Below are 57,671 nucleotides of genomic sequence, written 5' to 3'. Positions count from 1 at the left end.
AGGCTGTGCAATATACAATTTGGGACTTTCTTGATCTTCTTTAACAAAAGCCATTATCATGACCCCTTTCACTCTTCATCTGTTCCATTATATGTTATCTGCCTAGACTTGGTGAGACATTTTCTCCATTTTTTCTTTAGATGGGTGACAATCGTCTATACGCTTGCTGTGTTATCGCCATACATTAATATTGTGACAAAAGCTTAGTAAAAGGAGTGTTTTTTAAATGGGAAAAGTAGATAGTTGTCAACAACAACCAGAGAGCAATAATGATTGTGTCTGTGAAGTAGTTCGCGCCATAGCCGATGCTCAGGATAATGTCATCGATCAACATTGTGATGTGAGCTGTTCACAATCAATTCAAAACTTGGTATCTCCAGGGAGTGGCAATGGGTTAGATACGGTACCTTTTATCCTATATAATAAAAAGGGGCAGCCATTTAAAGGATTCGGTGCCGAAATTGATGGTTCTTCCCGACGTTTCGAGTGCTTCAGTTCTTTCGTTTTCCGTGTGAGTGAAGTAAATGATGACTGCTGTGCTGTATTGGAGTTATTGGTGTTTGATAATCAGGATAATGCCTGTCACAGTCCTTGTGAACAATTAGATAATGAAGAAGTGCAGGATTTGGAGCGTACAGGTATTTGTATCACAGTAGATTTATCTTGTTTCTGTGCGATTACTTGTTTGCCGGCTGTTTCAGTATTATAAGATTCAGCCAGGTGTCTGTCACCTTCCTTTAGGCTGTTGTATTTCTGTTTTTTTGCTTAACACAACATGTGTATCGTCCTTTCTATCTGGAAAGGACTTTTTTATTTTAAGAAAATAGGCGATCCATGGCATAATAGGATTTAGAACGATATTGACCATGAGCTCATCGGAAGTGCAGTTGCTTCTTTGAGTTATCTATAAAAGAACGGGCGGGTTTAAGCACAATTTTCTCCTCGACTAAGAAAATATCTATTCTCTATTATCCTGTTTCAATGAGGATTTTTTATCTATTAACAAACCGTTTATTTTCAGTTATCATTTTATACGTTAAATCCATATAATCCTAAATATGTTATAGTTGATTTATATTTCTGTTGACGATAATTACGAATAAATGCAATATTTTTTAAAGTAGCTGCAAGGTGCATGGTGATGATAGTTAAGGTCATTCCTCTAATTATCATTGAATAATTAATACTTGAATTCATATATGAAAGTTTGCTAGAATACAAAACGTTATGTTCAAAAACGAATAAAATGTGATATTAAGGGTAAGGTATACTGTGGACTTATACAACATGGAAAATTCATGGCAACCAGAAAGGATGATTCGATGAAAAAAGTATCGCCAGTGTTTTATATCTCGTTAGCTATCTGTCTAGCATTTATCATCTGGGGAATAGTCCCCAGAAGTGTATGGCCAACATGGAATCTTGATCATATTACTGGTCTTATTCAAGGTTTCTTAGTTACTCGTTTTGGTTGGTTTTACTTGTTAATTGCAACGGTATTTGTAGGTTTTGCTATCTTTCTTATCGTTTCTAAGTACGGTAATATTGTCTTAGGAAAGGATTCCGATAAACCTGAATATAATTATTTAACATGGTTTGGTATGTTATTTAGTGCAGGAATGGGAATTGGTCTGGTTTTCTGGGGGGCTGCGGAACCTATTTCACACCTACATACACCTCCCTATCCGACCGCAAATGAGGCGGAAGCAGCACGTGTTGCTATGCAGCATAGTTTCTTCCATTGGGGCTTTCACCCATGGGCTGTTTATGCGACACTAGCTTTGGCATTGGCCTATTTCCAGTTTCGAAAGGACGAGCCTGGATTAATTAGTAGTACCTTAAAACCGTTATTTGGTAATAAAATGAATGGCGGCTTCGGTACTACGATTAACGTGATTGCCGTTTTTGCTACCGTATTTGGTGTGGCAACTTCTTTAGGGCTTGGTGCACAACAAATCGGTAGTGGTATTGAATTTATTACCGGCTCTGTTACGAATACCATTGGTCTACAGTTAATTATTATTGCAGTTGTTACCGTATTATACATGACTTCAGCCTTGACAGGACTGAATAAAGGGATTAAATATTTAAGTACCACTAATATTGTGGTAGCTATCCTATTAATGTTATTCCTATTATTTGCAGGTCCTACTAATTTTATTATGAATTTCTTTACAACTACCTTAGGTTCCTATGTATCGAATCTCCCAGAAATGAGCTTTCGTATGGCACCATTTAGTGAAGACAATTCAAGCTGGTTACAGGACTGGACTATCTTTTACTGGGCATGGTGGATCGCTTGGTCACCGTTTGTCGGGACTTTTATTGCCCGTGTATCACGAGGACGTACGGTACGTGAATTTGTCGTAGGTGTATTATTAGTCCCAACCATCTTTGGTGGATTGTGGTTTAGTGTCTTCGGCGGTTCAGCAATTTCCCTTGAGATGGAGCAAGGGGTCGATATTATGGGTGTCATAAACGACCTAGGTGAAGAAGCAGCATTGTTCACCTTACTAGAAAATGTACCTTTTTCTATCTTGCTTTCTATCCTTACTGTTATATTAATTAGTACCTTCTTTATTACGTCAGCCGATTCGGCAACTTTTGTATTAGGTACACAGACGATGAACGGTACACTAAACCCTAGCTTTCAAATCAAAGTCGTTTGGGGTATCATTCAATCCGGTACTGCTGCCGTGCTATTATGGCAAGGTGGGCTTGGTGCCTTACAAACCGCTTCGATCATTGCGGCCTTTCCGTTTGCGATCATCATGATTATGGTTATTCTATCAATTGTGAAGGCATTTAGAGAAGAGGCTAGACAATATACACTCCGAAGCGGACCGAAAAAAAGACAAAGAGCGGAAAGATAATATAAAAACCAAGGCTTTGATCAGCCTTGGTTTTTTATTGACGTAAAATCCTCACTCAATAAATCGATCTTTATCCTCTGGTTTGGGTATCATACAGTGTTCGCTTTTGCCAAACCAACGATAACGGTTATTGGCAATCATTCGATAGATCGGATCACGAAGGAAGCGAGGAATCAATCGAAAAACGGTCAAAAGAGGATAGAGACGATACAAAGAAGAAACTATTTTCAAAGCCGCCGTCGACTGTTGGTAATAGTCATCTCCTTCGATCAAGATCAAACTATCCAGATCAGCAGATATTTGATATTGTTCAACCAGCTGTTTGCCAACCTGACTTTGCAGTGAGGCAAACTGGAATTTCACCTTCGGATCACGCTTAATAACAAATTGTACACTGCCATTACAGAAATTACAGACCCCATCAAACAAAATAATCTTCTTCATTATCGCTTCACCCCTTTCTTACCTCTAGTGTAAAACAACCCTGCACCATTCGTAAATGATACAGGGTTGTTTTGCTAAACATGTTCTAATAGTTGACGCAGTTCCTCTGCGTATTGAGCTGAACCTGTTACTACTAATCGATCTTGCAAGCGTAATTCCGTCTCACCATGAGGGACGATCGAATCATGGCCACGGAATATCCGTACCATAATGACATCTCCTGTAAATGGAAATTCCCTTAAGCGCGTTCCTTCATAGCGACTATTATTCATATTAATTTCATAGAGCGCACTTTCCTGTTGTGTAAAGATATTCGCTACATTTGGTGACTCAATCAAGGCCTTTAATAATGTCTTCGTAGACAGTATAACAGAGAATACATCTACCCCAATCTCCTTTAATTCCTTCTCTACCACACTTGTTTCAATACGAGCGATCACTCGTTCCACTTCTTTTTCCTTAGCAAAGCTGGCAATTTCTTTATTCTTCACTTCATCTCCAGTAGTGACCACAACGATATCATGTTCAAACACACCGCTATCTTCTAGTGTAGTCAAATCATAGTTATCTAATTCATTAATATGAAAGGCGGAGCGTGTGACCTTATCATCATCCAGCTTTTCTAACTTGGTATGGAATAAATGCGCCTCGAAATCATCGGCATCCAGCTCCCGAATAACGGGCATTGTTGCTTGATTAATACCAATAAAAGCAACTGATAACTGATGGTCCGCTTCTTCTTGATTGACATAAAATTTCTTAAAGAGTGCAGGTGTGATAATGCAAGATAATACCGCCACCAACACAAGTGCCCCATGCATTTCACTCGTAATAATCTCCATTCTCTCTCCAATGGTCGCCGCCGCAATCACTAAGGATAAGGTGGAAGTAAGCAACATACTTGCTGCAATAACAGTATTTGTGTCATACCACTTCTTTAGTATAGCAACTGGGATCACTTTCGACACGAGCAAAGCTATGAATAGAAGTGGAATAAGAATTAAGACTCTCGGCTCTTCAAAAAGTGCCCATAAATCTAATTCTACCCCTACCATCACAAAGAAAATTGGAATGAAGAAACCATAACCAAAACTATCCAATTTTTGAATTAATTCTTGGTTTGGTGATAATAAGGACACCAAGGCACCTGCTAAGAATGCACCAAGAATATTTTCTGCCCCTACCGATTCAGATAAAGCAACCAAGAACATAATCAGGGTAAACACTGCTCGTGTCCCGATTTGAATCGTACCCTTGGACATTGCCTCGACAAAGGATTGCTTGCGGAAATAGTTCCCTAGGAAATACAGCAAAATGCCAACAGCAAAAAGAATCAGCAACAACCACATATTTCCGGTCCCTTCACTGTAAAAGGAAACAAATACAGCCAAAAGAATCATAGTAGCTAAATCAGCAATGACCGCAATTAATAATATCGTTTGTCCAACGGTTGTTTGCATCGCTTGCGCTTCTTTAAGCGTCGGTACTACTACCCCTAAGGATATGGTCGAAATGATTAATGTCATTAAAAATACATTATCAATAAAACCCAACACAACAAATAAATAGGATAATAAAAAGGAAACGATAAAAATCCCCACAAAAACTAAAGACGCTAAGGCAACGGGATTGGGCATATTTTTCTCATCACCATTTTTCACTTTGCGTTTTTGTCTTTTACTCGAAAAGATGGTGAAATCTATCTCCAGTCCACTTAAAAACATGAGAAAAATAAAGCCCAATGTGGATAATATCTCTAGCCAATTGCTTTCATCTACCAAATCAAAACCGCTATAGCCTATAATGAGACCGATAATAATCTCAGCTACTACAACGGGAAGGAATTTTATCTTTAAACGATGTAAAATGAGCGGTGTTAATAAAGCCGCTACTACTACAATCAATAAAGAGCTAACTGATTCTCCGTGTTCCATATCTCCCGTAACTCCTTCCAAACTAAATTAAAAAACTCATAAATGCCGTTGCCAGACCAAAATAAATAAAAATGGATATTAAATCATTAAGTGTGGTAATAAATGGCCCAGAGGCAACTGCAGGGTCAATATTTAGGCGGTGCATGATCAAAGGAATCACAGCACCAGAAATGGTTGCTACTAAAAGGGTAGCCATAATGGAAATGCCCACTAGTAAACCTAAGAAGAAGTCGCTATACCAGAAGGCAATTAGCAAGGTAATAATCACACCACATGAAAGACCTGTGATAACACCTGTTTTCGCTTCTTGCCAAATAACCGAGGCCTTCCCTCTCTTATCCATCTCCCCTGTTGAAATACTTCTTACAGCAACCGCTAAGGCTTGTGTACCTGTATTACCAGCCATACCAGCAATTAAAGGAATAAATACAGCCAATATCGCCACTTGTTCTAATGTCGCCTCAAAACGCCCGATTACACTCGCCGTCACCATTCCTAAAAATAATAAGATAATCAACCATGGCAACCGTTTCTTTGCTGATGAAATAGCCGTGTCACCACTGCTTTCCACATCAGAAATACCGGCCAGCTTGGAATAGTCATCGCTTGCCTCTTCTTCCATAACATCCATAATATCATCAACGGTAATGATCCCTAATAAATGGTTTTGAAAATCAACTACTGGCAGGGCTAGAAAGTCATAGTCACGCATCATTTGAGCAATATCCTCTTGATCTTCTCCCGCTGGTACCGAAACCACTCTTTCACTCATCACTTCATGAATCTTCAGCGACCCTTCAGCAATGATAAGGTCTCTTAAGGAAATAACCCCGACCAAACGCTTATAGGAATCCACTACATAAATATAATAAATCGTCTCTGCGTCTGGCGCTTCTTTACGCAAATGCCGCATTGCTTCCTTGACCGTCATCTCTGTATGAATCACGACAAATTCTGTCGTCATAATACTTCCAGCTGTTTTCTCTTCAAAGTGCAATAACTTCTTAATCTCAGCAGAAGACTTTGGCTCCATAATCGTTAGAAAGCTGACCAATTTATTGTTATCTAACTCATTTAGAATATCTACTGCATCATCAATCGACATAAATTCCAGCACTTTGGCAGCAAAAGCAGGCACCATTTCCGTAATAAAGGTGGTAACTAAGTCATGATCTACATTCTCAATTACTTCTGCCATTTCTTCCGGGGATAAATATGAATAAATTAAGAAACGAATCTCCTCAGATTGTTCTTCGAATATTTTGGCTTGATCATAGGGATGTAATGCCAAAAACTCGGCACGAAACTGACTGATTTGTTCGTTAATCAGTGCCTGTTCTATTTTATCCCACATTGCCATTCGCTCCTGCTTTTCTAAATGTTCCATGATCTCAACCCCCTGTTCTAAGCAAGTCTCTTGTTGTTCTCTTCCTTCATTTGTTTCATCAGGTGAAACTTCACGCAGGGCAGGGATTCTCCCCACTGCATGTTAGTTGAAGCAATGAAATCATTACTGACTGTTAGACACCCTCATTAGAAACGTTATTTCTTGAAGGGTGGTTCTGACAGCCAGTTACACTGCAATAAAACAAATAAGATGTAAACAGAATAACACAACTTGAAAAAAAATACGTAAATTTTACACCTTTTTTGGCAAAACTAAATACTGCCAAGCCCAAGACGAAAACTTGAAACAAAGCAAGCAAAAATAGCTAGATAAGTTGAACTTATAAATGTAACAAAAACCGTGTTATAAATAAGTCTTTGCTCCCATTATTTCTTGATAATCTAGTTTGATCCATTCGTGTGAATGACCATTCACACGAATGGATCAAGAGCAAATATCAGATCAATGAGAGATTATTTCATTCAACTTACCTATATTATTTCTCAAAAAACTATTTTTACACTATACTAGACATAGTCTACTATTTTCAAGAAAGAAAGGTCAAAAAAATGTTTGAACAAAATAATAAATCAAAGATTGACTACGCCTTAATATTAATTGTTATTCTACTTGCCATTATTAGCGTATTTACCTTATATACCCTCAATCCCTATTTAAACCAAAACCCTTTATACCAGAATATGTATTTAAAACAAATCGTATGGTATATTGCTGGTTCTATGATCGCCGCCGTTATGATTGTGTTTGATTACGATAGGCTTCGGCAAGTGTCGATTATACTTTATGGTTTAGGGGTACTGTCACTTGTTATGTTATATTTTCATTTTCCTCCTGGCATTGCCACCACCGTAAATGGTGCCTGGGGCTGGTTTAAATTTCCTATAATAGGGACCTTACAACCAGCTGAATTTATAAAAGTTTTCTTACTTATTTTTCTCGCTCATCTGATGGCCATCCATAATGAAAAATATCCAGAGCACACCATCAAAATGGACTTATGGTTACTAGCAAAAATGGTCATTACTGCTCTTATACCAATGGCCTTTCTAGCACAACAGCCAGATTATGGTGCAGTACTTGTATTAGGCGCCATCACCATTTGTATGATCTTAGTATCAGGTATCAAATGGCGTATCATCTTGGTAATAGGAGGAAGCATCTTTATTGGCTTCGTTGCCATGATTTATCTTTATTTACACTATACGGACGCCGTCAATCAGTTCTTTTATGATAACGGAATGTCTCATATTGTTTCTCGTTTTCAAGGTTGGCTAACTCCTGATGAATTTGCCCAAGATGGTGCCTATCAGGTTGTCAGAGCGATGCTCACTATCGGTTCTGGTCAATTGATTGGCAAAGGTATTGGGGGCTTTGAAATGACAACCCGAATACCGGAATACCATACGGATATCATCTTCTCTGCAATTGCCGAGCAATTTGGTTTCTTTGGCTCCAGCATTTTGATACTGGTTTACTTTTTACTTATTTATCGATTGATTTTTATCGCCTTAAAGTGTAAAGACCCGTTCGCTACTTACATGATTACTGGCATTATCGGTTTATTTACCTATCAAGTATTTCAAAACATTGGCATGCTTGTACAACTTCTTCCTGTAACGGGTCTGCCGCTTCCCTTTATTAGTTATGGAGGGAATTCCATTTTAACGTACATGTTAGCGATCGGCATCGCCTTAAGCGTCTATTATCATACCAAAGATTATATGTTTGATGAATCATAAATTCAGACAAAGAAGGGAATGGAGCTAATGAAGCTAGATATTATCGGAGATATTCATGGGTGTTACCAAGAGTTAACTAGCTTATTGACAAAATTAGGTTATCGATGGCAGAATCGCAAACTTGTTCACCCTGACCATCGAAATCTCGCCTTTATTGGTGATTTAACAGATCGTGGTCCACAATCACTAGAAGTCATTCGACTTGTTTATGATATCGTTGTGAATCAGAAACAGGGATACTATGTGCCTGGTAACCACTGTGACAAGCTTTACCGTTTTTTCCTCGGTAATAACGTCCAGCAAAGACATGGCTTGGAAACTACCGTCGCAGAATGGGAACAGCTTGATGAACATGATAAACAAGAAGTAAAAGAGATGATGTTGACACTCTACCGACAAGCGCCACTTTATCAGTCATTCGATTCGCTTCATACCATTATTGCCCATGCCGGTATCCCTGAAAAATATATTGGTCAGCATGGCGGGAAGGTAAAAACCTTTGTATTATATGGTGATATCACTGGGGAGACATTACCAGACGGACGACCAGTAAGAAGGGATTGGGCCGCTCATTATCATGGAGATAAATGGATTGTATATGGACATACACCTGTCCTGGAGGCTCGCTTCGTGAATAAGACGGTCAATATTGATACAGGCTGTGTTTTTGGTAACAAGCTAACCGCTTTTCGCCTTCCAGAAGAAACGATAGAAGAGGTATCCTCTCATTTACCTTTTATAGCGGAACGTTTTCAGTGAATGGAGGCTGGCCCAAGAAGGAAGGGAGGCTTAGCGAATTGAATGCAAATAAACCCGTTAATATAGTAACCATACTTAGTAACCGTTGAAATATTGTGTTGTATTTCTTTGATAATATTGCCAGGCTGCTTTCATATCCTCTGCTATCGGCAGTTCAAAGGTCATTTTTTTCTGAGTAACCGGGTGGTCAAAACGAAGATACGTGCAATGCAGTGCCTGTCTTTTTAAAAAGGAAGTATCACCGCCATATAGGCTATCGCCAATCAACGGATGACCTACGGATGAAAAATGGACACGAATTTGATGGGTCCTTCCCGTCTCCATCTTCATCTCTACTATGGAAATCGACGTTCCTTTTTCTATCACACTATAATGAGTAATGGCACGCTGTCCTTCTTCTGCTACCTCGCGTTCAATAATTGAACCTGGCTTTCTAGCGATAGCTGCCGATATGGTTCCCTCATCATTTAATAAATGTCCAGAGATGATTGCCTGATATCGCCTGTTCACCTTATTGTGCTGTTGCTGTTGAAACAGAATGGAATGACTATAGCGATGTTTGGCCACTAATAGTAACCCTGAGGTGTCCCGATCTAACCTGGTGACTACATGGACCGTATATGGAATCTGTTGTTGATCGTAGTGATGAATAATACCATTCGCAAGCGTACCCTCAGGGTGATACACAGAAGGTACGGTTGGCAAAAATGGTGGTTTATTTATCACTAATACATCTTCATCTTCAAATACAATGGTAAAAGGAATAGCTCGTGCAAATAATAACCTACTGCGCTGTTCAGGCGGGAAGGTAACTTCTACTTGATCTCCCTCTTTTAGTAGGTAGCGAACCGTCACTTCCTGATCGTTTACCACCAGTTTACCACCATTATATTTTATATCGGTTAACATCCGCCTTGAAATATTCCTTGTACTTCTAAGATAATCTCTTAACAAAAGTCCTTTGTTTTCTTGATTGATTTTCCATTTCACCATTCTTCACCTTCATCGTTTAAGATCGTTCATCAGAAATAAAGGAATCATGCACCCTCTTCCAAAAAGGAAATGGTCTAAATCTAGCAAATCGAATCTTCTCATTGGCCACACGACATTCGATACGGGCAACATTATTATATACTTCCGTCATATGATCAATCGTAATCAAAAAATTTCTCTCATGATAGATCGGCAGAAATTCACAGACATGGTGTTTCGGCAAAATTAATGGAGAACCAATCGTCCGGTAAACACGATTATTAATCGATGCCATTTCTGTAATTTGTAAAGCATTTAAAGAAGGATGCAGGATAGCGCCACCTAATGCCTTGTTATAAGCTGTACTTCCAGAAGGGGTGGAAACACATAGGCCATCCCCGCGAAATCGTTCAAAATGCGCCCCTTTAATATGCACATCCATTGCCAAAGTACCATCTGCAGACTTGACCGAAACCTCATTTAAGGCTAAAAAATGTCTATATTCCTCGCTGCCTACTGGATGAATTTTAATATCGAGCAAGGGGTATTCCACTACCTCAAAGGGGCGTTTCGCAATATCAATAATCAGCTTTTCTACTTCTTCCGGTACCCAATCCGCATAAAAACCGAGATGCCCGGTATGCACCCCGATAAACGCTGTATCTTTTAAGCGATGTTGATAATCATGAAAAGCCTGCAAAAAAGTACCGTCCCCACCAACGGAAATAACAATATCTGGTTCCGTTTCATCATAATCAAGTGTAAACCCTTCTAAATATTGCTTCATTCTGGCTGTAATTGCTTCTGATTTACCGTCGTCCCTTGATAGAATACAAAACCGCATCGTCCGCTTCCCTCCTTATTTATGGTTTATTTTATCCGTTCGAAATATACGCTGCGCTTCTTGGATTTCATCTTTAATTTTGGACATCTCTTCATCCAGTTTAAAGGCAGCTTCAGCCGCTCGTTTTAAACGCGCACTGATTCGTTCCGGTATCTTCCCTTCGTATTTATAGTTGAGGGAATGTTCATTCGTTGCCCAAAAGTTCATCGCCAAAGTGCGAATTTGTATTTCAGCAATAATTTTGCGCTCACCATTAATCATGTCTACTGGATAAGAAATAATCAAATGATAAGATCGATAACCACTTTCTTTTTTATGATTAATATAATCGCGTTCTTCAATTACTTCAAAATCATTACGTGATTTCAAATGGGACACAATATCATCAATGTCATCAACAAATTGACAAACAATCCTTACCCCTGCAATATCTTGCAGTTCTAATTCAATGTCCTTTATATGTATATTTTTTCTTTTCATTTTTTCTTTAATGCTGAAAATAGGTTTCACTCGAGCTGTAACAAATTCAATCGGTGAATGGCTTGATTCATGCTCAAACTGTACTCTCATTCCTTTCAGCTTAACCTTCAATTCCTCGACCACTTGGGCATAAGGTGCCAAGAAGTTTTTCCAATCCATGGTCAGCACCACCTATTTTACATGTTTTTTGTGATAGTCCGTTCCTTGTTTATGACAAGTGTAATGTTTGTCATCTGTCTTCATTTTACCATATAATATGATAAAGAAGGAATAATAGACGTTTACTTCTTCTTGAAAAGGTTGCGAAAAATCTATTTACTCCTTTGCTGCTAAACTAAGCGTTTCATAGACAGGAGAGGTTTTCCCGTATTTCTCAACAACCTCTTATAATAAACTCCAAAGGGTAGGTGAATAAAATGACAAAGGAAATCGAGATCGAATTCAAAAATATAATTACGAAAAACGAATATCAGTCATTAATGGAACATTTCCCATCTTGCCATTGGCAAAGAACACTTCAAAAAAATTATTATTTTGAGACAAATGATTTTGCCTTAAAGGCTTATGGGTCCGCCCTGCGCATCCGAGAAAAAGAACATACATTTCAACTAACATTAAAAACACCTAATCCAGATGGGGATGGTTTATTAGAAGTACACGCCTCATTAACACGGACAGAAGCACAGCAATGGATAAACGGATCCATCCAACCAAAAGAAGGAGTATCGGAGGCCTTGCTGAGAATGGGTATCCATCCCAATGATTTATATTATGGAGGCATGCTTCAAACAGAACGATTCGAATGTAGCTATAAAGAAACAAACCTTGTTTTGGATAAGAGTCAATATAATGGTGTATTAGATTATGAATTAGAAGTAGAAGCAGACAGCAAGGCTTATGGCGAATCCATCTTCCAAGACATCTTACAACAATTAGACATTCCCAAAAGAAAAACGGACAATAAAATTGCACGTTTTTATCAAACGTTATCGTCTAACCAATAGGTCAATGGAATCCATTATTTTGTAACAGTTTCCTTTTACCAAACGGCTGTTTAACCGTTCCAACCTCTGTTCGATAACAGCGCTTTTCCTTTTTTGTCAAGGATTTAGCCTTACAATCACATCATTTGATTGTTTGATATAAAGGCTGTTACAATATAGAAACCTGAGTTTTACAGTAAAAACAAACAAAAACACCCCTTTATCCCTTGATGTAACTGGGATGGAGGGGTGTTGTATTTTGTCCTGTTTTCATGGGGAAAAATCACCTTTTCTTCGTCTGTGCTAAAATCTTTTTAATTTCTCCCAATCGACGATATCTGGAAGAAAAATCAATTTGAAATTGCTTGCCAACAGCCTCCAGAACATCGTCATAATAATCAAATAGATAATAATTCTGTTTAAGCTCTGTACATTCTGCTTTGCGTAAACTGTTTAATAAACGAGAGACACCATATTCTCCTTTCATCTCCATCTCCAATAACCTGGCGATCGTAAGTGATACAAAACAAGTTAGAAAATGTGCCTCAATATGTTCCTGGCTGGAAACATAAACAGGCCGGGTTTCTAAATTGCTTTTCGTGATCCGGAACGTTTCTTCAATCCGCCATAATCCTCGATACATATCAATGATGGCATCATCCGATTCGTTGTATTCGCTGGTAATCAATACATAATAGCCATCCAGTTTTTCTTGTTCCTTTATTTTCTCTATATCGAGCTGCAGTTGTTCTTTTGGTGTTAAAATTTCGCCTGTCTTTTTATCAAAGCGGATGTTTTTAATATAATTACTGGCACCTACGGAAGTGGCACGTTTATAAGCCCCTGGATTGTCGATTAAAGCTTGTGTCTTTTGAAGGATTTTTTCTCTCTCGTATTTGGCTTTTTTCGCATATTTTTCGCTCCAAAAGATGACCTGTTTTTCATGGACTTGTCTAGTAAGTTTTTTTCCATTTTTCGCTGTCACTTGAATATCTCTTGGATATAACCGGGATTTTCGTTTGTATTCCTTTCCGAGCCATTCATAGCCGTTTTCATTCGTCACATAATCTTTTAATGCCTTGTTCGCTCCACGTACGGACATACTGAATACATAGCCGTCTTTGGCAGAGAGCGTATACCAGATGTTATCTCCTGTGGTCATTCCTTTGTCAGCTACGACAACAGCACGCTTGATTCCATAATCTAATTTCATTTTTTTGAGGTTTGGACGATAGGTCATACAATCATTCGTATTTCCAGGGAATAACTGATAGGTGATGGGAATGCCTTGATTATCCATAAACAGCCCCATTTGGACAATTGGATTGGGGCGATGCTCCTTCGATACCCCTTTCCGGCGCATATCATCTTCTTTGATAGTCTCTGTTTCAAAATAATAATTGGTGACGTCATAAAAAACACGGGAGGTATCTCGTCCATAATTTTCTGTTACTTGGTCATGCAGCCACGAAAGGAAGTCGTCTTTTTTCTCGTTATAGAAGCTAAGTGCACGGTAGACATCGGCAAGCTTAAAAGTTGTTCTTTCAAAAAAGAGCGATTGATTTTCAAACGATTGATATTTCGATCCGGGATACAAGAGACGTGTAAAAATCAATAACTTAAAAATAATATTGGCATCAAAATCAAATTTCCGGCGATGCGAACGATTTTTCCAAAAAGTATCCAGCTTCAGCCGGTGATAAATCTGACTGAGTATCACATGCCCGAAATTTTTTCGGTATGCTTTTCCTTTTTCCATTTTTTCATCAACAGACAGTTCCAATCGGATGGGTTCTTTCTTTTCGTTTTTCGCTCTTTTTAATTCCTCTACACGTGCTTTAAAGTGAGCGATGGGATCATCATATTTTTTCTCCGCTTCATCCAGATAACCTAAGCTTTCCACGGTTACCTGTCTGGCATGTTTTTTCGCTTTATCGTAATAAGAATCGACAATACTTAAATGAATTCGTCCATTCTTTGTTTTTGTCTTTTTTAAATACATGATATCACCTGCTTTATCCCTTATTATATCATATATCGTTATATTACGCTATCAAAATATAACTTAAAATAAATAAAAAAATAAGCTCGTATCATTGATAGAGCAACTGGTTTCAGTGTTAATATAGGTGAGGTAACTGTAAAACAACGGAATGGAATCCATTATTTTGTAACAGTTTCCTTTTACCAAACGGCTGTTTAACCGTTCCAACCTCTGTTCGATAACAGCGCTTTTCCTTTTTTGTCAAGGATTTAGCCTTACAATCACATCATTTGATTGTTTGATATAAAGGCTGTTACAATATAGAAACAATAATGATAATGACTAGATTGGTAACAATGAACGAGAAAGGTTTGGAAAATAATGAGAGATACTACAACTTCTCTTTACCATGCTATTGGTGGAGAGGAAACAATCAAGAGATTAGTAGAAGCCTTCTATGCCAGAGTAGCGCAGCATCCTGAATTAATTCCGATTTTTCCTGATGACTTTACCGAAGTTGCAAGAAAACAAACGCAATTTTTAACTCAATTTTTTGGCGGGCCTCCACTCTATATTCAAGAACATGGGCATCCGATGCTGAGAAAACGTCATTTGCGTTTCCCTATTACACCATCAAGACGTGATGCTTGGTTGTCGTGTATGGAAGAAGCGTTAACGGCTTCCGAAATTGCAGAGCCATATCGTAGTGCTATGTTTGAGCGGCTCACATTAACAGCCAATCACATGATGAATACACCCGAACAGAAAGGAGAATCATTGTGAATTGGAAATATGCCGGATCTTGGAACAAGCAGGATCGCAACCAAACAACGCATTATCATTTTATTGATATTTTAAAAAAACCTATTGAAATATATATATTTATTGATCCATTATGTCCAGAATGTTGGGCGTTAGAACCTTATATCAAGAAATTATCTATTGAATACGGTCGTTTTTTTACGGTTCGTACCGTTATAAGCGGACAGGCAGATAATTCCCGTAGAGAGATTTGTGATAAACCTCGGCAGTTAAAGGATATTTGGGAAAAAACAGCTAGTCGAACAGGAATGCCTTGCGACGGAGATATTTGGATGGAAAATCCTATTCATTATCCAAGATTAGCTTCCATTGCGATTAAAGCTGCAGAATTGCAAGGAAAAAAGGCAGGTAAACGATTCTTAAGGAAACTACAGGAAATGGTTTTTTTGGAAAAGTTGGATATCTCACAAGAGCATGTATTATTAGATGTTGCTGACCAGATTCACTTAGACGTGGAAGAGTTTCAAGAAGACTTATATTCGTGCTCATCCAAGAAAGCACTGAAGTGTGATCACAAAATCACAAAAGAAATGGAAGTCGATGATTTGCCAACAATGGTTTTCTTTAATGAATCAGAAGACGAAGCAGGCTTGAAGATCTCTGGCACTTTTCCTTATGAAGTATATGTTAAAATTCTCAAGCAAATGTTACAAAAAGAGCCTCTCCCCGCAAAAAAACCGAAATTATTAGATTTTATTTCTTATTATCATTTTGTGGGAACCAAAGAAGTGGCAGTTGTCTACGATTGGTCCATCGAAAAGGCAGAGAAAGAAATGAAAAAACTACAATTAAAACAGCTCGTAGAGAAAGTTCCTGTCAAATTCGGCTGTTTTTGGAAATATGCGAAATGAATAAAGAGGAGTTGTTTAAACAACTCCTCTTTATTCCTATAGATAAGGGATGGGAGATAAATCAAGTCAAACAAAATGGGGTATGATTGTTTAACTTACTGTAACTATATCAGACCTATAACAAAGTATCAATAACTTTGTTCATTGTTTCACAAAAATGTCACGATTACCATCTCTTCTTCTCCATCTTTCTCTTTTTTTGCATGATTGTCAGCCCCAATGCATACCTTTACAATAAAATATCCTTTATACAATTACCGATAAGATGGAATATGAATTTGATGCTTCAAGTCAATTGTTATTAGTAGTGTAGACTAGCGTTAGATAATTAGTCAGAAAGGTGGATAGATAATGAAATTGTTATTATGGCTTATTCCATTGTTTGCGTTTATTTTAAACATCTTTGGTCTCATGCAAATGATTCCACTTTATCTCACCATACCACTATTATTCATCTCCATCTACACTACCATTTATTTCTATCAGCACAAAAAAAGCTTCAAAGGATTCAAAAGCCTCACTCGATGATCGAAAACGGAAAAGCAGCCAATGTGTTGGCTGCTTTTCTGTATATCTATTTCACTTCTTCTAAAAGCCGTTCCATTTCTTCTAGTTTCTCTTCAAATACTTTTAAAGCATTTTCAACCGGAGTGCGCTCGGTCATATCCACACCAGCCTGTTTTAATACTTCAATTGGATAATCACTGCTTCCTGCCTTTAAAAAACCAAGATAGCGTTCAACAGCTACATCCTTCTCTTCAGTAATCTGTGCCGCTAGCGATTGAGCAGCAGCATAGCCAGTAGCATATTGGTACACATAATAATTGTAATAAAAATGTGGAATCCTGGCCCATTCTAAACCAATCTCTTCGTCTATGACCAAATCATCTCCAAAATATTGTTTGTTAAGGTCATAATATACCTCTGTTAAACGATCTGCAGTTAAGGCCTCTCCTTCTTGTGCCAACAGATGAATCTTATGCTCAAATTCAGCAAACATGGTCTGTCTAAATACCGTCCCGCGAAACCCTTCTAAAAAGTGATTCAACAAGAATAATTTTTCTTTCGGGTCTTCTGTATTCGCCACTAAATATTCATTCAGTAACGCCTCATTACAAGTAGAAGCCACTTCTGCCACAAAGATGGAATAATTACCATAACGAAATGGCTGGTTTTCATGTGTATAGTGGCTGTGCATCGAATGACCAAGTTCGTGTGCTAATGTAAATAAATTATTCAAATTATCTTGCCAGTTCATCAAAATATATGGATTCGTTCCGTATGCGCCGGAGGAGTAGGCGCCGCTCCGCTTTCCTTTATTCTCTTCCACATCAATCCATCGCTCCGTGAATGCCCGCTGTAACACATTTAAATATTCATCACCAAAAGGTTGCAATGCCTTATGAATAATCTCTTGCGCCTTTGGATACGAATATGTCATATGCACATTCTTGACCAACGGGGTATACAAATCATACATATGGAGTTCGTCTATATCAAGAATTTTCTTGCGTAAAGCAACATAGCGCTGTAATAACGGCAACCCGTCATGTATGGCCTCCAGCAAATTATCATATACCGCTTCAGGTATATTATTTTTATTAAGGGCAGCCTGTCGGGCGGACTCATAGTTTCTCATTTTAGCGTAGAAATTATCCTTTTTCACCGTGCCTTGTAAAGTCGAAGCAAAGGTATTCTTAAAGCTGCCATACGTATTGTACATCGCTTTAAAAGCGTCTCGTCTCACACGTTGATCCTTTGATTCAAGGAAATTGATATACCTACCATGTGTGAGATCCACTTGATTACCATCTGCATCCTCAATAGATGGAAATGTTAAATCAGCATTATTAAGCATGCCAAAGGTTTGTGAAGCATTATCGGTTACTTCAGAGGCTTCTGCTAATAACGCCTCTTCCTCTTCTGACAACACATGTGGGCGTTGACGATTAATTTCATCAAACGTGTGTTGATATTGTTGCAATCCTTCATGCTGCTGCACATATTGTTGTAATGTTTGCTCATCCAGCTTTAGCATTTCTGGTGTAATAAAACTCATTGTACTGGAAGCCTGTGTAATTAAATTCTCCGCCTTCCCATTTAAGGCTTGATAAAAAGAATTGGTGGTATCCTGATCATATCGCATATGCGCATATGTATACAATTTGCTTAGCCTTTCCGACACCTCATCTTGTAGTTTTAATAACTGATAGAGATTCTCTGCACTCTCCTGCAATTTACTCTGAAAATCAGCAAATTTGGGTAATAATTGTTGAACAGCCTTCCATTCTTTTTCCCACTCTTCATCAGTAGCAAAGATGTCTTCCAATCTCCATGTATACTTCTCTGGTATTTCTTCACGAGCTGGTAATGCCTTTTGTGCTTTCGCCATCTAAATCTCCTCCTACACATACATTATTATTTCTTTCCTTATTATAACTTATTTTACGCTAATTCATACAGTACTATGATTGATTAGGTATTGTTCTTGTTTGATTGGTTGCAACACCGAATATTTTATTAATAACTGAAAATATTCCTTAATAGGATCCACATCTTCTTTAATGAAAGGGAATTTACGAGGTGAAATGTAGTATTCATACATAAAATGCCTGGCTTCTGAGAGAGAAACACTTCTATTCTTTCGTAACAAATCAACATAAAGTCGAGATTGCCATATCCAAGGTGGTACTTTCATTCGATATTGCGAAACAATGGGAAGATATACAAAATGAGGTAGGGTGGCAAGTTGTAGCTGATGTAAATAAAGCCACTGCCGCCACATCGTTTCTTGCTGATGATGGACAGAGACAGGGTGATGAATCCAAGTTTTTTTCTTCTTCTGCCAAAAATCTCGGAATGCTTGAGCGGCACGATAGTGAGGATGAAAAAGATCTCGCCACGTTAGTTCAAACAACTTTTGGGCCTTCAACGCTCCGAAAGTCTGTGTTTTAGTGAGAAAAATAACATCCTGATATTGGATCATTTGTTTCGTATTGGAACAATAATAATAAATAGACAAGGGATAATTGGGGTGAAACTGATAAAGGAAGGCATGTTCTGTAGTAGTAATACGTAAAGAATTGGCTGAAAGGCGCCGCATTCTGTTTCCACCTAAAATCCAAATAGGTATAATATTGACTGATCGATATCCAGCCGTTCGATCTAGTATTTCTTCGCTAGAAATTCTGGCACATTGATATTCGATCGCAATTCGTTTATCAGCCAAGTGCAAGAGAATATCTGCTCGTTGCTTAATCTCTTCAACATAATATTCTAAAAACACTTGATATCCTTGATTCTTCAACCATACGTAAATATCTCTCTTCCCTGTTTCATGATAAAGGCTCTCTCCAGACAAATCACAATGCGCCTCTCCTTTATGGGCAAAGTGGGCAATGTTTTTAGTACCTGCCCGCAATAATAATGGCTGTTGACAAGCCGGGCAATAAAAGGTTTCCTTCCTCATTTGTTGGAGTTTCTTTCGATTAGCATTCCATACAACCACAACCTCCCCTTTTTGATTTACTGCCTGTAACATAAAAAACACCTCCATGTATAATGATTCTACATAGAAGTGTTTTTTCCTGCCTAAGCAGCATCTTTTCCTGGAATGGAATTTTTGATAAAAAAGGCTAAGACAAGCCCAATTACAGCAAAGACACCAGCCACAAAGAAGGACACATTCACACCATGAACATAACCTTCTAATCCCTCTGACGGGATTGCTTGGTTCATCATAACGGAAATCAATAATGCTGTACCAATGGCACCAGACATTTGTCTCATCGTGTTGTTCATCGCAGTTCCGTGTGGGATATATTGGGTTGGTAACTGATTTAAGCCCGCTGTTGTAACAGGCATCATTACCATCGCCACTCCCAGCATACGCGCAGCATTGACCAGTGCTATATAGAGCCAGGTTGTTTCTGGCGTTAACACGGAAAACATAAAAGTAGTCACTGAAATTAAAGCTAAGCCGGATATAGCAAGCCATTTTCCGCCAAATTTATCAAATAAACGGCCAGTTACAGGGTTCATCAAGCCCATTAACACAGCACCTGGAAGTAAGGCAAGGCCAGATTCCACTGCATTATATCCCAAATAATTCTGCATCATAAGCGGTAAAATAATGGCACCGCCAATCATCGCCAAGAATGAAATCATCCCAATCGCTGTGGTCAATGTAAACATTCTGTACTGAAAGATACGAAACTCCAAGATTGGCTTTTCCAGTTGTAATTGACGGCGAATAAAGATCAAAAGAGTGATGCCGCCGACAATCAATGGTACATAAACCATCGGACTTCCCCAACTGTGATTAACATCACCTGCCATACTGAAACCATACAGTAGTCCACCAAAACCGAGGGTAGACAAGATGATCGAAAGAACATCCACTTTAGGGAATGTTTGTTTCGTAACATTTACTAATATTTTGTATGCTACGATAATGTCAATAACAGCGATCGGTAAGATGACATAGAACAAACTACGCCAATGGAAATGTTCCACTAACCAACCGGATAATGTTGGACCGATGGCTGGTGCAAAGGCAATAACCAGCCCAAACATTCCCATTGCTGTACCTCGTTTTTCAATTGGAAAAACCAAAAACATAATGGTTTGCATTAGCGGCATCATAATTCCAGCGCCACTTGCCTGCAAAACCCTTCCAACCATTAACAAGGAAAAACTTGGTGCGATTGCTGCGATTAATGTACCAATAGCGAAACTACCCATTGCCGTTAAAAATAACGCTCTCGTCGTAAATCGTTCAATTAAAAAAGCCGTTACAGGGATCATAATCCCATTAACGAGCATAAAAATCGATTGAAGCCATTGAGCAGTAGCTTCATCAATCTCCAAATCGGTCATAATGTGAGGTAGTGCTGTACCTAATAGTGTTTGATTCAAAATGGCTACAAATGCCCCTGATATTAATACTACCATCAATGGGGTTCTGTTAATAGTTGTTGTATTCCCTTCCATATTATTCCTTCCCTCTTCTTTTACATACTTTTATATCATAACACAGATTATTTCGATTATCGAAATATATACTCACATTATTCTCAGATGTTGCTACATGATAAAGTCTCCAAATGGAAGTAATCTATGTATGCACCAAATAGTTCTTTAATTGGCCTAACCCTATACCTTCGCAAAGTTTCTCAAATACTTATTTAGTCCAACAGGCTGTTAATAAGATGGAATTATATGAACTAACCCACTTTTTATAGAGAGGTTAGCCGTACCATCCTCCTTATCATTATTTAACCAGAAGCTTCCTTCAGTTTTATTATATCTAAAACCGCCCAAACACCTATTATAATGGAGATTGGATTGCCTGCTTTATTGACCAAAAAGAAGAAAAAACTAAGCATCAAAATCGATACTTAGTTATCTACTGAAATGTTCACTTACTTGTGCAAGTGCTTCCTCTGCAAAAATCACTTTACCATACTCTTCTACAATAAACACAGTTGCACTTGATTCCTGACCATATTCCAGTATTTGACTAATCAAATCTTCTTGTTCGTCATCTGAAAGGAATTCTTCATCAAATCGAGTAATCAACATGTACTGATTATCATAGAAATATAACTCGTCTTTCATCCCTTCCGCCTTTTCAAACACATGACTTAACTGGATAACATCCTCTAGTTCCCTAAATTTCACTACGACAACAAAATCTTGACCATATTGTTCTATCTGTGCCATTTCTTTTTCAGAGGAACCGAATTTCTCTTCAAGGAGTGTCTCAATTTTATCATCCACCGGCATATCAATAGTTTTACCTGATTCGGTAGGCAATTGCAGGTTCTGACCATCTTTAGACAACTGCGCCTTCGTTACAACAATCTCTAACCCTTTTTCAAGTGCCTGTACCTGAATCCATAATGGTCCATCGATCTGGAAATCTTCTTCATTATAATTTACTTCGTCCATTACCTGCCAGAAAAGCTGTTCACTTCTCTCACGGTTATACCAGATTTCCTCTCTGTCAAAACCACGATCTTCTATATCCATGTAAGAGATATAAAATTTAATGGTATTTTCGTTTATTCTCTCAATTTCCATTATAAAAACTCTCCCTTCATTTAAAAGTAATGGGGTTGGAAGGGACATTATTGCAAGAAAACCCTTATATAATAAATACCCTTTTTTCAACTATTATAAGCGATGTTATCTATATTGTATGACAAAAAGGATGATTTTGAAAACATTTAAAGTTAAAAAATAAAATTTATTGTATCGATGGTATTAACTACTGATTGTAGCGCATTCTTTTTATATTGTCACTAGTTATATGCTGGTTTTTTAGAAAAAGCAGGTATTACCACTTTAAGATCAGGATATTCAACAAGCTGCCTCGGTGCAATCATTTGTATGACCTCTATTGCTGGCACTCTCATTTGATCTGCCTTTCCCACGTATCTACCCGGGAATTACTAATTATCCACATCTCACAATAAAAGTCAAGTATTAGCCGTTGTTAATGTCCTGTATGGTGCAAAAAAAGCAGATCTTTTATTTGTAAGATCTGCTTTTTCAAGGGCTAAGGTAAGGAAAGTGGCATTCATTGTTGAACACCTTTATACTTTTCACTCATTTAGTTGACCATACGTTGAGCTTCTCTTAATTGAAAGGTACGCACCGTGCGTGGCAAGAAGCGTCGAATCTCATCTTCGTTATAACCAACTTGTAATCGTTTCTCGTCTATAATAATCGGTCTTCTCAATAAACCTGGGTTCTCTTGAATTAACTGAAATAAATCTTTTAGTGGTAATTGGTCAAGATTCACATTTAGTTTTTGAAAAACCTTAGATCGAGTGGAAATAATCTCATCTGTTCCATCTTCTGTCATTCTTAAAATTTCTTTAATCTCATCCAAGCTTAAAGGCTCTGAGAAAATATTACGTTCTGTAAATGGGATATCATGCTCCTCTAACCATGCTTTTGCTTTACGACATGATGTACAACTAGGCGAGGTATAAAGTGTTACCATAAAACTTCACTCCTCAATAAAATTTATAATGTTAACCTTCGTAATTTTCATTTCTTATTACTTTAAAATTACTATAATCTATCTTCTACTAATGTAAGTATACTATATTTCAGCAAGTAATGATAGGGTATTATGTGTTTTTATTCACTTTTTACACATTCTTAATAATGCATTGAGAATGAATATCTGTGGTCATTTCTCCGTCTTATCTCGTATTTTTTGTAATGAATGAAATATATCATCTACCTCCCGGTTGGTATCGTATTTCACCGCTTCTTCCACTGACTGATACGTTCGGCCATATACCTCTTCATCTTTATAGGTATGGATATCTTCATACATTTTCTTCATTTGCTGATAAATCTCTTCCTCATTCTCACCATGTGGTGACCAGTATAAGATTTCCAACGCGCTCGACTCATTGGTTACCAAGGACTGATGTGTGTAACCAATAGATACCGCATGTTTAAAGCCTTCCCGATGATAAAAATGCAGACGCTTCGATGTATCTGAATCTGAATAATCCAGTGGCTCCACTTCAAGAATAATCGGTTTATCCTTTTGTTTTAACTTGTCAAAAAGCTTGTGGCCGATTCCTTGTCCGCGTGACTCTTTTGATACATATACATAATCAATAAAAAGAAAAGTGGGGAACTCTGCATACATCATTACATGATCCGGGCCTTCATCTTTAAAATAAATGTCCCCTTTTTCCTTTAATAATAACTCCATATGCTCCTGCGATTTCATTTCATCTTTAGGAAAATATCGTTGTAATTTCTCATACCAATTCATTAGACAATGCCTCCTTACTACCTGCGACCTTCAACAACTTATAAAGTATTATACCCTTTTCCAATAAAAATAATCATAAAAGTGTTAACACTCCACCTTTTTTTATATGTTTAATCAAGCGGGGTGTAATCGACCCCTTCTGTATAACTATTCCCTGAATTCCAAAGCAAGAATTCATCAATACCATTCTCATTTAATGCCTTAATCTGTGCCTCTACTTCACTAACACCGTATTCAAAGGTAGGACCACTATATAACCATGGTGCACTGAAATCTTGAATCCACGGCCGAGATACCGGTGCTTCATCCAATGCACCAAGCACTTCATTCTCTACTTTGGCATATTCATCTACCAAACGATAAGGCTCCTCATCTGGATTGTCAATACCAAAGTATGGCGTCCAATGACTTGGATAAATCATCGAAGAGATCACGTCGACATTATCAGAAATTCTTGAAAAGTTTTGTCCGATACCTGGTGTTTCTTCAATCGTTGCTGCATAGCCAAAAATATCTACCGATACGTCTACATCATAATCAGAAAGCTCTTCTCTTGCATAGGAAACAAAGTTAGTTACTGCTTCTACTCTTTTCTTGATATTATTCATATCAACGTCTTGATAATCGCCTAGGTTATATTCTAATTCTTCATCTTTGTTCTCAAATCCTTCTGGAAAACGAACATAATCAAATTGAATTTCTTGAAAGCCCATTTCTGCGGCCATTTTGGCAATTTCAACATTATAATCCCAAACCTCTTTTTGGAACGGACTGACAAACGCTTCTTTTTTACCATTTTTCCATACTTCACCATTCTCTGTAAATGATAAGTCTGGTCGTGCTTCCGCAAGTTGTGTATCCTTGAAGACAACAATTCTGGCAATAGGGTAAACCCCTTCTTCCTCCAGCCGTTCCATCATGGCCTCTGGATCTTTAATCACTTCTTGAATCGCATCCTCATAAGGAAGCTCCTGCTCAGGATCAACGGTAATATGTCCTCCGTCTTCCTTAATATCAATCACCATACTATTCAAATCCGTGTTATCAATTAAATCGAGCAGGGAGTCAAACCTACTTCCTCCTGCAGAATTCCCAGTGGCATACAGACCTCTTACTGCCTCCGGATACTCAAAATCATATCCAGAATCATATGTAAACCTGGCGAAATGTTCGGGTGACTCATATGCATTAGCTGCAAATGTGTTCACGGAATGCGCTTGTGCAATAAGTACGTCACCGTCTCCCGCTGCATTCACTTTATCGGTAACCATAAAGGATGATAGCAAGAGCATTGCCCCTGCTGCTGCTTTTACGTATTTATGCATTGTCTATCAAACTCCTAAACTAAATTTTATGTATTTCTCCATTATACAGAAAATCCGTTCTTTTTTGTGTATTTTTCACAAATTTTTTAAAAACGATCCATTAGACTGACTAACAGCTGTTGTACCATGATCGCGATCACAAATGTTGAATGCCTTCTCTGCACATCTATTTGCTTCATTAGACATGAAATCACCATATTTCTATATGTAAGAGGATGTTCAAAAAGGAAAGAAGGTAAAAGGAATTTTTAAAACTTCCTTTTACCTTCTTGGTTATACCCCGTTTACTAACTTTTTAATCGCATCCAAGTTAAATTTTAACGATTCTTTTGTTGGGTATGCATTACTAAAATCCTCCATACCGATATTACCGTCATATCCTACTGCCTTCAGGTCCGTTAACACTTGTTTCCAGTCTACAACACCTTTATCAAGTTGCGCCCACTGCACTTGCCAATTCACTTGGTCATCATCCGTTTGTTTGACCCATTGAGCATTCTTGACATGGACATGAGCTAAATAATCGCCTAATAATTCCATCCCCATGCGATAATTCTCATACCCTTCATGCACCATATTACCCGGATCATATAAGACACCAATATGGTCAGGGTTTAGCGAGCGAACCAAACGATAAGCTAAAGAAGCGCTGGGAGTGATCGTTTGATGATGTGTCTCCACCAGTCCTTTCACCCCATATTGTTTACACATTTGTTCTGCTTCTTGTAAATAATGCAAAGCACCCTGATAAAGATCATGATAGTTACTAGAGCGATCATAGCGCGGTACGCCAAGTCGAATGGATTTAGCTCCAAACTTCTTGGCAACATCCAATACCCGTTCCGTGGCTTCTAAATCACCACTTGTTAGATAAGGGGTAACACTAAAGATCTCTATCCCATTCTCTTTGGCTGTTTGAGCAAGCTGCTGGATCTCCTGATCTGATATCGCAGGGTCAATCGTACATAAATTATTTCCCCAAAAACTGGTTTCCTGCTTTTTTACTTCCTCAGGAGTTTCTTTAAAGCGCCATTCTACTCCATCATAACCGGTCTCCTTTAAATAATGGATCATTCGTTCCGGCGTGGTATCTGGGGCCATCACCGTAAATACGGAAAATTTCATGTTACCCTTCCTTTCGTCCATTTAATAAGTTCCATCCACGTCCAAAGAAACATTAGCAACCTTCTTCTCCACTTGAGAATGTTGGATTCTTTCTTGTAATTGTTGATAATATAATTCCTCATCGACCGGAAAATCGACCCAATCATCCATCCAAGTGGACAATTGCATAGCATTGGATAGCGTTAATCCCTTAATACCTTCTTCACCTGGTGCCAATAGGGACGTATCATGCAAGATAGCATTGATAAAATTTTGTGTAATACCTGGATGACCAGTTTCCGTACCAGTGATGTGAACTTCGACCTTCCATGCCTCTGGCTCACCAAATCCACCTGTATATTCACGATTAAATGCAGGCTCTGGTACACGCAGCTGCCAAAAATCTAACTTGCCATTTTCTACAACTACTTTTCCACGATCACCTGTTATCTCCAAACGATTGGTACCAGGAGCTTCCCCAGTTGTTGTGATAAATACAGCCGTTGCCCCATTTTCATATTCGGCATAAGCTGTCACATCATCCTCTACTTCTATATCACGATATTGTCCAAAGCGGCAAAAGGCACGCATTCTTGTCGGCATCATACCTGTCATCCATTGCCATAAATCTAACTGGTGAGGGCATTGATTGATCAGCACGCCACCACCCTCACCTTTCCAAGTCGCACGCCAACCACCTGAATCATAGTAACTTTGAGAACGATACCAATTAGTAATTAACCAATTGATGCGCCGTATTTCTCCCAATTCACCATCTTGAATTAATTCCCGTAATTTTTGATAAAGTGGATTAGTACGCTGATTGTACATCATGGAGAAGATCTTACCACTTTTTTCCGCCTCCTCATTCATTTCACGCACTTGTTTCGTATAAACTCCGGCAGGCTTTTCACATAACACATGCAGGCCATGTTCAAAGGCCTTTATCGCCAAATAGGCATGATCATAGTGCGGTGTCGCAACTAATACGGCATCTACTAAACCAGAAGCAAAAAAAGCATCTTCGTCCACAAATGTTTGAACACCTTTGCCAAATTCCCGTTCAAAAGCGGTAATAGCTTGTGCATCATGATCCAATACAGCGGTTAACCTTGCCCCTTTAATATCTCCTTGTGAGACATATTTAGAATGGGAGGTACCCATATTCCCAACCCCGATAATACCTAATCTTACTTCCTTCATTTATCCAACACGTCCTCTCTGTTTTTTGCTAATTTAATTTAAAACCCATATTTAATGGTCATGCAAGGCTGCGTCAATCGGAAAATCTTTCCCTGCCCAAGCCCTCTTTGCCGTCCATTCTTCTGGAGGATCTTGCCAAAAAGCCTCCTCGGTTGACAATCCTAATGGCAAAAAGATCGCTGTACATAAGTAGAGACTTCCTGTCGTTATGTAACCTTCACCAATATTTGGCTGATGGCCAGACAAACCTATTTGCAGCCAACTTTCTTCTTGAAACATACCAGGGATGGCTAATGTTCTTTTTATAACAGCAGTCAGCCCTGACCGAACTTGCGCTGGTGTCAAATTAAGAGGTAAATCTTTTCTCAATGCCGATTGCGAAAGCGCTTGAAATGCTCCGAAACGATAGGCCAAAGAACGCCCAACCGGCGGATAGGTTCCTTCTGGTGAGATTTGTCGTTCCAATATTTCAGCATACCTTCTGCCTCTCTTTAATACGTCTTCATAACGCTCTTGCCAATCAGGGTATTCATGTCCCACTGCTGCCAGTATGTCTACAAGCATGGGATGAATGACAAAACTATTATAATAATCAAAATGGAATAAAGAACCATCACGATAGAGCCCATCACCGATATACCATTGCTCTAACTGCTTCAAAGCATAGTCGATACGTACCAAATCCCAATCCGACTCTCCTGTTTTATAAAAAAACACCTCAATCATAGCTGAAAATAACAACCAATTGTTAAACGCAGGCTTTTGTGCTCTTGTTTGCTGCAAGGCCTGGATTACATTGTATTTCGTTTGTTTATCCTGCTTTTCCCATAGTTCATGAGGAGCTCTTAACATGGCATGCGCTAAAAAAGCAGTATCAACTAACGGCTGCCCTCCATTAGCAAAATGCATATAATCCGGAGAATTAGGATCTGTCCCTGCCTTGATGGCTTCTCTCGCAAGTTGAGCGTAACGCTGACGAAGTTGTTCCTCTTCTTTTTTCTCATGCTTTCTTTCCAGCCATGGAGCCATGCCGTTTAACAATCTTGCCAGCGCTTCCAAATAAGTATAAGTTGTTCGATCCTTGCTTCCGACCGTCTCTACTGGCATCACTTGTTTTAATTGTCTTTTTTCCAATGCGTGAAGAACTGGATCAGCAATTTTCAACATGGTTTTCAACCAATAGCTCCGATCTGGATTAATCACGGACATCTCTTCCCACCTCCTATTCCTTTTTTCTTCACATAATTGTAGTCTACTTGACCCAAAAAGGTTTGTCTAGTACAGGATTGCCTCGTTTTTGTCTTTATTATGCCGATCATTGCACTGTTCATTATATTCCATACTATCTTTTTTAGATAATTGAATAATCATTTTAAATGGAAAGTAACAATAAGAAAGCTGATCTGAAAGGGAAAACACTTGCAAAAAAACATCGCATTCTATATAATACAATCAAATAACTCACATATTCGGAAAAGAAAAAATAGTACTTCTTTGCCTCTAGTTGAAGAGAGCCTATGATTGCTGAGAATAGGTACTAAGTAAAAGAAGGAATTGGGCTTTTCATGCAATTTTCCATGCTTGCTAGGCAATACAGTAGCATTCAAGTGATCATTAATGATGATAACAAGGGTGGCACCGCGGTTCATTCGTCCCTTAGCACAGGGAATGGATGGGCTTTTTTTGTATGAAAAAAATGGATAGAAGAATGATTTTATGCCAACTGAAGCTTTTCCCTTATTCTTTTCGTAATAGTAAAAAAATGAACAGAGGTGAACAAAATGAAAAAGATTTTTTCAGGAATTCAGCCGAGTGGTACTCTAACACTAGGCAATTACTTAGGTGCTATGAAACATTTTGTCGAATTACAAGATGACAATCAATGTTATTTTTGTATTGTAGATGAACATGCACTGACAGTTCCCCAAGATCGACTGAAATTAAGAGAGAATATTAAGTCACTGGCGGCTTTATATATTGCTTCCGGTATTGACCCAGAAAAATCAGTATTATTTATCCAATCAGAAGTACCTGCTCATACTCAGTTGGGCTGGATGCTCCAGACAGTCAGTTATATTGGCGAGTTAGAACGGATGACTCAGTTTAAGGATAAATCAAAAGGCAGCAAAGAAGCTGTATCTGCCGGATTATTAACGTATCCGCCATTAATGGCTGCCGATATATTGTTATATGGCACAGATATCGTTCCAGTAGGCGAAGATCAAAAACAACATTTGGAATTGACACGTGATCTGGCGCAACGATTTAATTCGCGTTTCAACGATATCTTTACCATTCCAGAAATTAGCATACCAAAGGTCGGTGCACGCATTATGTCGTTGCAGGATCCTACCAAGAAAATGAGTAAATCCGATCAAAACCAAAAAGCAGTGATCCTTATGCTGGATACAGAAAAACAAATAGAAAAGAAAATCAAAAGTGCTGTTACAGACTCAGAAGGCGTTGTGAAATACGATAAAGATAACAAACCAGGTATTAGCAATTTATTAACGATCTACTCCTGCTGTACAGGTGAATCCATTGAACAGCTAGAAGAGAAATATCGTGATAGTGGTTATGGAGAATTTAAACAGGCGACAGCGAATGTAGTTATCGAGACATTACGTCCAATCCAGCAGCGTTACGAAGAGTTAATTCAAACAGAGGAATTAGATACCTTATTGGATCAAGGGGCGCAAAAGGCGAATGCCGATGCCCAGAAGATGTTAATCAAGGCGAAAAAAGCAATGGGCCTTGGACGGGTGAAGAAAAAGAAATAACAGGCTGTGTTCCAAAATCCAAGCATTGAAATCCTAAGGAAAAACGACCCGTCAAATATAGACCGGGTCGTTTTTATGTACAATGAGAAAAAGGGGCGAAAGTGATGGACTATACCATTACCTAGTACTTTCCCTTTTTCAAAAAATTTAGAATGATCGTAGTGATTTGGTTGTGTAGCTTGCCTGCTCCCTTTCCCAGATATCCTCATAAAATGCTTGTCCTTTACTAATCAAACGGCAAAATTCTTCATGTTTTTTACTCCATCCCTGAATCAATTCTTGATAAAGGGTGTACCATGCCTGTTCAAATGTCATGTTTTTTATTTGATGATATTTCTCTGGCTGCCATTCCGTCATCCAGTACCTTATTTCCTCAATCTTTTGGTTAACCTCTAATTGATCCAGAGCAATCATAAGCAATTGTTTTAGCTGCCGTTCCTTACGAGTTAAGCCGTTCATATATTGTGGTGATAACGATAACATGTGGTATTCTTTTTTTGTATGACTTGGTAATGGATAGGTCTCGGCTGTTCTTCCTTGAAGTAATTCTAACACGAGTCGTTCTTGACGAGGGATAAGCCTGCTTTTTCTAATTGGAATATGATATCCCATCGTATCAAACGCCATAATAGAAAAACCATTGGTAATGATACAGGCATAATCAAGCGGCTGCCTTTTCTGATTTTTTCGCACGTAAGCTTGTTGGTATATTTGATCTAAAATTGCTTCTGGAATATCCTGCAAGTCATTCTCGATATAATCATACGTCTGATCGTCTATCAATAAAATAGGGGCCTGATCCAGAATTTCAATGCCATCTGATTTTCGCCACTCATGAAAATCACACACATTATAACCGTTCTCTTCTCCTTCAAACCAATTCACCCAAACGTCGTGTAGATATAGCATTCTTTTATCCCTCACTTTGACTAATCTCTTTAATGATCTTTAATGAACAGTATGGCCAATATCGGATAAATTATTCTTAGCCTGTTATTATTTAACAGATATATTTGTTATTTTTTGTACACTAATCCCCATAAAGAGGAGACCAATGAAGAAGAAATAACATTCTATTCTTGTCTGAATAATGGCCACATAATCAAGAAAACTTAGTCCAGCTGGTATAAAGTTTAAATATAAAATAGCGGATACTCCTCCAGAGATAGCCAGTCCAAATCCAACTAAAAAACAGACAATATACACCATATTTTTTGCCCTCCAACGCTTTGTATGATGTATATGTACAAGCATAGGAAACTATGCAAAACGATCACCTGAAGCTTTCCGAATTCAGCAAATGAGTGCAAGTCGTATTATCACCAATTCGACTGTCAATAAGATGGTTGATAAGCAATGAGTTTATGTTCACATATGTAAAAGACCAAAAGCATATAAAAATCGAGAGAAGAAGCACTTGGCCCTTCTCTCGATTTTTATATAGCTTATTCTATTTCCTTTGTCTTATCAGCTCCAGATTTACTGAAACTTTTTAAATACGAGTGTTACGTTATGACCTCCGAAACCAAAGGAATTGGAAATCGCAAACTCAATATCTTTTTGTAAGGACTCATTCGGAATATAATGTAAGTCACATGCTTCATCAGGTGTTTCATAGTTCGTTGTTGGTGGTAAAACCCCTTCTTGAATTGCTCTTACACAAGCGATTGATTCAATGGCACCAGCCGCTCCTAATAAATGACCAGTCATGGATTTGGTGGAAGATATATCCACGTTGTAAGCATGATCATGGAATACCGTTTTGATTGCTTCTGTTTCAAACGCATCATTATACTGCGTACTCGTCCCATGTGCATTGATATAGCCCACTTGTTCTGCGGTTATTTCTGCATCTTCTAATGCTTGTTGCATCGAACGGGCAGCACCTTCGCCATTTGGTGCAGGAGAAGTGATATGATAAGCGTCTCCTGTGGCACCATAACCGATGATTTCCGCATGAATAGTGGCGCCACGCGCTTGGGCAGACTCTAGTGATTCTAGAATAAGGATCCCTGCCCCTTCCCCCATAATAAAACCATCACGATCTTTATCAAATGGACGACTTGCCGTTTTCGGATCATCATTAAATGATAATGCCTTTGCCGTCGAAAAACCGGCGAATGCCATTGGTGTTAGTGGTGCTTCTGCCCCACCGGCAATCATATAATCGGCATCTCCGCGGGCAATAACTTTAAAGGCATCCCCGATCGAATTTGCCCCTGAAGAACAAGCGGTAACCGTACAGCTGTTAATACCCTTGGCACCAAGCTGGATTGAAACTTGCCCGGCAGCCATATCCGGAATAAGCATTGGAACAAAGAATGGACTCACCTTGCGATATCCTTTATCCACAAATCGTCTAAATTGTTCATCATAAGTCGCCATCCCGCCAATACCAGAACCAATCCAAACACCGACACGATTGGCGATTTCATCGGTAATATCTAAGCCAGCATCTTCCACAGCCATACGCGAGGCTGCTACTGCATATTGCGTAAACAAATCCATGCGTTTTGATTCTTTCTTATCCATAAAGTCTGTTGCAACAAAGTCTTTGACTTCACCGGCTACTTTTGCTGGAAAATCATCTTTATCTACTTTTGTTACATAGTCAATCCCAGAAGTACCTGATTTCAAATGATCCCAGAATTGTGAGACAGTATTTCCCAAAGGTGTAATAGCACCCATTCCCGTGACTACCACTCGTCTTTTGCTCATTTCATTTCCTCCTTCGATCTATTTACCCCATTTTATTGCGACAGCGCCCCAAGTCAATCCTCCACCGAAACCGACAAGAACCACTAAATCGTTATCTTTTATTTTACCGTTTTTCACAGATTCAGACAAAGCAATTGGTATGGAAGCAGCAGAAGTATTACCATACTTGTTCACGTTCACTGCCATTTTGTCTTCCGCAATGCCTAATCGTTGTCTGGCTGCTTCCATAATTCGAATATTGGCTTGGTGTGGGACAAGATAGTCAACATCTTCTTTAGCATAACCAGCTTTCTCCACCACATGAACAGACGATTCAGGCATTTGTCTTACCGCAAACTTAAACACCTCACGTCCATTCATAAATATATATCGATCGTCTTGTGACAAATGCTTACCACCACTACCATCAGCGCCTAGCTCGAAGGACAAGATCCCTTTATCTTCACTTACAGGACCAAGTACTGCTGCACCGGCACCATCTCCAAATAGGACACACGTGTTGCGATCCGTCCAGTCCGTAATTTTCGACAGTTTTTCTGCACCGATAATTAAGATATGTTTATAATCTCCTGTTTCAATAAATTGTTTCGCCGTAATCATGGCATACATAAATCCGGCACAAGCCGCACTCACATCCATAGCTGCTGCCTTTGTTGCGCCTAAACGCTCCTGTAACTTACAAGAAACCGTTGGAAATGGCTGATCCGGAGTAACCGTAGCTACCAAAATCAAATCCAAATCTTCTCCTGTTATATTAGCATCCTGTAAGGCTTGTTCTGCGGCAAAAAAAGATAAATCCGATGTATTTTCATTATCTCCGGCAATTCTGCGCTCTTCGATACCAGTTCGTGTTCTTATCCATTCATCGCTCGTTTCTACGATTTGTTCCATATCTTTATTCGTTAACACTTTCTCAGGAACATAGTGTCCTACTCCAAGAATACCTGCTTTCACTAGCACCCTTCCTCTCAAAGGATTTATTATCAATTATTAAGACGTGGTACTAATTTTAAAGCAAGCTTGATTTTTTTTCAAGCTTCTTCTCTGTAAAGAAAGGACTTTACTTTTTCACGCATCTGTCGATATAAGATTTGTGTCTTTTTTTCTACTGGTTATACAAACGAACAATGAAAGGATGAGTAATGATTGAACAACTTTTGTAAGGAATGTGGACATGCTTTAAAGGAGAATGCCCATTTTTGTCCAGAATGCGGCACACCTAATACGGTCCAGCAGCCCCCACCAAAGAAGACAACATTTATCGGAACAAAACGTAAGCAATTATCCAAAAAACAAAAGATCGTCTCCATAAGTATTGCAGGGGTGATTATTTTGTTATTTAGTGCTTATCAAGTTGGAGCGTTTATAACGGATAAAGATCGTTTGATCGGACAATTTGAAGAGGCCCTAATTGAAAAAGATAGCAATGCCATGTCGGACCTGTTATCAACAAGTGATGACCGTATGGAAATAAACGAAGATAACACCCAGAGACTGATCGATCGAATAGAAGACAACCCTTCACAACAAAACTATTTTGTCGATGCCCTAAAACAACAAGGAGAAGCCTATGATGAGGGGGCAGCATCTCCTATGACAAATTCCGTTTTCTCTCTTGAAAAGAAAGGGAAAACAGCACTAATTTATGATAATTATCAAATTGAAGTGACACCCTTCTTTTTTGAAGTGGGAACCAATATGAGTGATGTACAGATTTTATTAGATGGAGAAGAGCTTGCTATTAGTGATTCTGATACTTACTCAAAGGAATTTGGGCCACTGATGCCTGGTACATATCACGTAACGGCAACCTATCAAAACGACTACACCATTTTAGAGAATCAGGCAGAATTATCACTTTGGGAAGCATCTTATGATCAGAATCAATTACTGGACTTATCATTATACGGGGAATACGTCTCACTTTATTCGGAATATGCAGATATTGCCGATTCTACTGCTTTTTTTGTGAATGATCATGAAATCAGCATGTCCGAAGATGAAGATTTTGGACCTGTTTCAATTGATGGTTCTGTTGAGGCATATAGCACCCTTTCTTTCCCTTGGGGAGAAGCAAAGTCAGAGGTAACGCCGATTAATAGTACCTATTTAGACCTGGCTGTACCCAATCCTTTCTCAGAAGAGGTGCGTACAGAAATTATAAATACCATTCATAGCTTTGGTGAAGAATTTGCCGCTGCACAGCGCGAACGCGACGTCTCATTATATACAAACATATCCTCAGAATATGAAGAAATAGCTGCTGAGGAGTTTGAATATATGAATGAGTATGGTAATCGCTGGACTGGTTCTTATCAAAAAGTCATCATTGATTTGGATAGCTTTTACCTAGTCAAACAAGACGAGCAATTTATCTTAGATGTCAATACCCAGTTTCATTATGCGGATGTTGCTTCTTATGATGAAGACGATGACGATATAGAAACGGAAGATGAAATAACCGATTTATCAGTGGAATTGATCTATGATAACGAAAATGAGGCATGGCTGATCAATGATTACAGCTCTATTTGGGCATTCGAAGCCTCAAATACAGAAGAACGAACAGCAGAAGAACAATAATCCATTTTAGAAATGAACGCTAGCTATTTGCAGCGGATATCAAATATCTTTCAAAGGAGCGATTTATAATGCAATGCACACAATGCCATGCACAGCTAGAAGAAAATGCGAAGTTTTGTACGAATTGTGGTGCCATGGTAAATGATGAAAACACTTCGGAAACCATCGCAGCAAACACAGCTGAACTTGTTGAATCCAATAATAACCCTTCCTCACAAACCAACGATTATGTGGAGCAAGGGAAAGTTATTAGTAAGCATTACTGGAATTTTATTCGAAGAGCACTGGCTACCCCATACTTAACGAGTAAAGAGGTAACACAGCAGGAAAGGATCAATGGCATTATCACACTTGTCCTCTTCTCTATCTTATTACCGCTATTTACTTATTTGAGTATTCGCAGTTTATCAGACGGTTATATCGAACCGCCGTTTTTCGATGTTGTCATTAAACCTTTCTTTGGTCTGATATTGTTTTCTGCCCTTCTGACTCTCGTGAAATTTGGTGTAGCTAAGCTCATGAAAGCCCAAATCGATTTCTTTGGTGTATTGACCACCTATGGCACATTAATGGTCTTACCAACTGTTGTCGCATTCGCTTCATTATTGTTATCTTTTTTTAGCAGCTATGGGTTTAGCATGATGCTCTTCATTCTTGCCATAAGCATCACATCCGTAGCAAGCATGGCAACGATCTTTGCAATTAAAACAAAGGCACCGGAAAAGAGTGGTTTAGACGTCATCTATGGCTTGCTTATCACTTATCTCGCTATCGCCATTATCCTTTTAGTGATTGGTGATAGTGTTCTTGGCAGTTTGCTAAACGAGTTAGAAAACATGTTCTATACCCCACCATTCTAAAAAACCGGGCTATCAAGCCCGGTTTTTCTTAAAAGATAAGAAAGTATAGAATTCTGAGTATGATTGGACGTGGACCGATTTTGATCTTAAACGAATGGTGGTACCGATAAGATGGATGATGTAAAGTATCTAGTTCCATTATTCCATGTAGTAAAGTTGATGGTTTGTCAGTACTAGGAAACGCTCCGGAAACAGGTTCCGCTTCGATGCATAGGACATGCAAGTGCAGGTGTGGCAATTGTCGTCGTGATCTTAGCCTGCGAACCTTCATGTCTTGGCTTTAGCCTCTTCGTCAGCAAAGATCGCTTCCTGCGGGATCTTCACATGGCCATTACTGCAAGATGCGGCATATGTAAAGTATTCTAGATACTGGAAGGCTTTCATCATCATAATCACTTTATGACTGATGAGGCAAAAGACCTGTCTCGACATACTCTTCAATTAATTGATCCAAATGCTGAACAGTTGCTTCTGGTACTTGTTCGCTGTATGGCCCTATCGTAATGACCCCTTCAGCAAAGCCAAAATTGTATATACCGCCAGTTAATTCCCCTTTTGTTAACTGTTCGATTGCATACACGTACAGTTTATCAACATGCTGCTGCGTACTTGTTAATACCGACTGACCACCATGTGGCTGCTGATCATTTACATAACCAATCGAATGAATCCCATCATTCATGGCCGCTTCTACAACTGCCAAGCTATATGCATCTCCTGCTGGATAGACCACATCAACGTTATTATTCAGCATTTGCTGATAATAATTCAAGGCCACTTCCGATTCATCCCAGCTATTTACATAGCGCACATCGACCTCAGCTTCCTGGTTTTGGTAAAGTACACCTTCGTAAAACCCTTCCACTTCAGGCTGCCACTCAAATGCAGCGAGCACGCCAACATGATCATTCTCCGACATGTCCCCTGCCAGCATCCCCGCAAAGAAGCCCATTGCCAACGAATTGAAGTTCAAACTGATTAAATTATCCCCTGAATAACCTCCGTTAACATAAATAAATTCAATATCAGGATAAGATGAATGCAGCTGATTAAAAAATTCTCCATAGTTACTGCTATGCCCTATAATCACCTGCACTCCTTGATTGGAAAGTTCTTCTACCGCTACATTTACTTGCTGTTGTGTTTGTACTCCTTCACGAAAAAAAATCTCTGAATCAAATTCTTCTTCTATATCTAATAAACCATGATACCCTCTGCTTCCCCATGTTTGATCATTAATGGTATGCTCAATTAACATGCCAACACGTTCAACCTTGTTAGAATCTCCTTGTTGACAGCTGATTAATAATGGAAGACCGATTAACATGAGGAAAAGCAACATCATAAACCTTCTCAATTAGTGCACTCCCCAGCAAATTGAAATTTCATTCTCCGTATAACCTTAGTACTATTCTATCGTCTCTTCTTGTTTACGTAAACCAAGAACGTATTACAAATTGATTACAAATTGAGCGTAAATAGTGGCATAAAGCCTTTTTTGTTTCTATTCACTAATACTTTATTTTATTAAAAAAGTTTGGTAAAATGTAATAAGTGTAACAGAAAGACCATACATAAAGGGCGTCCTATTCATGATCATGCTATGAATCATAGCGATGATCGGATACCTTATAACAAATTCTATTTTTTTTGGTATTATATTCAATGAGAAAGAATATATTGAAAGAGGTGAAACGGATGAAATATTTTGCTACTATTTTTTGGGCTGTCTTGATTATCACGGTTGTGTCCTATGTGTTAACAAGTATGGCAGGGCAAGCTTTTAACATTGGGTCCACGCTTTCGGTTGCAGCCATTTTTGCCGTAGCTGCTATCGTCTTGGGTGAAGGTATTTTGAAAGAAGAAAATTCATGAGATATACTTAGGTCTATTGCTAACCCTTGTCTTTCCTTCTTGACAAGGGTTATCTTTATGAGTCGATTGTGTTAGGAGGATATAAATGGAAGATTTCATATTATTGATTAAATACCTATTTTTAGGTTTATTACAAGGCTTTACTGAACCAATCCCTATCTCATCCAGCGGGCATTTAGTCTTAGCCCAAGAGATTTTTAACGTGGGAATTATCGAAAACCTCTCCTTTGAGGTACTGGTTAATTTCGGTTCTTTAATTGCGGTATTAATCATTTATTGGAAAGACATTATTAGTATCGCAAAAAATGGTATTCAATACATAGGGACAAGAGAAACACGATACCACTCCGATTTCATGTTTATTGTCTATCTTGTAGTTGCCACTGTACCAGCTGCTGTACTTGGTCTCTTTTTCGAGGATCTTATTGCCAAGACCTTTGGTGGTAAGGCGAGTATGGTTGGTATTTCATTGTTAGTTACCGGGGCAGCCTTATGGATCATTCGTAACATCCGAGGTAGTAAAAGCGATGGGGAGTTGACCTGGAAGGATGCGATTATTATTGGGCTTGCTCAAGCCGTTTCACTGATACCTGGTATAAGCCGCTCAGGTGCAACGATTGTTGCTGCCATGTTATTAGGTTTGAAACAAGAAACAGCTTTACGTTTTTCGTTTCTTATGTTCATTCCAGTAAGTGCTGGTACGATGGTTTTATCAATTGGCGATGTGATTCATGATCCAAATATCCAAACACTTTGGATTCCTTATGTGATTGCCTTCATTGCCGCCTTGATTGCTACCTATTTTGCGCTGCGCTGGTTTATGAATATTATGGCAAAAGGCAATCTTAAATATTTTGCCATCTATTGTTTTATCGTAGGTATTCTTGCCTTTATCTTGCTTTAGTATACGTAAAAAGGCGATTTCCCTTTTGGGGAATCGCCTTTTTTAAAATAATATTAATCCGGAATTCCAAGGGCAATTTTGGCATATCTAGACATACGTTCTTTAGACCATGGAGGATTCCAGACAATATTCACATCCGTGTCTTTCACCTCAGGAATATCTTCCATTACTCGCTTAATATCTTGTTCAATGTGACCTGCTAAAGGACAGCCCATCGCCGTTAACGTCATCGTAACCGTTGCGATCCCTTCCTCATCAAGCTCCACTCCATATACAAGACCTAAGTTCACTATATCTATACCAAGCTCTGGGTCAATGACATTCTCCAAAGCTCCCATTAGGTTCTCTTCTAAAGCCTGATCCATCGTATCCCTCCTTTAAGTTTCTTGCCCTTATTATAAAACAAATCGCCCGACATTTAAAACATATATCCTTATAATTGATATTCTAGCCAGTTAACAAACTCCATCGTAGCAAAACGGCTTACCTTATGACCACTGTCTAATTGTTTAAGAAAGGCAATATTCTCTGGATTTTTATAAAGGTGGATGACCTCCTCATAAAAACTATAACTGTGATCAAAAGGTACTACCGTATCCTGTTTCCCATGCCAAAAAAATAGCGGGCGCCCAAATAATTTTTCTGCTTGCAGGGATAAATCGATTTCCTTTATCTCTTCTAATAGATTTTGCACCTCTTCATCGGATACAGGAAAATCTGGCTTATGTTCTTTCATTAAAGCAATCCTATATTCAGCATATTGTGTTAATTTTGGGGAACCCATCAGCACTCCCGCTGTCTTAATCCAGGAAAATTGTGTTAACGCAGCCGCAGTGGTCATACCACCCATGCTGGTACCTGCCAGCCCAAATCGATTTCCTTCCAGTAATCCTTTGGCAACCAGCTCTTGATAAATCATCTCAATATCATCTAAATTTTGTTTGATAATATCGAAAAAACGCATTTCCAATACCCCTTGTGACAGGTCTTCTTCCCTCTCTCCATGGTACAAGCTATCTGGCAATATCACTCGATATCCTTTTTCCGCCAACAAATAAGCGATGGGCAGATTATATTCCTTTGCGCTCGTAAAACCATGCATATACGTCAATACCGGCAATGGCTGATCTTTTTTTGGGGCTGGGGCAATATGTAACAATGGCAGGTGATTCCAATATTCTTTATTTACAACAATCAATGGTGACATTCCTTTCTTATTCCTATTTTTAAAAACGGTACAATAGATACGATTCTCCTTTTATGATATAACTTCTAAAGCAAACTTTCAAAAAATTAAGATAAACCAAGCAAAATCTGTCCAGTTCTTTATTACTAATCCTTCATCAGCGGTTGATGTGAAAATTACTTCACTTATTACATATCGACTCATTCTGGCGACTAACATTGTAATGATGAAGTAAAAAATTGTCGCAAAATCAAGATATACTTCCCAGATACAGTAACATCTAATCGATAAAAATACGCGCTTTAAAACACACAAGAACTTTACATCATATTCATTTACATATAGACTATATTTAATAAAGAGGTGATAATATGCAAATGAACAGACATTTAATCGCACTTGATCTGGATGGCACATTATTAACTGATCAAAAGCAGATTAGTCCTTATACAAAACTAGTCCTTCAACAGGCGGTAGAAGCGGGGCACATTGTTGTCATTGCAACTGGGAGACCCCATCGTGCCAGCATCCAATATTACAAGGAACTTGCTTTAGACACACCTATGGTGAATTTTAACGGGGCCTTAATCCATCATCCTTCCGACAAAAAGTGGGATTCTCTCCATTCTCCATTGCCGAATCGCACGGCAAAAAAAATTATTCAAACCTGTTATGATCTGAATGTTAAAAATATTTTTGCAGAGATGATGGATAGTATGTACTTAGATCGTTTTGATCAGGAGCTTGTGGATGTTTTCACTACACCTGACGAACGAGAATCAATTACGATTGGCAGTTTAAAGCAATATTTGCTGGAAGATGACCCAACTTCCTTATTAATCCACCCAGAGGATTATCAAGTTGATGATTTACGGCAATATTTAAATGACCATCATGCCTCCATGGTGGAACATCGCAATTGGGGAGTACCGTGGAATGTGATTGAAATCGTTCGAAAAGGAATTAATAAAGCAGTAGGCTTAAAGAAAATCGCTCACTACTTTCATATCCCAGCTGAGCGGATTATCGCTTTTGGAGATGAGGATAATGATTTAGAAATGATCGATTACGCTGGTGTTGGTGTGGCAATGGATAATGCCATTATGGAATTAAAGCGGATCGCTGCCTATCATACAGCAACTAATGAACAAGATGGGATCGGTGGCTTCCTATCCGATTATTTAAAATTGGAAATAGCACCTTTAACTACTAAATCATCACTCACATAAAAGCAGCATAACCGACCATACTATACATGAACGTCACCACATGATGTTCATGTTTTTCTTCGTACTGAGCCAAACATGCTACTGTGAATCATGATGGTCATCGATTGATAAACCTAGTGATTCCTAATTGGAGGTTTTGTAAATGAAAAATCAAATGATGGAACAAGCAAAAAACGCTGTAAATCGTATGATGAACCGTGGATTTGATGAAGAGGACAAACAAGCGGCACAGTCAGCTATTCAAGCAGCCATGACCCAAGCTTCGGCAGAAGAACAACAAGAATTACGCCAGCTTGAAAAACAGCTGCAACAGCAAAATCAACTAAAGTAAGAATGCAGCAGAATGAAAAGGCAGAGATAGGAATTTCTATCTCTGTTTTTTTTCGATGCTTGGCTATCTCTTTGCTTTGCTTCCCGATAAAACTTTGATATGATTAACCTTAAATAAGTTGTTCAAAAACACCAGTAAACGTAACGAATTTTGAACATGTACTTAAATACATAATTTAGTCGGCTTGGAAGTCGGGTAGTTAACAAAGGAGGCACTAAAATGAGTATTCATGTAGAGTCAACACCTAATCCGAATGCGATGAAATTCAACAGTGATAAACTGATTTTTGAAGGTAACAATAGTATATCGGTCATGCCAGGTCAAACAAGCGAACATGGTGTGTTAAATGAATTAATGAAACTTGATGGAGTAGATAATGTCTTTGGATTTCAGCACTTTATAACAGTGAACAAAAAATTCGACGCAGAATGGGACGAATTAATCGAAAAGGTAGAGGCCGTTATCGTCAGCTTTGGATACTAGAAGTTAAAAAACCGGGTGGATCCCGGTTTTTTTATAAGCAAAGACAACATTACCTCCGATATAATAGGTGCTGGAACAGTTTTAATCTTGCAATAGACGAACTATAAAATTTCATAACAACACCTTTAACCATCGTACCTAACTTGTATTAATGAAAATGAACCTAGTATTATTTTTGCAAAGTTTCCCTTATTCAAACTTTGTAACGTTTTCTAAAATGGTTCAATCATTTCGCCTAAAGAAACCATACACACCAGCCGTTTGAATAACATTGGCAAAGGCATTCTCATCCACCTCACGAATAATTCGCTCCAAATCATATAATTCATAACGAGTAATAACCAAGTATAACATATGCTTATCTTCTTTCGTATAGGCACCTTTTACGGGTAAAATGGTAATGCCACGAACCATCGTATCGTGAATTGCCTTTTGTAATTCATCTGCTTTTTTAGTAACAATCATCGCCGTAATCTTCTCATGACGAGTATGTATCCCATCAATCACTCGTGTAGTTACATACAACCCTATCAGTGTATATAAAGCATTTTCTGGCTCATTTAACACACCTGCAATCATGATGATGAAACCATTAATTATCATCAAATAACCGCCAATTGGCTTGTCTTTCATACGAGAAAGAATCATAGCAATAATATCTGATCCACCAGTAGATGCACCCCATTTAAGTGTAATACCAACACCAACACCAGCAATTACGCCGCCAAACACCGCATTGAGCATTATATCACTTGATATCTCAATAATGGGAATAACTTCTAGAAAGAGGGATGTCGCTACCACGGAAACAAAGCTGTATATAGTAAACCCTTTTCCTACCATAAACCAGCCAAGAATGGCTACAGGAATATTGAGACATAATAAAATAAGACCTGTACTAGCAAACTGTAGCCCTAAATATTCTTGTGAAACAGTAGTAAGGATCTGTGCCATCCCAGTAAAACCACTTGCATATACATTGGCGCTAATCATGAAGAAATTCAACGCTATTGCATTAAGCACTGCACCAATTATTACAATAAATATCCTTTTAGCCTCCATCAAGAACACGATTCATTCCTCCTCATTTATGCTTGTTCCGATCATTCACACAGGACTAAACTATACTAAAAAAACACAACACTTCCAAGTACTTCACTATCATTTTTTGATATTTATTTGAGAAAGACGTAACTAAGTTCTCATTTTACCGTAAAAAACATGGTTTAGCTACTGCTTGTTGGCGGAAAACGTGTTATACTCTTTCTAAGTCTAAACCAAGTATAAATCAATCATACATGATGGTTATACAGAACAAATAAGGGGGGATTTTGATGGCAGTAAAAATACTTGCCGATTCAGCCTGTGACCTGACAAAAGAGGATTATCAGCGTTATCAAATAGAGGTACTTCCTCTGATTGTTCAGCTAGATGGAAAGGAATATGAAGATGGGGTTTCTATCTCTGCCAAAACGATCTATGATGCCATGCGTGGTGGTGCCACACCGAAAACAGCCCAAGTAAGTGCCCAAGCGTTTAAAGACACCTTTGAACGACATGCGGCTGCAGGGGACCAAGTGGTTTATTTTTCCTTTTCTTCTCAGCTTTCCGGAACCTATCAAGCCGCTAAATTGATGGAACAAGAAATCAAAGAAAGCTACCCTGATTTCACCCTTCACGTCGTTGATACCAAGTGTGCTTCACTCGGCTATGGCTTAGTCGTGTTACGAGCAGCTGAGTTGGCCCAAGCAGGTGCAGATGTAGACGAAATACTGAAGACAGGACAGCATTATTATCAGCATATGGAACATATTTTTACCGTAGACGATTTGGAATACCTCTATCGTGGCGGTCGAGTAAGTAAAACAGCCGCTTTTGTAGGTACGTTATTAAAGGTGAAGCCACTCTTACATATGGAGGATGGTAAATTAATTCCATTAGAGAAAATACGCGGCTCCAAAAAAGTGTATAAACGCATGATCGAAGTGATGGAAGAACGAGGAGCAGACCTCGAAAATCAACGAATCGCTATCAGCCATGGAGACGCACTGGAAACAGCTGAACAGCTAAGCCAATTGATTCGTGACAAATGGCAAGTGAAAGATATAAAAATAAATATGGTTGGATCAACAATTGGCGCTCACTCCGGCCCTGGTACGATTGCCTTGTTTTTCCTAAATGATTCGCCTTTATAATAGCGGTGTGTCCCATCAAAACCATGCATCTTTGAACCTGGAAGGTTTTGTCACATAGCTTTCCAGTATCAAACCACATACTGGACAAATCAAGTGTTCGACTGGGGAACCTAGCATTTTACCTTTGGGCATAATGACACCATAACCATGCTGCATGCCCTTTCCGAAGTCTGTCCCTCCACATTTGGGACATTGCTTTGTTTCATGAGTCATAATCAATCACCTCTTTAATGTGATATACGAACTTATCCTTCTCATGGTTTCATTATTCTTCCTTTAATCCACAACAAAGGCACTAGTGTATAGAACAGCTAGTGCATTTTCTTGCTTATTTTTCTGCCTGCTTTCCCTTTCTGTTTAGGGCTACCACAAAGAAGACAAAACCTCCAAATATGACTGCAACTAAGGAAAGAAAGAACCAATTCAAACCGCTATCGTCCTCTAATACAAAGATATTGCTTGTTTCCCTGTCCAGAATCATGCGATAAGAACCGTCATCCTGTTGCCTGACAATATCATCATCTAAAATCCCTCGTAACTGCATGTCATCCTCCACATCATTCAATGCAACGGTCTGCGTTTCGGTATCATTATTAATCGCTACATACATGGTTTGTTCTGAAGAAGAACGCTTGAATACAGTCATCGCACCTGATTCAGCTACAACTTCCAGTTCACCTTGCTGTAAAGCTGATGAGTCACCCCGAAAATTAGACAACCGATCTAGATGCTCCGTTAGTTCTTCATCGGTTTTATTTAATTCTGCCATGCGGTGATCCGGTTCGTCTGCCCCATTATCCATTGGTACTTCCACTCCTTGATAAAACAGAGAAGAACCAGGTAGCGTATATAACAAGGTTGCTGCCAATTTCCACCGGGTCACAGGATTGTATCCTTCCTGAACCGATTCAAAAGCAAAACGGGGCGTGTTGACAGATTCGATAAAGTGTATGCCGGACAGATCTTGCTCTAAGATAGGTGTAATCGATTCACCAGGTTGCTTAAGAGCGTCGACTGCTGCCGATTGAAAGGTGTTGTTCATATCATTTTGGTCATTATCCCCATCATATATAACCGTTACATCCTCTTTTTCCGCTTGCAGACGTTGATTTAATTCCTCGATAAAATCATCTGGCGTCTGTTGATTCACATAAAAGTGAAAGCCATCTACATTGGATGTTTGCAGCCAATAAATAGCTGTCTCCATCAAGTACTCTTGTACATCCTGATTACTCATATCCACAGTTGGCAAATGCTCACCCAATGTATTTTCGGTGGTCTCTTGCACCCAGTCCATTTGTTCATCATTCCAGTTATGTTCAGAACTGACATGACTTAATGGAAAATCTAATATGACACGCATATCTCTTTCCTGCGCTTCTGATACTAGTTCTTGCAAAATAGCTATATCACCAAAGTGCGGATTAACACTTTGAGCCGATGTGATATCAAAACCATGATAAGACTCTGCTTCCATCACCGGACTTAAGTTGATCATGGTTATCCCCAAATCACTTAAATCATCCATTTTATCAATAATTCCCTGAAGATCTCCCCCATGATAGGCATCTGAATCATCAATATCAATATCGATATCATTATCATTGTCTCCATTATTATAGCGATCAATCAGCATGTAATAAATGCGTTCATCTGCTTGTTCGGCTGCTTCTGTAGATATAAAAGGAAAGATTAAAAACAAGAAACAGGTCATCATACATGCTCTTTTTATATATTGCATAATAGTCCCCTTTTCATAATAGTTATGCTTCTATTATCCTTGAGACCAAATCAGAAAGTCAAATGAATATTTTTTATTCTGTATGAATTTTTTGTGAAGAAGTAGATGTAACGAGAACGCAAATGAATGACTAAATATTGTAGCATACTTTTCTTATAAAAACATGAACATTCCATTTTAAAAATATTCATTTCAGCAAAAATCATCAAATAGCCAGGCACTATTCCGATTATCTCCCCTCTACACCTCATGAAAATCTACTTTTACCGTTTTGCCTTGCCCGCCATAAAGCGATAAGATGAAAACAAATTCATTCTAACAAAAGGATGTGGTATACTAATGTTAACCGCATTAAAAGAAGATACGCATGATTATCGCTCGACACATCCGGATTATGATGGCCTATGGAAAAACATTATTCAAGAATTGTTTCAAGCATTTATGGCCTTTTTTGCGCCCGATTTGTACCCGGACATTGAGTTTGACAAAGGCATCGACTTTGAAGGTACAGAGCTTCTCCCGCATATTTTGAGACAGGCAAAAGGGAAAAGATATACGGATAAAGCGAGACTTATCAGGAGGTTTAGAGACCGTTGTTTTCCATCACCACTTGGAGGTATTTCTCATACAGTCGGAAAACTTACGGGCTCTTAACGCTGTGATAAGTTAGCCAAAGTAACATTAAAAAGTGGCAAAAACCAATACATCCATATCCATATTGAAGTGCAGGCAGTTGGGAATAAAAAATTTGCCCGGCGCATGTTTCCATATTTTTACCGCCTCTACGAAAACCATACAGAACCGATTTATGCCATCGCGCTGTTAACGGATGCCAGCGAAGCAAACTATGAAAATCAGTTTCATGATGCCTTTTATGGCACGGAAATCACATATCGTTACAACACCTATCACTTTTACGGGAAAGACGAAGAAGAACTGAAACAATCGCCGAACCCCTTCGCATTAGTGGTGCTTGCCGGTATCTATGCCAGTAAAAAAACCACTGGGAAAGATGATAAAAGGATGAGTGAGGAACAAAAGAAGCAAAAGCGCGAGGAAACCAAGTTTGATCATAAGAAGATACTGGTCGACTTAGTCTACGAAAAATATCGACACCGCCCCAAGTATCTTTCTGCCTTATTGTATTTTATTGATTACATCATGAAGCTACCAGACGAATTACAGGAACAATTTTACGAATCATTACCCATCATCCAAAACGAGAAGGAGGGCAAAAACGTTATGGAAATGGAAAAGTTAAGAGACACCCCCGACATTTGGCCGATTGATTAGAGAAATTGGGGAAGCGGCTACAGAACAAGGATTGGAACGTGGGATAGAGCAAGGTATGGAACAAGGTATGGAGCGCGGAAGAGAAGAAGGCAAATTGGAAGGCATTGAAGAAGCAGAACGTAATGTTGCCAAAAAGCTGATAGACCGTGACTATTCGGATGAAGAAATATCGGAGTTAACCAGTCTTGAGCTTAAAGAAGTGACGAAACTACGGAAATCGCTTGAACATTAATATCAAAACGAAACAAGAGAATTCTCTTGTTTCGTTCTCTTTTTATGAGTTAAAAAAGTTTATAATCACTGATATAACTTGATGGATATTATTTTTACTATAAAGGCAATAGGAAAGGTTTAATCCTTCTTACATTCCTCCTTTTTAATCCGTTGTTTGAATTTTTTTCTTAGCTGATAACTGATAAGCAGCAGTAACAAGAGAGCCATGGCTAACAAGGTGTCCCTCTGACCAAGTATGGTGATTACGTTCTCCTCGCTTATCGGAGAAGCTATTCGCATGTTAGAGATCAATGGTAACATCGTAAGTTTCCAGCCAATAATCAATTTGTGCAAGGTGGGCCAAAAGCTGCGGACCTGTCATCAATTGACCAAACCACGGGGTTTCAATGCTGGACGCTTTTTGCTGTACCAGCTCTGTCACTTTATCACGATTCATTATCTCAAACAACCTAGCTTCCTTTTTGTTAATGATCATCTGCATCCACTCCGTTACCGCTTTGGTATAGGCGGGATGATATGTCTTTGGATAAGGGCTTTTCTTACGGTATAATATATCATCAGGCAAAAGCCCCGTTAATGCCCTTCTTAGTATCCCTTTTTCCCTGTTGCCATCGTTTTTCATTTCCCAGGGAATATTCCAAACATATTCGACCAGGTGATGATCACTAAATGGAACTCGAGCCTCGAAGCTTGCGCCCATGCTCATTCGATCTTTTCGATCTAATAATGTCGGCATAAACCAGTGCATATTCAAATAGAACATTTGCCTTCTGGCAGACGCTTCTTGGCTCTCTCCCTCCAGCAATGGAGTTTCATCAACTGTTTCTTGATATCTTTTCTGGACATAAGCCTGGATGTCTATCTCTCTATTAATTTCACCTCGTAATAAATGTTGACGAAAAGCAGATGAGCGTATCCATGGGAATCCTTCCCTTTCTAAGTCTTCTTGACGATAAAACCATGGATATCCACCAAAAATCTCATCTGCGCATTCACCGGATAAGGCAACTGTCACTTGTTTCTTTGTTTCTTGACAAAACCACAATAAGGAACTATCGACATCTGCCATACCTGGTAAATCACGATAGGTCACCGCCTCTTTCAACAGTACTGCCAAAGTGTTATTATCCATATGAAATGTCTGGTGTTTAGTTTGCAGGGCAGCCACCATGATATCAATAAAATCATTATCTTGATTAGGTTGGAAACTACTCTTTTTGAAATATTTATCATTTTCTTGATAATCAATGGAGAAGGTCTGCAACGGCTTGGTTAGATTGTTGGCAGCAATAGCCGTAATGGCACTTGAATCCACTCCCCCCGATAAAAACGTGCCTAAAGGAACATCAGAAACGAGTTGCCTTTCAACAGCTTCTGTCAGTAGCTGCCGTACTCTTTGTGCTGTTTCCTCTACTGAATCTTGATGTAGATGACTTTTCACATTCCAATAACGTCTAGTCTTCCAACCTGTTTTATTATAAATACCAACATGACCAGCACGTAACTCTTTGATTCCAGCAAACACACCATGACCAGGTGTTCTGGATGGACCGAGGCCAAAGATTTCCGCTACTCCATCCTGCTGAAGAACTGGTTTGATCTCTGAATGAGCCAACAACGCTTTTATTTCTGAGGCAAACAGAATGCCTTGCTGGTGTTCTGTGTAAAAAAGGGGTTTAACGCCCAAACGATCTCTCGCTGTAAATAATTGCTGCTTGTACTGATCCCAAATGGCATATGCAAAGATACCATTTAATTTATCGACATGATCTTCTCCCCATTCCATGTAACTCTTCAGTAATACTTCTGTATCTGAATGGGAGCGAAACTGCCAGCCTCTTTTTATTAATGCTGTTCTGAGCTCTTCTGTATTATATAATTCCCCATTATAAACCAGCACATATTCCTGCAGATTTTTCTGTTCTTTCATAGGCTGTTTACCACCTTGAGGGTCTATTACGACCAGGCGCTGGTGCCCAAAAGCAACATGTCTGTCTTGATAGTAACCTGTTTCATCCGGTCCACGATGCTGCAATGTTTCTGTCATCTTTCGGACTTGTTGGCTTTCTTTCGCTACATCACGGCTAAAATCAATCCATCCCGCAATCCCGCACATGAATATCGACACACCTTTCTCTTAGTTGCTCTTACCATTATATGCAGCACCCTTGAGAAAAATCATGTTATTTCAAAACTTTGGGAAGGGAATTTCTTTTTTGACTTGATTACTCCCTATTGGTTTGCAAAATTCTCTATCCAACGATCATTTTTGATGAATATGAATTCTAGTAAACCTATTCCTCCATCTAAGCCGGAATGTGACTGTTACAAAGGAAACTCAGAAAATGAAGACAAGAAGAGAAAGTATCACAAGGATTGTTATCAAAAGAAAAGGTACGAAGGCCTTTCGTAACTCCCCTTCCTCCTCCGCGTTTTTTATTTTTTCCCTATATGTTTTCCACGAAAAGACATACCCTATTATAATCACTACCAGTACCAATACAGTAAACGCATGGATCGATCTCTCCCCTCCTCACCTTGAAATTTAAGCCTCCTACACCACAAAAACCGTGGAGGACTTTCCCCACGGTTTTTTGTTTAAAATAATTGAACGCCTATCGGCAGTCTGCCAAAGCCTAGTACTAACACAATAATAAAGGCAATGATAAATTGAATCCAGAAACTTTTAGCAGGTTTAGATTTCGCCGTTTTAACCAAGATCATTTCCATAGCGGCAATCACCCAAATACCGGCCACACCTTTTACAATAGCCTCAGGTAAGTAGGAATTAGTTCCTATGAAATAATCAGCTATCAAATCTCCACCTGAATATAAAATAAGTAAATAATCCAAGCGCAGAATCATATGCAGGATCTTCCCTGCCTTACTCCCTTTTTTATACATGGCATAAGAAACAAATAACAAAATAACCGCTAGCACCCATGCCGTAATGTGCAAATGTGTCAATTCACTGCACCTCCTATTCCCTCACAAATTTCATTCTTTTATCTTATCATGGATAGCAATAAAATTCATTTGTGAGCCTTTTCTTCACGTAATTGTCATTACTTCCTATAGTGCTCGTTTATTTGATAATTTTTTTTGATAAATCAAGCTTCGCCACAGCCATTCTATCGGTCCTCTCTGGTAATATCGCAGCCACCAAAAGCTAACCAACACTTGGATCGGATAGATAATTAATCCAACCAATATCGTTTGGAATGGTGTTAGTGTATCATATAATCCCAGTCCATACGAATAAAATAGCAGTACTCCTAAGACAGATTGGAGCAGATAATTGGATAATGCCATCTTTCCTACATATCCGAGCCAGCGAAACAATTTGACTGCCTTATTATACCATAACGTTATCGTCAGCAAATAGAAAATCGCTGAACCCGTACCGCCAAGGGTGTCTTGCACCATCTGCAGCCAAAATGGGTTTCCAATCAAATAAGGACCAGCCTTACAAACGGCAAAAACGAATAAGGAACCTACCCACCATCTTTGTAAAATTTTCCGGTGAGCCGTGATATCATGCAGCCAGCGGTTTCTTCCAAATAATACTCCTAAGAGAAAAATTGGAAGTAAGTTACAAGTGATCATGAAGAAATTCAAGACGTTATTACTATAGAACCAATCTGTTGCATTTTGTTGCCAAATGGCGGTAATACTGCCTTCTCCATAATGTTGCAAGGCCTGATTAATCGCCGCTGTATTCGCTAATGAGCTGGTATCCGCTACTAGACTGGTTAAGAATAACAAACCAGTTAGCATCAGCACTGGAATAACTAATAAACAAGCAAACCAAACCCACAGCGTTATATTTTTGCGTGTAAGAAATAATAACAACAGCAAGCCCACTAAAGCGTATGTGATCAAAATATCCCCATACCAAATAACAAAGGCATGTATAGCACCAATGATTAATAAAATAATCAGACGGCGCACCATCCATTTTCTTGGTGATTCAACCTGTTTCGCTGACAGGTTATCATAGATCATGTACATACCAAAGCCAAATAAAAAAGAAAACAGAGAATAGAAACTCGCCTGAAAAAAGATATCCAAAAGCATTTGAATGATCCCGGGATCCCCCAATCCCCAATAATTTTGACCATTTCCATATAAAAAATAAGGGCCATGAAAAGACGCCAGGTTCACCAGAAAGATACCTAATATGGCAAAACCGCGTGCACTATCAATCCATGGCAATCGTTTCGAATCCGTTAACGGCAGTGGATTACTCAATGATATCGACTCCTTTATTAAATTTTAAACGAAACACAGACAGTTTAGAATCCTATTTATCGATTGTAATGTCATACGCGTTTCTTCTATCCGAAAATCGATTTCTGTTCACACCCAAGCCTGTACTCGCATAATCTAAGATTGGTAGGCTAAGACCGCAGACTTTTGGGGTTACGTAACTCGTTCCTCCGAAATCATTTGTTGCAACGCCTGCAACTATATAAGTTGAACTTATCAATATAACAAAGACGTGTGACAAACAAGTCTTTGCTTACATTATTTCTTGATAATATCTTGTTTGATCCATTCGTGTGAATCACCATTCACACGCCTTTCAGCTTATATAGTACGTCAAAATGATGTAACCATGTTAGGATGATGTATATGCCAGCAATTGTTGGTGCAGTAAAGGTGATTAACATTGGTTCTTCCAGTATTTTTCATATTGGAGATGTCTATAAAATCCAGCCTTACACTCAAGCCAAAACCTTTGCAGGTGGCGGGTCATTCAACACAGGCGATGGAATCCGTGTGCATCTTGAAAATGCACAAACAACGATGGTAGATAACGATCAATTTGATCAAAATATATCTGGAATATAGTAGGTGATTTCATGCATATAACCGTTAATCAATCGATTTATATTCATTTTCTCAAGGTTGGCAGTATCACTAATTCATCCGTTCTGCAAATAGGAAGTACTGGCAGTATGCAAACTCTCTCACAGTTATACAACACGGGCGGGTATTCGACAGCTGCAGAACAAGCAACGGCAGCAGGAGAAGCTAGTGAGTCATTAGTACCTCTTTCCCCTTTCTAACAGATGTCAGAAGGAGTGATAACGAATGAGCAATCAGCTGATAATGCATTATATAACACAACTGCAGCAACAAGTGCAGCAACTCTATCAATATAGTCACTCCTTAGAGAACCGAATTCAGCAGCTTGAGAGTAATAAACAGGCCAAAACCTCCATCGAAAAACTGGAATACCATTTCGATCAACTAAAAATTGAACGCTTAGATGGAACTCTTCATATTGGGATGACGCCAGAAGATTTACAAAGTAGCGAAGACCTTTCGTTAAATCCCTCGCAAGGTCAAACGCCCTTTCCTTCTGTACATCAAACTTTAGTAGAAGATGCAGACAATGAACTCCCAGGTTATGTACATTCGCTTGAGCAGCAATATAATTACCCACTTGAGGATGATTTTCGACAAACATTAATCCAAGATGTGAAACAACAGTTGCCCAACCGTATCGCATACTATCAACAAGCCAATGTTCCCCCGACAGATTTACCCCAACACATCCTTGAGCATGTAAAAAAGGAATGGCAACAAGGACTGAAAAATTGGTTTAGTAATCAGCAGAAGGAGTGACGTTATGTATTACCAAGTAAATAACAGGCAATTAGGTGTAGGAAATATTTCTATCTTAGGCATTTCTGGTTCTTCTTTATTCATAGCTGGAGACAGCTGTCATATTCAACTGGCCTCTTTATTCGATACACCTCCCGAGTCCTATATTGTTGGGGCAGCGGAAGGCAGGTTGATCCCGCTTGGAAACACGGACGACTAACGTACAACAACTGAAACTCGACAGTCTTGCCTATAGTTCCATATTACAAATAGGAGATACCAGCTTCACAGAACCTAGTGTGAATGTAATCGCTGTTCAAAAAGAAGGTGGTATTTCATCAGACAAAAGCTTTTCCTTTGAAGACGATTCTTTTTTCCAACAATCTATTCCTTTTCTTCCTAATTACAGCTTAACCTATGGCGATCATCATATGTTGTGCCCAAGAATTGATATTCATTCTCTCGATGTTTCAGCTGCCTCCTCTTCTGCTGTCATTCAACTCGGAAATAGTCAGCACGTGCATTCGATTGCCCGACTCAAGCATATACGCATTGTCGACCCAGATTAACCCAGCAAGTTTCATGCACCTCAAGGTTATCTATTAAATAAAAAAGGACGTGATCACCTTGCCATCCATCGTTGGACCCATCAAAATTAATGGTGTTGATGGAGGAATCATCAATTTTGGTGACAGCTTTTACCTGTCTCCTAAGAGTGCTTCTAAAGTAGCTACTGGAGCAGGTGCAAACAATACAGGCGATTTCTTAAACACCAACACAGGTTTTAATATTACCAATGCAATCGATCCCGATGCCGTTGATCAAGTTATTGGCGGAAATGCATAAGGAGAATCGTTCTCCTTATGCTCACACTTCTAGTAACAGGCTTTTATCAAAAAAGTATAAATATTTTTCCGTCACAGGCTTCTTCCATATCTCAGCTAGTGCCTTTGCATATAAATCAAGCTGCAGCTGATAACGTTGTTTCAATTTTTCTTCTAGCATCTCGCTTTGTGTATCTGTGATGTGATCCGTTTTATAGTCTAGTAATAATAATCCCGAATCGGTTTCTATCACACAATCGATCACACCTTGCAGAAAAATCCTTTCCTTGGTCTGTTCTTGCCAATTGGGATAGACTTCATCTGCCAGTAATGTCATACTAAACGGCACCTCACGCTCGACTTTATCTGCTCTTAACAGCAGCTTGCCCATATCGGTTGCGAAAAAATGCAGTATTGAAGAAGTATCGATCACCTCGGCCTCATCATTCGTGATCATTTCATCCGCTTCCAGGTGGGCAATATATTCCTCTAAACCAGATAATGTCCATTCCCGATCCAAAGGCAGGTGCTGCATGACCGTGTGCATAGCTGTACCAATCTCCGCCCTAGATAACTGCCGCTCTTTTTGCATAAAGCGCGGGCGTTTGCGGATAGGGGAACGGAAGGTATCGATAATTTGTTCGTCACTATAGCTATCTTTCATTTCATATTGACGTTTCATTTCCGTTACTGTTTGTTTGGCACGATAAAAAACCGCATCTTGAAACGGATAGGCAAATTCCAACTGCGAGGCTACCTTGTTAGCCATGCCCTCATCAGGTAGATCCAGCTTTTCCCACTGATTGATGGAATCATGTAAGGATTGGATTTGATCACGACCACTCTCCTCTATCCTATGATATTGGCTCTGATGCACCGGGGTAATCTTCCACTGAGAGGCATCTTGCATAATCTCTACAGGGACTTGTAATGACCTATCTGTATTCCTCAATGCAACAGCGTCTTGATGACGGAGCAGAGTTGCTCCGAACCAATCTAAATAGGTTAGCGACTCTAAACGATAATAGGACGGGAGCACCCAGTCTTGATGTGTAATGATATCTTCCCATTTTTTCCTTTTCTTCTCTAAAGAGGGAACCGTACCGACTAAGACAAGTTTCTCTTTCGCACGTGTTAATGCCACGTATAAGACGCGCATTTCTTCTGCCAGCATCTCACGCTGCATTTCCTTTTTAATACCATGAAATAGCAAGGTGGGATACATAATTCGTTTAACTGGATCGATATATTTGGTGGCAAAACCCAGTTCCTTATGCAGTAAATACTTGGCACGCAAATCCTGTTGGTTAAATTGTTTATTCATAGCACCAACAATGACGACCGGGAATTCCAACCCTTTACTTTTATGAATCGTCATAATCCGTACGACATCTTCTTGCTCGCCCAATGCTTTGGCTGCTCCTAAGTCATCCCCTTTCTCTTCCATACGCTCAATAAAGCGCAAGAACCGGAATAAACCTCGGAACGATGTAGCCTCATAACCTTTGGCACGATCAAATAAGGCACGTAAATTGGCCTGCCGCTGCCGTCCACCTGGCATTCCGCCGACAAAATCATAGTAGCCAGTTTCTTGATAGATTTGCCAAATCAAGGAGGATAAAGCCCCTTGTCTGGCTTCCAATCGCCATACTGCTAATTGATCGATAAATGTCTGGATTGTCTCATGATCGTTTATTTTGATAAATGTTTGCAAGGCCTCATAAAAGGAAACACCCTTCTTACTCAGTCTGATCTGAGCCAGTTCATCTTCGTTCAAGCCGACAATAGGTGACTTTAACACAGAAGTTAACGGAATATCCTGCCTCGGATTATCAATCACCTTTAACAGACTTATCATAACCTGGATTTCAATCGCCGCCAAATAACCCGTTGATAATTCGGCATATATTGGAATATGCTGTTTTTTAAACTCTTCCATAATGGCGGGCGCCCATGTCATCGAACGAAGTAAGATCACTATATCCCGGTACTCGACATGCCGCGCCATTCCGGTCTGTTTATCAATAATCTGCATAGGCTCACTTCCATCTGCGCCAATCCATTGTTTGATCTTTTCCACATATGCCCGTGCTTCTAGTTGCGCCTTCTCTAAATCGGCCTCTGTTTCCATATCTTCTGTGTCCTCATCGTTTTCCTGTGTTTCTTGATCAATCACAATTACTTCTGTTTCCGGCTCCTTCAACGGTATGTCTTCATACGATTTGTTGCCATAAATCAATTCAGCGGCTTGATCGTAGTCAATATCACCAACTTTTTCATCGAATAACTGTCTGAAAATGTAGTTAGCTGCTGTCAATATCTGTTCACGACTACGGAAGTTTTTGGCCAGATCGATTCTACGTCCCGTAGTGTCCCGTTCGGCAAAGCGGTTATATTTTTCAATAAAAAGACTTGGTTCTGCATGACGAAAACGATAGATGCTTTGTTTCACATCTCCTACCATAAACATATTACCGCCATTATCATGATCGGCAACTAGTGATAAGATCGTTTCCTGAACCAAGTTGGTATCCTGATATTCATCGACCATCACCTCTGTATATTTCTGTTTAAGGCTTTTGGCCACAGCAGACGGTTGTAATGTTTCTTTATTTTCCGAGAGAACATCTAAGGCAAAATGCTCTAAATCGGCAAAGTCTACCAATCCCTTTTCTCGTTTGGCTGCTTGATAAGCATCTTTAAACTGGTGAATTAATTCGGTCAAGGCATAAACCGTTGGATAGAGTTCTGCCATATCGCGCAGATGCCCCTGCAGACTTCTGGCAAACCAATCGGTTGCAATCCCATTCCAACGCTTCTTCACTTGATCACGCAATGTTTTCACTTGTTCTTTCTTTTCTTCTTCACAGTCCACTTTTTTACGCGAAAGTGCCTTAAATTTAGCCGTCGTAAAAATAGTTCCTACTTCTTGCCAAGACACAGCCAGTGCCCCTTTCGCTTGTTGAATCATTACGAGATCTTGGTCTAATGCCTCCGCATAATGATAAGGGCCATCTGCTTCTCGAGTTAGGTTTAATGCCTGCTGGGTTAATGTCTCCATCACCCCTAGTTGATCGGCAACTTCTTCTTTCAATAAGGAAAGCCAGGGAATCTCGTCTTCCTGCGTCTCTTCATTGACTTGATACACCTGTGACATCTGCTTAAGCCAGTGGTCAGGATTGGGATGCTGGATCGAGAACTCATACATTTTCAAAATAAGCGATTCTACTTCCAGATCATTACGATCATTACTAAATCGATCGACAACGGAGAAAAAGGCTGCCTGTTTC

Annotated in this window: 57 protein-coding genes, 1 pseudogene and 1 other annotated feature (2 of these 59 only partly in view); of the genes and pseudogenes, 26 read left to right on the top strand and 32 right to left on the bottom strand. The window is 39.0% G+C overall.

Annotated features, from left to right (window positions below):
• Positions 1–54, bottom strand: the 5' portion of a protein-coding gene (locus BN6556_RS03275) for a CotO family spore coat protein (RefSeq protein ID WP_066187136.1). It extends 327 nt beyond the left edge of the window; the window shows 54 of its 381 coding nt (coding positions 1–54); its start codon is at positions 52–54; the stop codon falls past the left edge of the window.
• 172 nt (positions 55–226) lie between these two features.
• On the opposite strand from BN6556_RS03275, the gene BN6556_RS03270 reads away from it, so the two are divergent.
• Together BN6556_RS03270 and BN6556_RS03265 are read left to right on the top strand one after the other, a co-directional pair.
• Positions 227–709 carry a CotY/CotZ family spore coat protein gene (locus BN6556_RS03270; protein WP_066187133.1) on the top strand — a complete coding sequence of 161 codons (483 nt, stop codon included), beginning with the start codon at positions 227–229 and terminating at the stop codon, positions 707–709.
• A 613-nt stretch (positions 710–1,322) separates the two neighbouring features.
• The gene (locus BN6556_RS03265) at positions 1,323–2,873 is read left to right on the top strand and encodes a glycine betaine uptake BCCT transporter (protein ID WP_066187131.1); all 1,551 of its coding nucleotides are present in this window, start codon (positions 1,323–1,325) and stop codon (positions 2,871–2,873) included.
• 51 nt (positions 2,874–2,924) lie between these two features.
• Here the strand turns inward: BN6556_RS03265 and BN6556_RS03260 are convergent, their stop codons facing one another.
• From BN6556_RS03260 to mgtE, 3 genes are all read right to left on the bottom strand, one after another.
• Positions 2,925–3,317 (bottom strand): thiol-disulfide oxidoreductase DCC family protein, encoded by a 393-nt coding sequence (locus tag BN6556_RS03260; RefSeq protein ID WP_066187130.1) that lies wholly within the window; start codon positions 3,315–3,317, stop codon positions 2,925–2,927.
• Between the two features lie 74 nt (positions 3,318–3,391).
• Positions 3,392–5,251 carry a monovalent cation:proton antiporter family protein gene (locus BN6556_RS03255; RefSeq protein WP_066187129.1) on the bottom strand — a complete coding sequence of 620 codons (1,860 nt, stop codon included), beginning with the start codon at positions 5,249–5,251 and terminating at the stop codon, positions 3,392–3,394.
• Positions 5,252–5,273: 22 nt separating this feature from the next.
• Complete coding sequence (gene mgtE / locus BN6556_RS03250) at positions 5,274–6,638, bottom strand: magnesium transporter (protein ID WP_066187127.1); 1,365 nt, start codon at positions 6,636–6,638, stop codon at positions 5,274–5,276.
• 569 nt (positions 6,639–7,207) lie between these two features.
• On the opposite strand from mgtE, the gene BN6556_RS22450 reads away from it, so the two are divergent.
• Together BN6556_RS22450 and prpE are read left to right on the top strand one after the other, a co-directional pair.
• Entirely contained in the window at positions 7,208–8,398 is a 1,191-nt protein-coding gene (locus tag BN6556_RS22450) for an FtsW/RodA/SpoVE family cell cycle protein (protein WP_066187125.1), read from the top strand.
• A gap of 27 nt (positions 8,399–8,425) precedes the next feature.
• Positions 8,426–9,157, top strand: coding sequence for a bis(5'-nucleosyl)-tetraphosphatase PrpE (prpE, locus tag BN6556_RS22445; protein WP_066187123.1), 732 nt, complete (start codon positions 8,426–8,428; stop codon positions 9,155–9,157).
• 75 nt (positions 9,158–9,232) lie between these two features.
• Here the strand turns inward: prpE and BN6556_RS03235 are convergent, their stop codons facing one another.
• Genes BN6556_RS03235 through BN6556_RS03225 form a run of 3 tightly spaced genes read right to left on the bottom strand, consistent with a single transcriptional unit; the run spans position 9,233 to position 11,612 of the window.
• On the bottom strand, positions 9,233–10,150 hold the full coding sequence (locus tag BN6556_RS03235; protein WP_066187121.1) for an RluA family pseudouridine synthase: 918 nt from the start codon (positions 10,148–10,150) through the stop codon (positions 9,233–9,235).
• Positions 10,151–10,166: 16 nt separating this feature from the next.
• Entirely contained in the window at positions 10,167–10,973 is an 807-nt protein-coding gene (locus tag BN6556_RS03230) for an NAD kinase (RefSeq protein WP_066187119.1), read from the bottom strand.
• 15 nt (positions 10,974–10,988) lie between these two features.
• A complete protein-coding gene (locus BN6556_RS03225; RefSeq protein WP_066187118.1) occupies positions 10,989–11,612 on the bottom strand; it encodes a GTP pyrophosphokinase in 624 nt (207 codons plus the stop codon).
• 257 nt (positions 11,613–11,869) lie between these two features.
• Here BN6556_RS03225 and BN6556_RS03220 point away from each other — a divergent pair, with 257 nt between their 5' ends.
• Positions 11,870–12,457: a CYTH domain-containing protein gene (locus tag BN6556_RS03220; RefSeq protein ID WP_066187117.1), complete on the top strand. Its 588-nt coding sequence runs from the start codon at positions 11,870–11,872 to the stop codon at positions 12,455–12,457.
• Between the two features lie 262 nt (positions 12,458–12,719).
• Here the strand turns inward: BN6556_RS03220 and BN6556_RS03215 are convergent, their stop codons facing one another.
• Complete coding sequence (locus tag BN6556_RS03215) at positions 12,720–14,438, bottom strand: IS1634 family transposase (protein ID WP_066187115.1); 1,719 nt, start codon at positions 14,436–14,438, stop codon at positions 12,720–12,722.
• A gap of 363 nt (positions 14,439–14,801) precedes the next feature.
• Here BN6556_RS03215 and BN6556_RS03210 point away from each other — a divergent pair, with 363 nt between their 5' ends.
• The 3 genes from BN6556_RS03210 (at position 14,802) to BN6556_RS22265 (ending at position 16,621) form a co-directional block, all read left to right on the top strand.
• Positions 14,802–15,203 carry a globin domain-containing protein gene (locus BN6556_RS03210; protein WP_066187113.1) on the top strand — a complete coding sequence of 134 codons (402 nt, stop codon included), beginning with the start codon at positions 14,802–14,804 and terminating at the stop codon, positions 15,201–15,203.
• Positions 15,200–16,093 (top strand): ClpXP adapter SpxH family protein, encoded by an 894-nt coding sequence (locus BN6556_RS03205; RefSeq protein WP_066187111.1) that lies wholly within the window; start codon positions 15,200–15,202, stop codon positions 16,091–16,093. The genes BN6556_RS03210 and BN6556_RS03205 overlap by 4 nt, the downstream gene beginning before the upstream one ends.
• A 351-nt stretch (positions 16,094–16,444) precedes the next feature.
• A complete protein-coding gene (locus BN6556_RS22265; RefSeq protein WP_162840587.1) occupies positions 16,445–16,621 on the top strand; it encodes a hypothetical protein in 177 nt (58 codons plus the stop codon).
• A 46-nt stretch (positions 16,622–16,667) separates the two neighbouring features.
• On the opposite strand, the gene pepF is transcribed toward BN6556_RS22265, so the two are convergent.
• The 10 genes from pepF to BN6556_RS03150 form a co-directional block, all read right to left on the bottom strand.
• Complete coding sequence (gene pepF, locus BN6556_RS03195; protein WP_066187108.1) at positions 16,668–18,485, bottom strand: oligoendopeptidase F; 1,818 nt, start codon at positions 18,483–18,485, stop codon at positions 16,668–16,670.
• A 63-nt stretch (positions 18,486–18,548) separates the two neighbouring features.
• Positions 18,549–19,634 (bottom strand): competence protein CoiA, encoded by a 1,086-nt coding sequence (locus BN6556_RS03190; RefSeq protein WP_066187107.1) that lies wholly within the window; start codon positions 19,632–19,634, stop codon positions 18,549–18,551.
• A gap of 50 nt (positions 19,635–19,684) precedes the next feature.
• Positions 19,685–21,085 carry an MDR family MFS transporter gene (locus BN6556_RS03185; RefSeq protein ID WP_066187106.1) on the bottom strand — a complete coding sequence of 467 codons (1,401 nt, stop codon included), beginning with the start codon at positions 21,083–21,085 and terminating at the stop codon, positions 19,685–19,687.
• 411 nt (positions 21,086–21,496) lie between these two features.
• Complete coding sequence (mecA, locus tag BN6556_RS03180) at positions 21,497–22,177, bottom strand: adaptor protein MecA (protein WP_066187104.1); 681 nt, start codon at positions 22,175–22,177, stop codon at positions 21,497–21,499.
• Between the two features lie 532 nt (positions 22,178–22,709).
• The gene (gene spxA / locus BN6556_RS03175; RefSeq protein ID WP_066187102.1) at positions 22,710–23,105 is read right to left on the bottom strand and encodes a transcriptional regulator SpxA; all 396 of its coding nucleotides are present in this window, start codon (positions 23,103–23,105) and stop codon (positions 22,710–22,712) included.
• A 192-nt stretch (positions 23,106–23,297) separates the two neighbouring features.
• Positions 23,298–23,900 carry a GNAT family N-acetyltransferase gene (locus BN6556_RS03170; protein WP_066187099.1) on the bottom strand — a complete coding sequence of 201 codons (603 nt, stop codon included), beginning with the start codon at positions 23,898–23,900 and terminating at the stop codon, positions 23,298–23,300.
• Between the two features lie 110 nt (positions 23,901–24,010).
• A complete protein-coding gene (locus BN6556_RS03165; RefSeq protein WP_066187097.1) occupies positions 24,011–25,225 on the bottom strand; it encodes a putative glycoside hydrolase in 1,215 nt (404 codons plus the stop codon).
• Between the two features lie 273 nt (positions 25,226–25,498).
• Complete coding sequence (locus BN6556_RS03160) at positions 25,499–26,350, bottom strand: sugar phosphate isomerase/epimerase family protein (RefSeq protein ID WP_066187095.1); 852 nt, start codon at positions 26,348–26,350, stop codon at positions 25,499–25,501.
• A gap of 21 nt (positions 26,351–26,371) precedes the next feature.
• The gene (locus tag BN6556_RS03155) at positions 26,372–27,532 is read right to left on the bottom strand and encodes a Gfo/Idh/MocA family protein (RefSeq protein ID WP_066187093.1); all 1,161 of its coding nucleotides are present in this window, start codon (positions 27,530–27,532) and stop codon (positions 26,372–26,374) included.
• A 51-nt stretch (positions 27,533–27,583) separates the two neighbouring features.
• A complete protein-coding gene (locus tag BN6556_RS03150) occupies positions 27,584–28,741 on the bottom strand; it encodes a DUF2264 domain-containing protein (RefSeq protein WP_066187089.1) in 1,158 nt (385 codons plus the stop codon).
• Positions 28,742–29,003: 262 nt separating this feature from the next.
• Positions 29,004–29,192: a binding site (T-box leader), on the top strand.
• Positions 29,193–29,313: 121 nt separating this feature from the next.
• On the opposite strand from BN6556_RS03150, the gene trpS reads away from it, so the two are divergent.
• Entirely contained in the window at positions 29,314–30,312 is a 999-nt protein-coding gene (trpS, locus tag BN6556_RS03145) for a tryptophan--tRNA ligase (protein WP_066187086.1), read from the top strand.
• Positions 30,313–30,459: 147 nt separating this feature from the next.
• Here trpS and BN6556_RS03140 read toward each other — a convergent pair whose 3' ends face one another.
• From BN6556_RS03140 to BN6556_RS03125, 4 genes are all read right to left on the bottom strand, one after another.
• Positions 30,460–31,221 (bottom strand): DUF3603 family protein, encoded by a 762-nt coding sequence (locus BN6556_RS03140; protein ID WP_066187084.1) that lies wholly within the window; start codon positions 31,219–31,221, stop codon positions 30,460–30,462.
• Between the two features lie 87 nt (positions 31,222–31,308).
• Entirely contained in the window at positions 31,309–31,521 is a 213-nt protein-coding gene (locus BN6556_RS03135; protein WP_066187082.1) for a hypothetical protein, read from the bottom strand.
• A gap of 270 nt (positions 31,522–31,791) precedes the next feature.
• Positions 31,792–33,030, bottom strand: coding sequence for a beta-ketoacyl-ACP synthase II (gene fabF / locus BN6556_RS03130; RefSeq protein ID WP_066187081.1), 1,239 nt, complete (start codon positions 33,028–33,030; stop codon positions 31,792–31,794).
• Between the two features lie 18 nt (positions 33,031–33,048).
• Positions 33,049–33,984 (bottom strand): beta-ketoacyl-ACP synthase III, encoded by a 936-nt coding sequence (locus BN6556_RS03125; RefSeq protein ID WP_066187079.1) that lies wholly within the window; start codon positions 33,982–33,984, stop codon positions 33,049–33,051.
• 192 nt (positions 33,985–34,176) lie between these two features.
• Here BN6556_RS03125 and BN6556_RS03120 point away from each other — a divergent pair, with 192 nt between their 5' ends.
• Entirely contained in the window at positions 34,177–35,613 is a 1,437-nt protein-coding gene (locus tag BN6556_RS03120; RefSeq protein ID WP_066187077.1) for a zinc ribbon domain-containing protein, read from the top strand.
• Positions 35,614–35,681: 68 nt separating this feature from the next.
• Positions 35,682–36,473: a zinc-ribbon domain-containing protein gene (locus BN6556_RS03115; protein WP_066187075.1), complete on the top strand. Its 792-nt coding sequence runs from the start codon at positions 35,682–35,684 to the stop codon at positions 36,471–36,473.
• Positions 36,474–36,870: 397 nt separating this feature from the next.
• Here the strand turns inward: BN6556_RS03115 and BN6556_RS03110 are convergent, their stop codons facing one another.
• Complete coding sequence (locus BN6556_RS03110) at positions 36,871–37,830, bottom strand: BMP family ABC transporter substrate-binding protein (protein ID WP_078059905.1); 960 nt, start codon at positions 37,828–37,830, stop codon at positions 36,871–36,873.
• A gap of 341 nt (positions 37,831–38,171) precedes the next feature.
• On the opposite strand from BN6556_RS03110, the gene BN6556_RS03105 reads away from it, so the two are divergent.
• Complete coding sequence (locus tag BN6556_RS03105) at positions 38,172–38,348, top strand: DUF2929 family protein (protein WP_066187070.1); 177 nt, start codon at positions 38,172–38,174, stop codon at positions 38,346–38,348.
• Positions 38,349–38,433: 85 nt separating this feature from the next.
• Entirely contained in the window at positions 38,434–39,252 is an 819-nt protein-coding gene (locus tag BN6556_RS03100) for an undecaprenyl-diphosphate phosphatase (RefSeq protein ID WP_066187067.1), read from the top strand.
• Positions 39,253–39,305: 53 nt separating this feature from the next.
• On the opposite strand, the gene BN6556_RS03095 is transcribed toward BN6556_RS03100, so the two are convergent.
• Positions 39,306–39,617, bottom strand: coding sequence for a metal-sulfur cluster assembly factor (locus BN6556_RS03095; RefSeq protein ID WP_066187065.1), 312 nt, complete (start codon positions 39,615–39,617; stop codon positions 39,306–39,308).
• A 68-nt stretch (positions 39,618–39,685) separates the two neighbouring features.
• Positions 39,686–40,450, bottom strand: coding sequence for an alpha/beta fold hydrolase (locus tag BN6556_RS03090; RefSeq protein WP_066187402.1), 765 nt, complete (start codon positions 40,448–40,450; stop codon positions 39,686–39,688).
• Between the two features lie 359 nt (positions 40,451–40,809).
• Here BN6556_RS03090 and BN6556_RS03085 point away from each other — a divergent pair, with 359 nt between their 5' ends.
• The 3 genes from BN6556_RS03085 (at position 40,810) to BN6556_RS03075 (ending at position 42,481) form a co-directional block, all read left to right on the top strand.
• Positions 40,810–41,667, top strand: a complete 858-nt coding sequence (locus BN6556_RS03085; RefSeq protein WP_066187063.1) for a Cof-type HAD-IIB family hydrolase — start codon at positions 40,810–40,812, stop codon at positions 41,665–41,667.
• A 142-nt stretch (positions 41,668–41,809) separates the two neighbouring features.
• Positions 41,810–41,998, top strand: a complete 189-nt coding sequence (locus BN6556_RS03080; RefSeq protein WP_066187058.1) for a DUF3813 family protein — start codon at positions 41,810–41,812, stop codon at positions 41,996–41,998.
• Positions 41,999–42,217: 219 nt separating this feature from the next.
• The gene (locus BN6556_RS03075; protein ID WP_066187055.1) at positions 42,218–42,481 is read left to right on the top strand and encodes a NifU N-terminal domain-containing protein; all 264 of its coding nucleotides are present in this window, start codon (positions 42,218–42,220) and stop codon (positions 42,479–42,481) included.
• Between the two features lie 222 nt (positions 42,482–42,703).
• Here the strand turns inward: BN6556_RS03075 and BN6556_RS03070 are convergent, their stop codons facing one another.
• Positions 42,704–43,552 carry a YitT family protein gene (locus BN6556_RS03070; RefSeq protein ID WP_066187053.1) on the bottom strand — a complete coding sequence of 283 codons (849 nt, stop codon included), beginning with the start codon at positions 43,550–43,552 and terminating at the stop codon, positions 42,704–42,706.
• Between the two features lie 263 nt (positions 43,553–43,815).
• On the opposite strand from BN6556_RS03070, the gene BN6556_RS03065 reads away from it, so the two are divergent.
• Positions 43,816–44,676: a DegV family protein gene (locus BN6556_RS03065; protein ID WP_066187051.1), complete on the top strand. Its 861-nt coding sequence runs from the start codon at positions 43,816–43,818 to the stop codon at positions 44,674–44,676.
• Between the two features lie 15 nt (positions 44,677–44,691).
• Here the strand turns inward: BN6556_RS03065 and BN6556_RS03060 are convergent, their stop codons facing one another.
• Together BN6556_RS03060 and BN6556_RS03055 are read right to left on the bottom strand one after the other, a co-directional pair.
• Positions 44,692–44,889 carry a transcription initiation factor TFIIIB gene (locus BN6556_RS03060; RefSeq protein WP_066187048.1) on the bottom strand — a complete coding sequence of 66 codons (198 nt, stop codon included), beginning with the start codon at positions 44,887–44,889 and terminating at the stop codon, positions 44,692–44,694.
• 115 nt (positions 44,890–45,004) lie between these two features.
• Positions 45,005–46,417 (bottom strand): alpha-amylase family glycosyl hydrolase, encoded by a 1,413-nt coding sequence (locus tag BN6556_RS03055; RefSeq protein ID WP_066187046.1) that lies wholly within the window; start codon positions 46,415–46,417, stop codon positions 45,005–45,007.
• Positions 46,418–46,756: 339 nt separating this feature from the next.
• Here BN6556_RS03055 and BN6556_RS03050 point away from each other — a divergent pair, with 339 nt between their 5' ends.
• The 3 genes and pseudogenes from BN6556_RS03050 (at position 46,757) to BN6556_RS03040 (ending at position 47,942) form a co-directional block, all read left to right on the top strand.
• Complete coding sequence (locus BN6556_RS03050; protein WP_066187044.1) at positions 46,757–47,071, top strand: hypothetical protein; 315 nt, start codon at positions 46,757–46,759, stop codon at positions 47,069–47,071.
• Between the two features lie 15 nt (positions 47,072–47,086).
• Positions 47,087–47,710 (top strand): annotated as a pseudogene (locus BN6556_RS03045) (hypothetical protein); the annotation flags it as partial.
• On the top strand, positions 47,703–47,942 hold the full coding sequence (locus BN6556_RS03040) for an RpnC/YadD family protein (protein WP_066187037.1): 240 nt from the start codon (positions 47,703–47,705) through the stop codon (positions 47,940–47,942). The pseudogene BN6556_RS03045 and the gene BN6556_RS03040, both read left to right, overlap by 8 nt.
• Before the next feature lie 282 nt (positions 47,943–48,224).
• Here BN6556_RS03040 and asnB read toward each other — a convergent pair whose 3' ends face one another.
• The 3 genes from asnB to BN6556_RS03020 all read right to left on the bottom strand — a co-directional run bounded on the left by asnB (position 48,225) and on the right by BN6556_RS03020 (position 52,195).
• Entirely contained in the window at positions 48,225–50,060 is a 1,836-nt protein-coding gene (gene asnB / locus BN6556_RS03030; protein ID WP_066187031.1) for an asparagine synthase (glutamine-hydrolyzing), read from the bottom strand.
• A gap of 482 nt (positions 50,061–50,542) precedes the next feature.
• A complete protein-coding gene (locus BN6556_RS03025) occupies positions 50,543–50,911 on the bottom strand; it encodes a YisL family protein (RefSeq protein ID WP_066187028.1) in 369 nt (122 codons plus the stop codon).
• A 105-nt stretch (positions 50,912–51,016) separates the two neighbouring features.
• A complete protein-coding gene (locus BN6556_RS03020) occupies positions 51,017–52,195 on the bottom strand; it encodes a DUF418 domain-containing protein (RefSeq protein ID WP_066187025.1) in 1,179 nt (392 codons plus the stop codon).
• 384 nt (positions 52,196–52,579) lie between these two features.
• Here BN6556_RS03020 and BN6556_RS03015 point away from each other — a divergent pair, with 384 nt between their 5' ends.
• From BN6556_RS03015 to BN6556_RS02990, 6 genes are read left to right on the top strand one after another with little or no spacing between them, the layout of a single operon-like run.
• Positions 52,580–52,798, top strand: coding sequence for a spore germination protein (locus BN6556_RS03015; RefSeq protein ID WP_066187022.1), 219 nt, complete (start codon positions 52,580–52,582; stop codon positions 52,796–52,798).
• Between the two features lie 11 nt (positions 52,799–52,809).
• Positions 52,810–53,016: a spore germination protein GerPB gene (locus BN6556_RS03010; RefSeq protein ID WP_066187019.1), complete on the top strand. Its 207-nt coding sequence runs from the start codon at positions 52,810–52,812 to the stop codon at positions 53,014–53,016.
• A gap of 25 nt (positions 53,017–53,041) precedes the next feature.
• Positions 53,042–53,578, top strand: a complete 537-nt coding sequence (gene gerPC, locus BN6556_RS03005) for a spore germination protein GerPC (RefSeq protein ID WP_066187016.1) — start codon at positions 53,042–53,044, stop codon at positions 53,576–53,578.
• Between the two features lie 4 nt (positions 53,579–53,582).
• Positions 53,583–53,777 carry a spore gernimation protein GerPD gene (locus BN6556_RS03000; RefSeq protein WP_066187013.1) on the top strand — a complete coding sequence of 65 codons (195 nt, stop codon included), beginning with the start codon at positions 53,583–53,585 and terminating at the stop codon, positions 53,775–53,777.
• The gene (locus BN6556_RS02995) at positions 53,758–54,126 is read left to right on the top strand and encodes a spore germination protein GerPE (protein ID WP_066187009.1); all 369 of its coding nucleotides are present in this window, start codon (positions 53,758–53,760) and stop codon (positions 54,124–54,126) included. The genes BN6556_RS03000 and BN6556_RS02995 overlap by 20 nt, the downstream gene beginning before the upstream one ends.
• 58 nt (positions 54,127–54,184) lie before the next feature.
• Positions 54,185–54,403, top strand: a complete 219-nt coding sequence (locus BN6556_RS02990; protein WP_066187004.1) for a spore germination protein — start codon at positions 54,185–54,187, stop codon at positions 54,401–54,403.
• Positions 54,404–54,424: 21 nt separating this feature from the next.
• Here BN6556_RS02990 and addA read toward each other — a convergent pair whose 3' ends face one another.
• Positions 54,425–57,671, bottom strand: the 3' portion of a protein-coding gene (addA, locus tag BN6556_RS02985) for a helicase-exonuclease AddAB subunit AddA (protein WP_066187001.1). It continues 458 nt past the right edge of the window; only the last 3,247 of its 3,705 coding nucleotides appear in the window; its start codon lies beyond the right edge, outside the window; its stop codon occupies positions 54,425–54,427.

The sequence above is a fragment of the Gracilibacillus timonensis genome, assembly GCF_900086715.1.
Lineage (GTDB): Bacteria > Bacillota > Bacilli > Bacillales > Amphibacillaceae > Gracilibacillus > Gracilibacillus timonensis.
This window is presented reverse-complemented; position numbering and strand designations above follow the sequence as displayed.

Bases quoted from the DNA above. Each gene is read 5' to 3' on its own strand.
- BN6556_RS03270 (WP_066187133.1), top strand. From the start codon at position 227: ATGGGAAAAGTAGATAGTTGTCAACAACAACCAGAGAGCAATAATGAT.
- BN6556_RS03265 (WP_066187131.1), top strand. From the start codon at position 1,323: ATGAAAAAAGTATCGCCAGTGTTTTATATCTCGTTAGCTATCTGTCTA.
- BN6556_RS03260 (WP_066187130.1), bottom strand. From the start codon at position 3,317: ATGAAGAAGATTATTTTGTTTGATGGGGTCTGTAATTTCTGTAATGGC.
- BN6556_RS03255 (WP_066187129.1), bottom strand. From the start codon at position 5,251: ATGGAACACGGAGAATCAGTTAGCTCTTTATTGATTGTAGTAGTAGCG.
- mgtE (WP_066187127.1), bottom strand. From the start codon at position 6,638: ATGGAACATTTAGAAAAGCAGGAGCGAATGGCAATGTGGGATAAAATA.
- BN6556_RS22450 (WP_066187125.1), top strand. From the start codon at position 7,208: ATGTTTGAACAAAATAATAAATCAAAGATTGACTACGCCTTAATATTA.
- prpE (WP_066187123.1), top strand. From the start codon at position 8,426: ATGAAGCTAGATATTATCGGAGATATTCATGGGTGTTACCAAGAGTTA.
- BN6556_RS03235 (WP_066187121.1), bottom strand. From the start codon at position 10,150: ATGGTGAAATGGAAAATCAATCAAGAAAACAAAGGACTTTTGTTAAGA.
- BN6556_RS03230 (WP_066187119.1), bottom strand. From the start codon at position 10,973: ATGCGGTTTTGTATTCTATCAAGGGACGACGGTAAATCAGAAGCAATT.
- BN6556_RS03225 (WP_066187118.1), bottom strand. From the start codon at position 11,612: ATGGATTGGAAAAACTTCTTGGCACCTTATGCCCAAGTGGTCGAGGAA.
- BN6556_RS03220 (WP_066187117.1), top strand. From the start codon at position 11,870: ATGACAAAGGAAATCGAGATCGAATTCAAAAATATAATTACGAAAAAC.
- BN6556_RS03215 (WP_066187115.1), bottom strand. From the start codon at position 14,438: ATGTATTTAAAAAAGACAAAAACAAAGAATGGACGAATTCATTTAAGT.
- BN6556_RS03210 (WP_066187113.1), top strand. From the start codon at position 14,802: ATGAGAGATACTACAACTTCTCTTTACCATGCTATTGGTGGAGAGGAA.
- BN6556_RS22265 (WP_162840587.1), top strand. From the start codon at position 16,445: ATGAAATTGTTATTATGGCTTATTCCATTGTTTGCGTTTATTTTAAAC.
- pepF (WP_066187108.1), bottom strand. From the start codon at position 18,485: ATGGCGAAAGCACAAAAGGCATTACCAGCTCGTGAAGAAATACCAGAG.
- BN6556_RS03190 (WP_066187107.1), bottom strand. From the start codon at position 19,634: ATGTTACAGGCAGTAAATCAAAAAGGGGAGGTTGTGGTTGTATGGAAT.
- BN6556_RS03185 (WP_066187106.1), bottom strand. From the start codon at position 21,085: ATGGAAGGGAATACAACAACTATTAACAGAACCCCATTGATGGTAGTA.
- mecA (WP_066187104.1), bottom strand. From the start codon at position 22,177: ATGGAAATTGAGAGAATAAACGAAAATACCATTAAATTTTATATCTCT.
- spxA (WP_066187102.1), bottom strand. From the start codon at position 23,105: ATGGTAACACTTTATACCTCGCCTAGTTGTACATCATGTCGTAAAGCA.
- BN6556_RS03170 (WP_066187099.1), bottom strand. From the start codon at position 23,900: ATGAATTGGTATGAGAAATTACAACGATATTTTCCTAAAGATGAAATG.
- BN6556_RS03165 (WP_066187097.1), bottom strand. From the start codon at position 25,225: ATGCATAAATACGTAAAAGCAGCAGCAGGGGCAATGCTCTTGCTATCA.
- BN6556_RS03160 (WP_066187095.1), bottom strand. From the start codon at position 26,350: ATGAAATTTTCCGTATTTACGGTGATGGCCCCAGATACCACGCCGGAA.
- BN6556_RS03155 (WP_066187093.1), bottom strand. From the start codon at position 27,532: ATGAAGGAAGTAAGATTAGGTATTATCGGGGTTGGGAATATGGGTACC.
- BN6556_RS03150 (WP_066187089.1), bottom strand. From the start codon at position 28,741: ATGTCCGTGATTAATCCAGATCGGAGCTATTGGTTGAAAACCATGTTG.
- trpS (WP_066187086.1), top strand. From the start codon at position 29,314: ATGAAAAAGATTTTTTCAGGAATTCAGCCGAGTGGTACTCTAACACTA.
- BN6556_RS03140 (WP_066187084.1), bottom strand. From the start codon at position 31,221: ATGCTATATCTACACGACGTTTGGGTGAATTGGTTTGAAGGAGAAGAG.
- BN6556_RS03135 (WP_066187082.1), bottom strand. From the start codon at position 31,521: ATGGTGTATATTGTCTGTTTTTTAGTTGGATTTGGACTGGCTATCTCT.
- fabF (WP_066187081.1), bottom strand. From the start codon at position 33,030: ATGAGCAAAAGACGAGTGGTAGTCACGGGAATGGGTGCTATTACACCT.
- BN6556_RS03115 (WP_066187075.1), top strand. From the start codon at position 35,682: ATGCAATGCACACAATGCCATGCACAGCTAGAAGAAAATGCGAAGTTT.
- BN6556_RS03105 (WP_066187070.1), top strand. From the start codon at position 38,172: ATGAAATATTTTGCTACTATTTTTTGGGCTGTCTTGATTATCACGGTT.
- BN6556_RS03100 (WP_066187067.1), top strand. From the start codon at position 38,434: ATGGAAGATTTCATATTATTGATTAAATACCTATTTTTAGGTTTATTA.
- BN6556_RS03095 (WP_066187065.1), bottom strand. From the start codon at position 39,617: ATGGATCAGGCTTTAGAAGAGAACCTAATGGGAGCTTTGGAGAATGTC.
- BN6556_RS03085 (WP_066187063.1), top strand. From the start codon at position 40,810: ATGCAAATGAACAGACATTTAATCGCACTTGATCTGGATGGCACATTA.
- BN6556_RS03080 (WP_066187058.1), top strand. From the start codon at position 41,810: ATGAAAAATCAAATGATGGAACAAGCAAAAAACGCTGTAAATCGTATG.
- BN6556_RS03075 (WP_066187055.1), top strand. From the start codon at position 42,218: ATGAGTATTCATGTAGAGTCAACACCTAATCCGAATGCGATGAAATTC.
- BN6556_RS03065 (WP_066187051.1), top strand. From the start codon at position 43,816: ATGGCAGTAAAAATACTTGCCGATTCAGCCTGTGACCTGACAAAAGAG.
- BN6556_RS03060 (WP_066187048.1), bottom strand. From the start codon at position 44,889: ATGACTCATGAAACAAAGCAATGTCCCAAATGTGGAGGGACAGACTTC.
- BN6556_RS03055 (WP_066187046.1), bottom strand. From the start codon at position 46,417: ATGCAATATATAAAAAGAGCATGTATGATGACCTGTTTCTTGTTTTTA.
- BN6556_RS03050 (WP_066187044.1), top strand. From the start codon at position 46,757: ATGTTAACCGCATTAAAAGAAGATACGCATGATTATCGCTCGACACAT.
- asnB (WP_066187031.1), bottom strand. From the start codon at position 50,060: ATGTGCGGGATTGCGGGATGGATTGATTTTAGCCGTGATGTAGCGAAA.
- BN6556_RS03015 (WP_066187022.1), top strand. From the start codon at position 52,580: ATGCCAGCAATTGTTGGTGCAGTAAAGGTGATTAACATTGGTTCTTCC.
- BN6556_RS03010 (WP_066187019.1), top strand. From the start codon at position 52,810: ATGCATATAACCGTTAATCAATCGATTTATATTCATTTTCTCAAGGTT.
- gerPC (WP_066187016.1), top strand. From the start codon at position 53,042: ATGAGCAATCAGCTGATAATGCATTATATAACACAACTGCAGCAACAA.
- BN6556_RS03000 (WP_066187013.1), top strand. From the start codon at position 53,583: ATGTATTACCAAGTAAATAACAGGCAATTAGGTGTAGGAAATATTTCT.